General features: G+C 69.4%; 50 protein-coding genes (2 of these 50 only partly in view). 31 read left to right on the top strand and 19 right to left on the bottom strand.

Annotated features, from left to right (window positions below; all coding sequences use genetic code 11):
* The 5 genes in view from V5F59_RS08860 to V5F59_RS08880 are tightly spaced (at most 3 nt apart) and all read right to left on the bottom strand, a layout consistent with a single transcriptional unit that may run on beyond the window.
* Positions 1-129, bottom strand: the beginning of a protein-coding gene (locus V5F59_RS08860) for a (5-formylfuran-3-yl)methyl phosphate synthase (RefSeq protein WP_393981695.1). Its footprint begins 603 nt before the window's first position; only the first 129 of its 732 coding nucleotides appear in the window; its start codon is at positions 127-129; the stop codon falls past the left edge of the window.
* Positions 126-695, bottom strand: a complete 570-nt coding sequence (locus V5F59_RS08865) for a DUF447 domain-containing protein (RefSeq protein WP_393981693.1) — start codon at positions 693-695, stop codon at positions 126-128. The genes V5F59_RS08860 and V5F59_RS08865 overlap by 4 nt, the downstream gene beginning before the upstream one ends.
* Complete coding sequence (locus V5F59_RS08870; RefSeq protein WP_393981691.1) at positions 692-2,110, bottom strand: DUF6513 domain-containing protein; 1,419 nt, start codon at positions 2,108-2,110, stop codon at positions 692-694. The genes V5F59_RS08865 and V5F59_RS08870 overlap by 4 nt, the downstream gene beginning before the upstream one ends.
* A gap of 3 nt (positions 2,111-2,113) precedes the next feature.
* A complete protein-coding gene (locus V5F59_RS08875; RefSeq protein WP_393981689.1) occupies positions 2,114-2,695 on the bottom strand; it encodes a flavoprotein in 582 nt (193 codons plus the stop codon).
* Positions 2,692-3,345, bottom strand: a complete 654-nt coding sequence (locus tag V5F59_RS08880) for an amino acid kinase family protein (RefSeq protein ID WP_393981687.1) — start codon at positions 3,343-3,345, stop codon at positions 2,692-2,694. The genes V5F59_RS08875 and V5F59_RS08880 overlap by 4 nt, the downstream gene beginning before the upstream one ends.
* 200 nt (positions 3,346-3,545) lie before the next feature.
* Here V5F59_RS08880 and V5F59_RS08885 point away from each other — a divergent pair, with 200 nt between their 5' ends.
* The 5 genes from V5F59_RS08885 to V5F59_RS08905 all read left to right on the top strand — a co-directional run bounded on the left by V5F59_RS08885 (position 3,546) and on the right by V5F59_RS08905 (position 8,607).
* Complete coding sequence (locus tag V5F59_RS08885; RefSeq protein WP_393981685.1) at positions 3,546-3,944, top strand: c-type cytochrome; 399 nt, start codon at positions 3,546-3,548, stop codon at positions 3,942-3,944.
* A 276-nt stretch (positions 3,945-4,220) separates the two neighbouring features.
* Positions 4,221-4,952, top strand: a complete 732-nt coding sequence (locus tag V5F59_RS08890; RefSeq protein WP_393981683.1) for a 16S rRNA (uracil(1498)-N(3))-methyltransferase — start codon at positions 4,221-4,223, stop codon at positions 4,950-4,952.
* Positions 4,953-5,210: 258 nt separating this feature from the next.
* Positions 5,211-6,332, top strand: a complete 1,122-nt coding sequence (locus V5F59_RS08895) for a carboxylate-amine ligase (RefSeq protein WP_393981681.1) — start codon at positions 5,211-5,213, stop codon at positions 6,330-6,332.
* Positions 6,333-6,455: 123 nt separating this feature from the next.
* Positions 6,456-6,863 carry a thiol-disulfide oxidoreductase DCC family protein gene (locus tag V5F59_RS08900; RefSeq protein WP_393981679.1) on the top strand — a complete coding sequence of 136 codons (408 nt, stop codon included), beginning with the start codon at positions 6,456-6,458 and terminating at the stop codon, positions 6,861-6,863.
* Positions 6,856-8,607, top strand: a complete 1,752-nt coding sequence (locus V5F59_RS08905) for a saccharopine dehydrogenase family protein (RefSeq protein ID WP_393981677.1) — start codon at positions 6,856-6,858, stop codon at positions 8,605-8,607. Before V5F59_RS08900 ends, V5F59_RS08905 begins: the two co-directional genes overlap by 8 nt.
* On the opposite strand, the gene V5F59_RS08910 is transcribed toward V5F59_RS08905, so the two are convergent.
* Positions 8,558-9,406, bottom strand: a complete 849-nt coding sequence (locus V5F59_RS08910; protein WP_393981675.1) for a fumarylacetoacetate hydrolase family protein — start codon at positions 9,404-9,406, stop codon at positions 8,558-8,560. The genes V5F59_RS08905 and V5F59_RS08910 overlap by 50 nt on opposite strands.
* Before the next feature lie 601 nt (positions 9,407-10,007).
* Between V5F59_RS08910 and V5F59_RS08915 the strand changes: the two genes are divergently transcribed.
* From V5F59_RS08915 to V5F59_RS08930, 4 genes are all read left to right on the top strand, one after another.
* Positions 10,008-10,817 (top strand): UDP-2,3-diacylglucosamine diphosphatase, encoded by an 810-nt coding sequence (locus tag V5F59_RS08915; protein WP_393981673.1) that lies wholly within the window; start codon positions 10,008-10,010, stop codon positions 10,815-10,817.
* Positions 10,817-11,884: a glycosyltransferase family 4 protein gene (locus V5F59_RS08920; RefSeq protein WP_393981671.1), complete on the top strand. Its 1,068-nt coding sequence runs from the start codon at positions 10,817-10,819 to the stop codon at positions 11,882-11,884. Before V5F59_RS08915 ends, V5F59_RS08920 begins: the two co-directional genes overlap by 1 nt.
* Positions 11,881-12,873, top strand: a complete 993-nt coding sequence (locus V5F59_RS08925) for a threonine ammonia-lyase (RefSeq protein ID WP_393981669.1) — start codon at positions 11,881-11,883, stop codon at positions 12,871-12,873. Before V5F59_RS08920 ends, V5F59_RS08925 begins: the two co-directional genes overlap by 4 nt.
* Positions 12,874-12,951: 78 nt before the next feature.
* Complete coding sequence (locus V5F59_RS08930) at positions 12,952-14,124, top strand: MFS transporter (RefSeq protein ID WP_393981667.1); 1,173 nt, start codon at positions 12,952-12,954, stop codon at positions 14,122-14,124.
* Here V5F59_RS08930 and dgcA read toward each other — a convergent pair.
* On the bottom strand, positions 14,094-15,074 hold the full coding sequence (gene dgcA, locus V5F59_RS08935; RefSeq protein ID WP_393981665.1) for an N-acetyl-D-Glu racemase DgcA: 981 nt from the start codon (positions 15,072-15,074) through the stop codon (positions 14,094-14,096). The two genes, V5F59_RS08930 and dgcA, sit on opposite strands and share 31 nt — an antisense overlap.
* A gap of 338 nt (positions 15,075-15,412) precedes the next feature.
* Here dgcA and V5F59_RS08940 point away from each other — a divergent pair, with 338 nt between their 5' ends.
* The 4 genes from V5F59_RS08940 (at position 15,413) to V5F59_RS08955 (ending at position 19,013) form a co-directional block, all read left to right on the top strand.
* A complete protein-coding gene (locus V5F59_RS08940) occupies positions 15,413-16,540 on the top strand; it encodes an MlaE family lipid ABC transporter permease subunit (protein WP_393981663.1) in 1,128 nt (375 codons plus the stop codon).
* A gap of 6 nt (positions 16,541-16,546) precedes the next feature.
* Positions 16,547-17,353 (top strand): ABC transporter ATP-binding protein, encoded by an 807-nt coding sequence (locus V5F59_RS08945; protein WP_393981661.1) that lies wholly within the window; start codon positions 16,547-16,549, stop codon positions 17,351-17,353.
* A 69-nt stretch (positions 17,354-17,422) separates the two neighbouring features.
* Positions 17,423-18,346 carry an MlaD family protein gene (locus V5F59_RS08950; RefSeq protein ID WP_393981659.1) on the top strand — a complete coding sequence of 308 codons (924 nt, stop codon included), beginning with the start codon at positions 17,423-17,425 and terminating at the stop codon, positions 18,344-18,346.
* Between the two features lie 7 nt (positions 18,347-18,353).
* The gene (locus tag V5F59_RS08955; protein WP_393981657.1) at positions 18,354-19,013 is read left to right on the top strand and encodes an ABC-type transport auxiliary lipoprotein family protein; all 660 of its coding nucleotides are present in this window, start codon (positions 18,354-18,356) and stop codon (positions 19,011-19,013) included.
* Positions 19,014-19,161: 148 nt separating this feature from the next.
* Here the strand turns inward: V5F59_RS08955 and V5F59_RS08960 are convergent, their stop codons facing one another.
* Complete coding sequence (locus V5F59_RS08960; protein ID WP_393981655.1) at positions 19,162-19,935, bottom strand: hypothetical protein; 774 nt, start codon at positions 19,933-19,935, stop codon at positions 19,162-19,164.
* Positions 19,936-20,079: 144 nt separating this feature from the next.
* Positions 20,080-24,306, bottom strand: a complete 4,227-nt coding sequence (locus tag V5F59_RS08965; protein WP_393981653.1) for an apolipoprotein A-IV repeat region-like domain-containing protein — start codon at positions 24,304-24,306, stop codon at positions 20,080-20,082.
* Between the two features lie 403 nt (positions 24,307-24,709).
* Between V5F59_RS08965 and V5F59_RS08970 the strand changes: the two genes are divergently transcribed.
* Positions 24,710-25,030, top strand: coding sequence for a 2Fe-2S iron-sulfur cluster-binding protein (locus V5F59_RS08970; protein WP_393981651.1), 321 nt, complete (start codon positions 24,710-24,712; stop codon positions 25,028-25,030).
* Positions 25,031-25,481: 451 nt separating this feature from the next.
* Here the strand turns inward: V5F59_RS08970 and V5F59_RS08975 are convergent, their stop codons facing one another.
* Entirely contained in the window at positions 25,482-27,821 is a 2,340-nt protein-coding gene (locus V5F59_RS08975) for a lytic transglycosylase domain-containing protein (RefSeq protein ID WP_393981649.1), read from the bottom strand.
* 368 nt (positions 27,822-28,189) lie between these two features.
* Here V5F59_RS08975 and dapA point away from each other — a divergent pair, with 368 nt between their 5' ends.
* The 5 genes from dapA (at position 28,190) to V5F59_RS09000 (ending at position 31,080) form a co-directional block, all read left to right on the top strand.
* Positions 28,190-29,089, top strand: a complete 900-nt coding sequence (gene dapA, locus V5F59_RS08980; RefSeq protein ID WP_393981647.1) for a 4-hydroxy-tetrahydrodipicolinate synthase — start codon at positions 28,190-28,192, stop codon at positions 29,087-29,089.
* Between the two features lie 24 nt (positions 29,090-29,113).
* A complete protein-coding gene (locus V5F59_RS08985; RefSeq protein WP_393981645.1) occupies positions 29,114-29,263 on the top strand; it encodes a hypothetical protein in 150 nt (49 codons plus the stop codon).
* A 357-nt stretch (positions 29,264-29,620) separates the two neighbouring features.
* Positions 29,621-30,097 carry an SsrA-binding protein SmpB gene (gene smpB / locus V5F59_RS08990; RefSeq protein ID WP_393981643.1) on the top strand — a complete coding sequence of 159 codons (477 nt, stop codon included), beginning with the start codon at positions 29,621-29,623 and terminating at the stop codon, positions 30,095-30,097.
* Positions 30,098-30,112: 15 nt separating this feature from the next.
* Positions 30,113-30,520, top strand: coding sequence for a VOC family protein (locus tag V5F59_RS08995; RefSeq protein WP_393981641.1), 408 nt, complete (start codon positions 30,113-30,115; stop codon positions 30,518-30,520).
* A complete protein-coding gene (locus tag V5F59_RS09000) occupies positions 30,517-31,080 on the top strand; it encodes a peroxiredoxin (RefSeq protein ID WP_393981639.1) in 564 nt (187 codons plus the stop codon). Before V5F59_RS08995 ends, V5F59_RS09000 begins: the two co-directional genes overlap by 4 nt.
* On the opposite strand, the gene V5F59_RS09005 is transcribed toward V5F59_RS09000, so the two are convergent.
* Both V5F59_RS09005 and V5F59_RS09010 read right to left on the bottom strand, forming a co-directional pair.
* A complete protein-coding gene (locus tag V5F59_RS09005) occupies positions 31,062-31,727 on the bottom strand; it encodes a uracil-DNA glycosylase (RefSeq protein ID WP_393981637.1) in 666 nt (221 codons plus the stop codon). The genes V5F59_RS09000 and V5F59_RS09005 overlap by 19 nt on opposite strands.
* A 6-nt stretch (positions 31,728-31,733) precedes the next feature.
* Positions 31,734-32,345 carry a LabA-like NYN domain-containing protein gene (locus V5F59_RS09010; RefSeq protein WP_393981635.1) on the bottom strand — a complete coding sequence of 204 codons (612 nt, stop codon included), beginning with the start codon at positions 32,343-32,345 and terminating at the stop codon, positions 31,734-31,736.
* 206 nt (positions 32,346-32,551) lie between these two features.
* Between V5F59_RS09010 and rpoZ the strand changes: the two genes are divergently transcribed.
* Positions 32,552-32,941 (top strand): DNA-directed RNA polymerase subunit omega, encoded by a 390-nt coding sequence (gene rpoZ, locus V5F59_RS09015; RefSeq protein WP_393981633.1) that lies wholly within the window; start codon positions 32,552-32,554, stop codon positions 32,939-32,941.
* Between the two features lie 145 nt (positions 32,942-33,086).
* On the opposite strand, the gene rimO is transcribed toward rpoZ, so the two are convergent.
* Positions 33,087-34,418 (bottom strand): 30S ribosomal protein S12 methylthiotransferase RimO, encoded by a 1,332-nt coding sequence (rimO, locus tag V5F59_RS09020; protein ID WP_393981631.1) that lies wholly within the window; start codon positions 34,416-34,418, stop codon positions 33,087-33,089.
* Positions 34,419-34,828: 410 nt separating this feature from the next.
* Between rimO and V5F59_RS09025 the strand changes: the two genes are divergently transcribed.
* Positions 34,829-36,970, top strand: a complete 2,142-nt coding sequence (locus tag V5F59_RS09025; RefSeq protein WP_393981629.1) for a sodium-translocating pyrophosphatase — start codon at positions 34,829-34,831, stop codon at positions 36,968-36,970.
* A 500-nt stretch (positions 36,971-37,470) separates the two neighbouring features.
* Here V5F59_RS09025 and V5F59_RS09030 read toward each other — a convergent pair whose 3' ends face one another.
* Positions 37,471-38,661 (bottom strand): M23 family metallopeptidase, encoded by a 1,191-nt coding sequence (locus V5F59_RS09030; protein ID WP_393981627.1) that lies wholly within the window; start codon positions 38,659-38,661, stop codon positions 37,471-37,473.
* Positions 38,662-38,846: 185 nt separating this feature from the next.
* Between V5F59_RS09030 and V5F59_RS09035 the strand changes: the two genes are divergently transcribed.
* The 8 genes from V5F59_RS09035 (at position 38,847) to V5F59_RS09070 (ending at position 47,677) form a co-directional block, all read left to right on the top strand.
* Positions 38,847-40,136: an NCS2 family permease gene (locus V5F59_RS09035; protein ID WP_393981781.1), complete on the top strand. Its 1,290-nt coding sequence runs from the start codon at positions 38,847-38,849 to the stop codon at positions 40,134-40,136.
* A gap of 124 nt (positions 40,137-40,260) precedes the next feature.
* Positions 40,261-40,971 carry a hypothetical protein gene (locus V5F59_RS09040; RefSeq protein ID WP_509211213.1) on the top strand — a complete coding sequence of 237 codons (711 nt, stop codon included), beginning with the start codon at positions 40,261-40,263 and terminating at the stop codon, positions 40,969-40,971.
* 273 nt (positions 40,972-41,244) lie between these two features.
* Entirely contained in the window at positions 41,245-41,652 is a 408-nt protein-coding gene (gene secG / locus V5F59_RS09045) for a preprotein translocase subunit SecG (RefSeq protein ID WP_393981625.1), read from the top strand.
* A 121-nt stretch (positions 41,653-41,773) separates the two neighbouring features.
* Positions 41,774-43,402, top strand: coding sequence for a CTP synthase (gene pyrG, locus V5F59_RS09050; RefSeq protein WP_393981623.1), 1,629 nt, complete (start codon positions 41,774-41,776; stop codon positions 43,400-43,402).
* A 274-nt stretch (positions 43,403-43,676) separates the two neighbouring features.
* Positions 43,677-44,564, top strand: coding sequence for a VOC family protein (locus tag V5F59_RS09055; protein WP_393981621.1), 888 nt, complete (start codon positions 43,677-43,679; stop codon positions 44,562-44,564).
* Positions 44,565-44,717: 153 nt separating this feature from the next.
* The gene (gene sugE, locus V5F59_RS09060) at positions 44,718-45,035 is read left to right on the top strand and encodes a quaternary ammonium compound efflux SMR transporter SugE (RefSeq protein WP_393981619.1); all 318 of its coding nucleotides are present in this window, start codon (positions 44,718-44,720) and stop codon (positions 45,033-45,035) included.
* A 255-nt stretch (positions 45,036-45,290) separates the two neighbouring features.
* Complete coding sequence (kdsA, locus tag V5F59_RS09065; protein ID WP_393981617.1) at positions 45,291-46,157, top strand: 3-deoxy-8-phosphooctulonate synthase; 867 nt, start codon at positions 45,291-45,293, stop codon at positions 46,155-46,157.
* A 149-nt stretch (positions 46,158-46,306) separates the two neighbouring features.
* Positions 46,307-47,677, top strand: coding sequence for a glutamate--cysteine ligase (locus V5F59_RS09070; protein WP_393981615.1), 1,371 nt, complete (start codon positions 46,307-46,309; stop codon positions 47,675-47,677).
* A gap of 94 nt (positions 47,678-47,771) precedes the next feature.
* On the opposite strand, the gene V5F59_RS09075 is transcribed toward V5F59_RS09070, so the two are convergent.
* From V5F59_RS09075 to V5F59_RS09095, 5 genes are all read right to left on the bottom strand, one after another.
* Positions 47,772-48,416, bottom strand: coding sequence for a DUF2459 domain-containing protein (locus V5F59_RS09075; RefSeq protein ID WP_393981612.1), 645 nt, complete (start codon positions 48,414-48,416; stop codon positions 47,772-47,774).
* Between the two features lie 47 nt (positions 48,417-48,463).
* Positions 48,464-51,253 carry a valine--tRNA ligase gene (locus V5F59_RS09080; RefSeq protein ID WP_393981610.1) on the bottom strand — a complete coding sequence of 930 codons (2,790 nt, stop codon included), beginning with the start codon at positions 51,251-51,253 and terminating at the stop codon, positions 48,464-48,466.
* Between the two features lie 477 nt (positions 51,254-51,730).
* Positions 51,731-52,654, bottom strand: coding sequence for a DUF2497 domain-containing protein (locus V5F59_RS09085; protein ID WP_393981608.1), 924 nt, complete (start codon positions 52,652-52,654; stop codon positions 51,731-51,733).
* Positions 52,655-52,822: 168 nt separating this feature from the next.
* A complete protein-coding gene (locus V5F59_RS09090; RefSeq protein WP_509211214.1) occupies positions 52,823-54,103 on the bottom strand; it encodes a TolC family outer membrane protein in 1,281 nt (426 codons plus the stop codon).
* A gap of 342 nt (positions 54,104-54,445) precedes the next feature.
* Positions 54,446-55,108 carry a protein-L-isoaspartate O-methyltransferase family protein gene (locus tag V5F59_RS09095; RefSeq protein WP_393981604.1) on the bottom strand — a complete coding sequence of 221 codons (663 nt, stop codon included), beginning with the start codon at positions 55,106-55,108 and terminating at the stop codon, positions 54,446-54,448.
* 327 nt (positions 55,109-55,435) lie between these two features.
* Between V5F59_RS09095 and V5F59_RS09100 the strand changes: the two genes are divergently transcribed.
* Together V5F59_RS09100 and V5F59_RS09105 are read left to right on the top strand one after the other, a co-directional pair.
* The gene (locus V5F59_RS09100) at positions 55,436-55,891 is read left to right on the top strand and encodes a group III truncated hemoglobin (RefSeq protein WP_393981602.1); all 456 of its coding nucleotides are present in this window, start codon (positions 55,436-55,438) and stop codon (positions 55,889-55,891) included.
* Between the two features lie 123 nt (positions 55,892-56,014).
* On the top strand, positions 56,015-56,629 hold the 5' portion of the coding sequence (locus V5F59_RS09105) for a glycosyltransferase family 2 protein (RefSeq protein WP_393981600.1). 369 nt of this gene lie beyond the right edge of the window; only the first 615 of its 984 coding nucleotides appear in the window; its start codon is at positions 56,015-56,017; the stop codon falls past the right edge of the window.

Genomic DNA, 56,629 nt, shown 5'->3' on the forward strand with positions numbered 1-56,629 from the left:
CAGCGCGCCCTCAGCGGGGTTCTTCAGGTCCACGATGTCGACGCCGGCGGCAAGCGCCGTCTCCATCTCGTCGAGGTCCGCCACGGAGGCAAGGAGCCCGGGCCGTCCGGGCGGCAGGGAATGGCTCATGACACCGCCCGCGCCCGATGGTCGGCGATGGTCTCGCACAGCCAGTCCCAGGCCTCCCGCTCGGCGGGGCCGGCGGTCTTCTCGATGGCGATGGAGAGATAGTTCATCTCCCGGTCCACCCGGTCCGAATCCATCATGTGCAGTCGCGAGACGAGAATGGCGCCCTCCAGGACCGCGGCCACAGCCCGGTTGAGGCCGAGGAAGGGCGCGTGCGTCTCGCGGTGCACGGTGCGGCAGAAGAAGCGGGGGCGCGTGGGGTCGTCCTCCATGCGCACCACTTCCACCTCGTCATGGGCCAGCGCGGCGGCGAGGCGCACGGTGCCGGCGAGCTTGGTTCCGGGAACCGTGGGCCAGGAGCGGTGGCGGCCGGTGATGCAGCCGGCGAAGATGCGCGCATCGTCGGAGAAGTTCACCACGCAGGCCCGGCGCGCGGCCAGATTGTCCAGCGTGCGGGAAGGGCGGAAGGGCTGGAGCAGATAGCCGCCCTCCACCAGCGTCGCGCCCATGGGGGCGACATGGGCCTCCCCGGCGGCCGATTGGGTGGTGACGATGGTCTCCCGGATCACGTGCTTTCGCCCTTCTTCTTCGCGGAGAGGGTCGAGCCCGCTTCCTTGAAAGTCAATCGGTGGGCCTCCGCGGCGCTGTCGCCGGTCTCGCCCGCCACGCCCCACTTCAGGGGCTCGTCCTGGGCATAGCGCTTGCCCAGGTGGAAGGCGATCTCCGCCCGCGCCGTCTCCACCCCCAGATAGAAGGCATGGGCCCCGTCGTCCTCCACCTTGAGGTGGGGGAACAGGCCGAACGGCTCGCGCGCCACATGGTGGCCGTCGCGGTTGTAGGCGTGGATGCCCTGTTCCGTCACCTCGATGCGGAAGTTGCGGTCGGCGACGGTGGCGGCGAGGCGCTCCACCTCGGCCGGCGTGGTGGTGAAGGGGTTCCGGTCGCGCAGCGCCATCAGCCCGCCACCGAAGCCCTGGGGCAGGGCGCCGGCCTCCCGCGCCGCGAAATACTCCCGCCGCGCCCGGTCGAACTCGCGCACCGCGGTACGGCAATGGGGGCTCACCTGCACCGCCAGCACCGCGTTCAGCCGCAGCTCCGAGATGATGCCCATGAGCAAGGCGTTCATGCCGGTGGTGTCGGCATCCGTCAGCTCGGTGACATTGCCGATGCCCATGAGGATGGGGATGTCCGGCTTCAGCCGCCGGAGCTCCGCATAGCGCACCAGCGAGGCGGTGAAGCCGAGGTGGATGGGGTCGAGGATGGGGTCGGCGAGGAAGGGCTGCCCCCTGGCCTCGCATTGCGCGATGGCACGCAGGAGAGAGGGCAGGTCGCCCGCCAGCGCCGGGACCAGAATGGGGGTTGCTGAACCCTCCCCGGCGATATCCAGGTTGGTTTCGTTGAGGCTGAGGAGATAGTCCGCGCCGGCCCTGGTGGCGCGCCGCAGCTCATCCGAATCGAAGCTGTCGACGCTCACCCTGAAGCCCTCGGACTTCAGGGCGGCGATGGCCTCCTCGAGGTGCGGGAAGGGATTGTCCGGCAGCGCGCCGAGATCGATCACGTCCGCCCCTTCTCCCTTGAGGAAGCGGGCGCGTGCGAGGAGCTGGTCGATGGAGAGGCGGGTGGCGTCCACGATCTCGGCGAACAGCATCACGTCCTGCCGGTCGAGGGCGACGTTGCGGCCCTTGCCCCTGCCGAAATAGCTCGGGATGTCAGCCGCTTCCTCGGGGCCGCGGGCGAACGGCAGGCCAAAGCGGGCGGCGAGGCGCTGAAGGTCGCCGCGGAAGCGGCCGGGCATCAGCACCTTGTCCGTGCCCTCCGGCAGCTTGAGGCGCCGCTCCACGATGTCCGCGGTCATGAGGGCCGCGACCTTCACGCCGACGTTGACCACAACCGGGTCGAGGCTCGCGTCGGCGATCTCCTCGGCGATCCGGCGGATGCGCGGCTCGGCCAGCGACCCGGTGACGAGGGCGACACGCTCGGCCATGGATCAACCCGCTGACTGGGCGGCGAGGAGGGCGAGATCGGTCCGGCGGCGGGCGATGGCGAGGCGCAGCTCCTCCAGCGTCTCGGCCACCACCGTATCCTCGAACGTCTTGAGCTGACGCGTGTTTTCAAGGTCGATGCGGCGTGGGTAGACGGGCACCGGTCCTTCCGGGGCCATGGTGATCATCTCCGGCTGGCTGTCGCAGGCGAACACGATGCAATGCACCCGGCACTTGCCGGCCTGGGCGAAGCAGTTGGTGACCAGCGTGTCGGAGATGCCATGCACCGCCTTGGCCACCGTGTTGGAGGAGGCGGGGGAGACGACGAGGGTATGGTACTCGCCGTGGTAGAAGCGGCCGATGGAGGCGGACGAGGCGGAATTGTCGCGGAACACCTGCGTCTGGGCGGGGAGGGGCTGCTTGTCCTGCTTGTACATGCGCAGCACTTCGTCCGCCGCGTCGGAGACGAACAGGTCCACGTCCTGAAGCTCGCGGATGATCTCGATGCTCTCCGTGAAATAGTGGCCGGACCCGGTGAGGGCCCAGGCCCAGCGCGGGGCTTTCGGGCGGTTGGACTGGGCGGTCATGGCGAGGGCGCGCCTTCCTTGTCGTCTTCGTTGCGTTGGGCGCGACCCGCCGCCTCCGTGAGGCTGAGGGCGTCGTCGAGCCGGTCCGCGGCATCTGCGGGGACGAGGAGAATATCGCCGGAAAACCGCTGTGCCATGGTCGCAAAAGCCGCATCCACCAGAGCCCGGGCGGTCCAGGCCGCGAGGTCGGCCGCGCGGTTGCCGGAAGGGGCGGGAAGGGCGATGCCCGGCGCCTTCACCAGGACCAGCCGGCGCGCGCCCATCTCGGCGGCAAGCCAGAGAGCGAGGCTGTCGGAGGTGACGTCCCAGCTCTCGGTGATGGCGGGATGGTCGAGGGTGAGGGCGGCGGGAAACCAGAGCGCGGTGCCGATGCCGGACGCGGCCGCCAATTCCGGGAGGGTCCGGGCCGGTCGCAGGCGAGGCTCGATGTCGCGCATGGCGTGGGCCATCTGCTCCATGGCGAGGAGCGCCATGCGGTGGGCGGCGCCGTCGGAGAGGCTCCACTGCGGCTGAACGGCGCGGACCGCATCGGCCAGCGCGCCGCCGCCGGGCACCACCACGAGGCCCCGGCGCCGGGCCAGATGCGCCAGCAGGGCCCGGGGCGCGGCGCCACGGGTGAGGCTGCCGCCGATCTTCACGATGAGGGTCACGAGCGCGAGAGGCCTCCGGCCTTGGTCTGAAGGTCGCATCGGGGGTTGGTTGAAGTCATGCTAAGGAACCGCCGCGCTGCCTCCAATGGAGGAATTTTGTGCGCCGCAGCAAGGAGTTGCCAGACGTTAGGGTACTTTTCACATATTCAAATATGTGAATAATATTCTCATAACGTCACCTTTCGAGAGAGGAATGCTTCATGCGTCTCATTCTGGCTTCCGTCCTGGTCCTGGCCGCCACCGGTTCCGCCCTCGCCGATGGCGACGTCGCCAAGGGCGAGACCCAGTTCAAGAAGTGCATGGCGTGCCATGCCATCGGCCCCGATGCCAAGGTGAAGGTGGGCCCGCCGCTGAACGGCATCGTCGGCGCCAAATGGGCGCATTTCGAGGGCTATGCCTACTCGCAGGACATCAAGGACGGCGCCGCTGCCGGCAAGGTGTGGGACCTGGCCACCCTCGACGACTATATCGAGAACCCCAAGCACCTCGTCCCGAAGGGCAAGATGGCCTTCGCCGGCATCAAGAACGCCGACGACCGCAAGGACCTCATCGCCTACCTCGCCACCTTCGATGCCGACGGCAAGCCCGCCGCCAAGTGATGGCCGGCTGAGGCGTGGAGTGACGAGGCAGGCGCTCTGCCGTCCGGTGTGGCGGCGGGCGACTGCAACACGTGGTAGGCCTTTTCCCCCATTTGGGGGATGTGGCGAGAATGTGGCCCTGCCAGAAGAAATAGGTCGCCGGTCAGGGCGATTTCTCTGGGGGGCGGCAGGCGGTGGTCGAAAGGCCATCGCCTGTTTTCTTTATGGCTTCCCGTGGCTTCCGGCTTGCCAGAGCCGCCGCGCCGTGGTGACCCTCGCCACGAACGAGGACCTGTCATGCCCGATCATGATTTCCGCGCCCAGCGCCTCCATGTCCCGGACGATCTGAGCGAGGGCGCGAGCCTGGCGCTCGGCCCGGAGCAGGCGCACTACGTGGCCAACGTCATTCGCCTGCCGGTGGGCGGCGACATCCTGCTCTTCAACGGCCGCGACGGCGAATGGCGGGCGACCCGCACGGCCGGCGGCAAGCGCGACGTGCGCCTGGAGGCGGTGCGGCAGGTGCGCCCCCAGCCGCCGGCCGCGACCCTCGAATATGCGTTCGCGCCGCTGAAGCACGCGCGGCTCGACTACATGGTGCAGAAGGCCGTGGAGATGGGGGCGGGCATCCTCAGCCCCGTCATCACCCGCTACACGCAGGTGTCGCGGGTCAATACGGAGCGCATGGCGGCCAATGCGGTGGAGGCCGCCGAGCAGTGCGGCATCCTCGCCCTGCCCGAGGTTCGGGAGCCGCAGCCGCTGGCGGCCTGGGTCGCGGCCCTGCCGCCGGGGCGCACCCTTGTGTTCTGCGACGAGGCGGCGGCCGAGGCGGATCCCATCGAGACCCTGCGCGCCGTGCCTTCCGGGCCGGTCAGCGTGCTCATCGGCCCGGAAGGCGGGTTCAGCCCGGAGGAGCGCGCGCTGCTGCAGAAGCGGGCGGTGACGCTCTGCCTCGGCCCGCGCATCCTGCGCGCCGACACGGCCGCGGTGGCGGCCCTCGCCCTCGTGCAGGCGGCGCGCGCGGACCTTTGAGGCCGGGGCGGATGCCCGGAACGCCCGGGGGCGTCTTTTGTTCCCCGGCGTCCTGAGAAATTGCTTTTTTACTTGGATTGTTTCCAGATTTTCGCGCCGCAACACCGCAATGCGGTAACGTATTGAGGAATAACGGCGAGCCGATTCGTGTCCCGCCGCGCCGCAATTTGGTCCTATTTCGCTCCAGTCTGCCCGGAACTTGTCCGTGAGCTGCGCGTTGCTCGCTCGCATTTTTCGAGTATTGGTCGGGAGGCCTCCGTGACCGGCAATTACAGCTTTGGAATTGAGGAAGAATTCTTTGTCGTGGACGCCGCCACCCATGCGGTGCAGCGACGGATGCCGGCGGGCTTCTTCGACGATCTGAAGGCGCAGCTCGGCGATTCCGTGTCGGTGGAGATGCCCCAGGCGCAGCTGGAGATCGCCACCCGTCCGGCGACCGGCAGCGGCGGGGCCCTCGACGAGTTGCGCGACCTGCGCCGCGCCGTGGCGAACGTGGCGGCGCAGCATGGCCTGGGCGTCATCGCGGCCGGCACGCACCCCACCGCCACCTGGGACAACGTGCGCGCCACCAGGGCCAATCGCTACGACGGCGTGATGAACGACCTGAGGATGCCGGGCGAGCGGAACATGGTGTGCGGGCTGCACGTGCATGTGGAGCTGCCGGACCCGGACGAGCGGGTGAACGTGATGCGGCGCATGGTGCCCTACATCCCGCACTTCATCGCCCTGTCCACCTCCTCGCCCTTCTGGGGCGCGAAGCAGACCGGCCTGATGGGGTACCGCCTCGCCGCCTATGACGAACTGCCTCGCACCGGCCTGCCGGAGATGTTCGAATCCAGCGCCGCCTATGAGCGCTATGTGGATGCGCTGGTCTCTGCCCGCGCCATCACGGATTCGAGCTATGTGTGGTGGACCATCCGCCCTTCCCGCAAGCTGCCGACGCTGGAGCTGCGCGCCCCGGACAGCTGTACCCGCATCGCCGACTCGGTCGCCATCGCTGCCCTGTTCCGGGCGCTGGCGCGGTTCCTGGTGCGCAATCCCCACCATAACCGCGACGTGGGGGCGGTGGACCGGGCCATCGCCGACGAGAACAAGTGGCGTGCCCAGCGCTATGGCGTCCACGGCTCCTTCGTCGACCTCGCCGAGCGCCGGGCCCTGTCCGTGCGCGACGCGGTGGACGGGCTCGTCCACCTGGTCGGGCAGGATGCGGAGGCGCTGGGTTGCGTCGATGCTCTCCTGCACGTGCGGGCCATCGCCGAAGGCGGCACCAGCGCGGATGTCCAGCTTGCGGTGTTCCAGGAAGCGCTGCACCGCACCGGCAAGCGCAACGAGGCGCTCGACGCCGTGAAGGCCTGGCTGGTCCACACCACGCTGCAGTGAGGGGGGCAGGCATCTGCCTGTCGGCATCACCCCTTCGCAGGCAAGGATCGTCGCTCCGGATCGCGGTGCAATCTGCGACGACGTGTTCTATGCTGCGCATGCTTGACCAAAGGGCAGCTGTCCATGCGCGCCATTCCGCCCGATCGCGACCTCATCGTGTTCGATGGGACCTGTGTCTTCTGCTCGGGCTTCGCGCGCTTCATGGGGCGGCATGACACGGCCGGCCGGTTCGGTTTCGTCACGGCGCAGTCCGATCCCGGCCGGGCGCTCTACGAGCGGTTCGGGCTTGATCCCGATCTCATGGAGACGAACATCGTCATCGTCGATGGCGTGGCGCATACGAAGATGCGGGCGTTCGCGGCGGCCATGAAGGCGCTCGGCTGGCCTTGGGCTGTGCTCGCTCCCCTCGGCTGGCTGCCCGGCGCCCTGTCCGATCCGCTCTACGATCTCATCGCGCGCAATCGCTACCGGTTCGGCCGCCAGGCCTGCCCGGCGCCATCCCCGGAGCTGCGGGCGCGCATCATTGATTGATACGGTGCTGGTGGTCGGCGGCTATGGCGTGTTCGGCGCGCGCATCAGCATGCATCTCGCCCGGGAACCGCAGGTGGATGTGGTCGTCGCCGGCCGGGACATGGACTCTGCCCGGGCCTTTTGCGCGCAGCACGGCGGGCGGCCGTTCCGGCTCGACCGGGACGATCCGGATCTGGCCGGTATCGTCCGCGACCTCCGACCGTTCCTCGTCATCGACGCCGCCGGGCCGTTCCAGGCCTATGGCCCGGAGCCGTATCGTCTCGCTGCTGCGGCTGTGCGCGCCGGCGCGCATTATCTGGACCTGCCCGACGATCCGCATTTCACCGCCGGCATTGCCGTGCTCGATCCGCAAGCCCGGGAGGCGGGACGGGTGGTGTTCTCCGGTGCGTCCAGCGTGCCGGCCCTCTCTTCCGCGGCGACGGATGAACTGGCCGAGGGCATGGGCGACATCCACCTGATCGAGAGCGTCATCCTGCCCGGCAATCGCGCGCCGCGCGGCCTGTCGGTGATCCGCGCCATCGTCGGGCAGGCCGGGCGCCCGCTCGTCCTCTGGCGGGGCGGATGCGGCGTGAGCGTGCCCGGATGGAGCGGGCTGCGGCGCATCGCGCTGGGCAGCGTCGGCGGGCGTGACGTGGGTCCACGCTGGGCGAGTTTCAATGCGGCGCCGGACCTGGCGCTGTTTCCCCGCCGCTTCCGCGCCCGGTCCGTGCTGTTCCGGGCGGGCCTCGAACTGAAGTTGATGCACGGAGGGCTGCTGCTTCTGTCCCTGCCGGTGCGCTGGGGGCTGATGCGGAGCCTGGCACCGCTGGCGCGCCCTCTGAAGTGGATCGCGGAACGGCTGGAGCCCTTCGGCTCCGACACGGGCGGCATGCGGGTCCGGGTCGCGGGCGTTACCGGGCGGGGCGAGGTGGAGGTGCGCGACTGGGTTCTCATCGCCGGGGCGGGGGATGGTCCGCACATTCCGGCCGTTCCCGCCCGCGTCCTGTTCCGGATGTTGCGCGAGGGGGCGCTTGCCCCCGGCGCGCGGGCCTGCCTCGCGGCTTTCCCGTTGGCGCGGGCCGAGGCGATAATGGCCGGGCTCGACATCGCGACCCGCAGGGCGGTCGCGCCCCAGCGCCTGCTGTTCGCCCATGCGCTGGGGCCGGACTTCGCCCGGCTTCCGCATCCAGTGAAGGATCTCCACACGGTGGTGGACCTGCGGCGCTGGCGCGGGATGGCCGAGGTTTCCAACGGCCCCGGACGCCTCGCCCGCCTGGTGCGGATGCTGATGCGCTTTCCGAAGGCCGGCCGGGCGGTGCCCGTGGAGGTCACGATGGAGCGGCTGGGGGAGGGCGAGGTCTGGACGCGTTCCTTTGCCGGACGGCGCTTCCGCTCGCACCTAAGCTGCCGGCCGGAGGGGGCGGGCGGCGTCCGCGAGCGCTTCGGGCCGTTCAGCTTCGATATCGGCTTGTCCGTGCGCGACGGGCGGCTCCTGTACCCCGTCGCGGCAGGGCGCCTGTTCGGTCTTCCCTTGCCGCGGGCTTTGCTGCCGGTGAGCACGAGCTTTGAAGAGGCGGACGACGCGGGCCGCGCCACCTTTGACGTGGCCATCGCGCTGCCGCTCGCCGGGGCCATCGTGCGCTACCGCGGCTGGCTGCGTCCCGACGATGGGATGGACGAGGCGGCGGGAGCCGGAGCGCCCGCCGCCTCAGGTCTCACAGCTGGAACGGCACCACCGTCTGCTGCTGCTCGCCAAGGCCGGTGATGCCGAGGCGCATCACGTCGCCGGCCTTCAGGAAGCGCGGGGGCTTGAAGCCGAGGCCGACACCCGGGGGGGTGCCGGTGGTGATGACGTCGCCGGGCTCCAGCACCATGAACTGGCTGATGTAATGCACCAGGAACGGCACCCGGAAGATCATGGTCCTGGTGGAGCCGTTCTGCACTTTCTCGCCGTTCACCTCGAGCCACATGGCGAGGTCGGCGGTGTCGGTCACCTCGTCGGTGGTGACGAGCCAGGGACCGAGGGGGCCGAAGGTCTCGCAGCCCTTGCCCTTCATCCACTGGCCGGACCGTTCGATCTGGAAGTGGCGCTCGGACACGTCGTTGCACACGCAGTAGCCGGCCACGTGGTCGAGGGCGTCCTTCTCCTCGACGTAGCGGGCGCGCTTGCCGATGACGAAGGCCAGCTCCACCTCCCAGTCGAGCTTCAGCGAGCCCTTGGGAATCATGACGTTGTCATTCGGCCCGACGATGCAGTTGGGCGCCTTGTTGAAAAGCACCGGCTCCTCGGGGATGGGGTTGTTGGTCTCGGCGGCATGGTCCGCGAAATTGAGGCCGACCGCGACGAAATTGCCCGGCCGCGCCACGCACGAGCCGAGTCGCGCGCCGGCCGGCGCTGCGGGCAGGCTCGACGGGTCCACGGCGGCGATGGTCTTCAGGCTCTCGGGGGAGAGCGCGTCCCCGGCGAGGTCGGAGATGAGGGAGGACAGGTCGCGCACCGTGCCGGTTGAATCGATTAGACCCGGCTTCTCCCGCCCTTTTTCCCCGAAGCGAACCAGCTTCATCGGTCGAACTCCCTGATGGTATCATTGGATGGTGTCGGTCAATGGCCCGGAGCGGTGCGGCGCGCGGTCGCTCCTGGGGCGGGCAGGCTGGCGTGGAGTTGGGGTTTGGTCAATGGTGGGGCGTGAAGAAAGTGTGTTCGCTTTCCGCAGCGGAGGGGCGCCCCGCCGCGGGCGGACGGGCTGAACGTTCGAGAGCTTCGCCGGGGCTTTGGTGTGGAAGGTGCTGAAGGCTGCCGCAGAAATGGCGCCGAATCTGCCCAAGGTGTCGAACGGTATCGATTCCCCCGCGCCGTCATCGGCGGAAGGGGGCATTGCTTCAGGCTGTCGCGGAAGAAAGTCCAGCGCGGACGGCGGATGGACTATTAGCCGTCTCCGGGCTTGCTGCGGTCCATGCGGGTTTTACTGTCTGTTTTCTGCGCATGTCCAATGTCTGGGCAATTCCCCTTCCGTTTTTCGCGCTGGCGTCATAAAAGGGAAACAGGACTCCGGCTAATTCCGGGTCATGCTCCTCAGGGGCAAGTGGGATGACGATGCGGTCCCATGCGGCGGAAGTGTCCGTGAGGAGGCTTCCGGACGGGGGACGAAAGCGGGAGGTTATGGCGTGAGCGACAGTCCCGAAGCGCGCCGCTACCGCGCCTTGTTCATTTCCGATGTCCACCTCGGCACCAAGGGCTGCCAGGCGGACCTCCTCCTCGACTTCCTCAAGTACCACGATGCGGACACCATCTATCTCGTCGGCGATATCGTCGACGGCTGGCGGCTGAAGTCCTCCTGGTACTGGCCGCAGAAGCACAACGACGTGGTGCAGAAGCTGCTGCGCAAGGGCCGCAAGGGCACGCGCATGCTCTACCTGCCGGGCAACCACGACGAATTCCTGCGCGATTACTACGGCACCCATTTCGGCGGCATCGAGGTGGTGGAGACCGCCATCCACGAGGCGGCGGACGGCAAGCGCTACCTCGTCATCCACGGCGACGTGTTCGACCTGGTGGTGCGCCACGCCAAGTGGCTCGCCTTCCTGGGGGACTGGGCCTATTCCGCCGCGCTCACCGTCAACACCTACCTGAACAAGGCGCGCCGCCGCCTCGGCCTCACCTACTGGTCGCTGAGCCAGTGGGCCAAGCTGAAGGTGAAGAATGCGGTGAACTACATCGGCAAGTTCGAGGAGGCGGTGGCCGAGGAGGCCAAGCGCCACCAGGTGGACGGCGTGATCTGCGGCCATATCCACCACGCGGTCATTCACGACCAGTTCGGGGTGCGCTATGTGAATTGCGGCGACTGGGTGGAGAGCTGCACCGCCATCGCCGAGCACGAGGACGGCCACCTCGAGATCATCTGCTGGACGCGACATCTCGAGAAGGCCCCTGCCGGGGAGCGGGACATGGTCGAGGGGGCGCGCGCGGCGGCCTGATGCGGGTTCTTGTCGCCACCGATGCGTGGCATCCACAGATCAACGGTGTGGTCCGCTCGCTGGAGCACACGGCCCGCGAGGCCGAAAATCTCGGGGCGGACATGCAATTCCTCACCCCCGAGGGATTCCGCACCATTCCCCTGCCGACCTACAACGAGATCCGCCTGGCGCTCGCCACGCCGCGCATGATCATGCGCCGCATCGAGGCCATGCAGCCGGATTTCGTGCACATCGCCACCGAAGGACCCATCGGCATGCTGGTGCGGCGGGCGTGCATCGCCTCCCGGCGGACCTTCACCACCTCGTACCACACCAAGTTTCCGGAATATCTGGCCGCCCGCGCCCCGGTGCCGGAGCGGCTGACCTATGCCTGGCTGCGCTCCTTCCACAATGCCGGCGGCGGGGTGATGGTCTCCACGGCGACGCTGGAGCGCGACCTTGAGGCGCGCGGCTTCAAGCGGCTCATGCGCTGGTCCCGCGGGGTGGACGCGGAGCTGTTCCGGCCCCGGCCGGAGGCGACGCTGAACCTGCCGCGCCCGGTCTATCTCTTCGTCGGCCGCGTGGCGGTGGAAAAGAACATCGAGGCCTTCCTGTCGCTGGACCTGCCAGGCTCCAAGGTGGTGGTGGGCGGCGGCCCGGCCCTCGCCAGCCTGAAGGAGCGCTATCCCGGCGTGCTCTTCACCGGCCCGAAGGAGGGCGAGGACCTGGCGCAGGTGTATTCGGCCTGCGACGTGTTCTGCTTCCCCTCGCGTACGGACACGTTCGGCATCGTGCTGCTGGAGGCGCTGGCGAGCGGCCTGCCGGTGGCCGCCTATCCGGTGACCGGCCCGACCGACGTTCTGGCGGACGCGACCGAGCCGGTGGGCGTGCTGGACGAAGACCTGCGCACCGCGTGCCTGAAGGCGCTCGAACTCTCACCTGCGGCGGCGCGGCGCTTTGCGTTGCGTTATACATGGCGGGAGAGCGCCCGGCAGTTTCTCGACAACGTATTGATCGCTCATGACATTGGACCTATAGCTCGGCGGTATCGCCTGCGTCGCAGGCGCAGGGTAGCAGCCGCGCCATGAGCCCCTATATCGACCCTCTTCCCACTGTGGCAGACGTGGAAGCCGCTGCCCGGCGGCTTGCGGGCGTCATCGTGCGCACGCCTCTGCTGTTTTCGCCGGAGTTGAGCGAGCGCACCGGCGCCCGTGTGTTCGTGAAGCCGGAGACCTTGCAGCGCACCGGCTCCTTCAAGTTCCGCGGCGCCTACAATCGCCTCGTGCAGATTCCCGAGGACATGCGCCCCGCCGGGGTGGTGGCCTCCTCCTCCGGCAATCATGCCCAGGGTGTCGCCGCGGCGGCGAAGCTCCTCGGCATTCCCGCCGTCATCGCCATGCCCACCGATGCGCCGGCCCTGAAGCGCGAGCGGACGCTCGCCTTCGGCGCCGAGGTGGTCGGCTTCGACCGCTCCACCGAGCATGGCGAGGACATCGCCCGCACCCTCGCCGACGAGCGCGGCTCCACCCTGGTGCCGCCCTATGACGATATCGGCGTGATCGCGGGGCAGGGCACCGTCGGGCTGGAGATCATCGAGGACCTCGCCGCCCTCGGCCTGAAGCCGGACCTGGTGGCCGCCTCCGCCGGCGGCGGCGGCCTGGTGGCGGGCATCGCCCTCGCCGCCAAGGGCTGGGCGCCGGACATGCGCATCGTCGCGTGCGAGCCGGAGGGGTTCGACGACCACGCCCGCTCCTTCCGCTCCGGCGTGCGGGAAAAGAACGTCTCCACGGTGGGCTCGTTCTGCGACGCGCTCCTCGCGCCCTTCCCGGGCGCCATGACCTTCGAGATCAATCGCCATCTCGTGGGCGAGGCCGCGGTGGCCGACGACACCGAGGTCGCCCGCGCCGTCGCCTTTGCCTTCCGCGAGCTGAAGCTGGTTGTGGAGCCGGGCGGCGCGGTGGCGCTCTCGTGCCTGCTGGAAGGCCGGCTCGGCGCCATTGCCGGACACACGGTGGTGGTGGTGCTCTCCGGCGGCAATGTGGACACCGACACTTTCATCCGCTGCCTTGAGTCCTGAGGCCGGCCCGGCGTCGGGGCCGGGCGGCCGCCCGCTCCCCGCGCCCCTTCGCGTCCTGTCCCCGTGGGGCCTCCGGCCATGATCGGGCCTGCACGGCGTGTGGCGGCCGGTGGTCTCCAGCTGCGCCTTGGCGCGGCCTATGCCACCTATTTCCTCGCCCTCGGCATCCAGCTTCCCTACCTGCCCTTGTGGCTTCAGCACCAGGGCCTCGGGCCCGAGGCCATCGGCGTCGCTTTGGCCGTGCCCATGGTGACGCGCCTGGTGGCCACGCCGGTGCTGGGCCTGCTGTCCGATCGGCTGGGACGGCCGAAGGCGCTGCTGGCGGTGCTCTCGGTGCTGACGGCCGCGGGGATGGTGGCGCTGGCGGCGAGCGGCTCCGCCTTCGCCATCTTCGTCGTCCTCGGCCTCATGGCCATGAGCTGGTATCCCGGCCTGTCCCTGCTGGATTCCTACACCTCCCGCCAGGCGCGGGCGGGGCGGGGGGACTATGGGCGGGCGCGGCAGTGGGGCTCCGGCTCCTTCCTCGTGGCGAACCTCATCGGCGGCTGGCTGGTGGGGGCGACCGGCGCGGGCGCGGTGGTCCTGCTCATGCTGGCCGGGCAACTGACCCATGTGGGTGCGACCCTCGCCCTGCCGGAGCTGCCGCGCGGCGCCCGCCAGCCTTCGCCCCTGTCAGGCCGCGCGGCGCGGCTCGGCCTGCTGGCCGGCATCCTCGCCGCCGCCCTGGTGCAGGCGAGCCACGCCCAATTCTATGCCTTCGCCTCCGTCCATTGGGCGCAGCAGGGCTATGCGCTCGGCACCATCGGCCTGCTGTGGGCGGTGGGGGTGGCGGCGGAAATGGTGATGTTCCGCTTCGGCTCCCGGGTCGTGGTGCGGTTCGGGCCGCACCTGCTCATCGTCGCCGGGGGGCTGGTGGCGGTGGTGCGGTTCGCGGCCCTCGCGGCGGACCCGCCGTTCGCGCTGCTCCTGCCGCTGCAGCTGCTTCACGCCTTCACCTTCGGCGCCACCTATCTCGGCACGGTGGAGCTCATCGCCCGCTCGGTGAGCGAGCATCGCGCCGGCGCCGGGCAGACGGCGGCGGCCTGGACCGGCGGCGTCGCCATGGCGGGGGCGAACATCGCCTCGGGGCGCCTGTGGGAGGCCTTCGGGCCGCACGCTTTCCTCGTCTCCTGCGGCATCGCCGCGGCGGGCGCGCTGCTGGCGGTTGCGGCCATGCGCCTTCAGCCCCACAGGTCGGCTTCGGGGGGATAGACCAGCGCGCCCTCATAGGTGAGGCCCGGCACCCGGTCCCGCGCCAGCAGCAGCGGCCCGTCGAGGTCCACCACCTGCGCCCGCTGCGCCACCAGCATGGCCGGTGCCATGGCGAGGGAGGAGGCGAGCATGCACCCCACCATGAGGGAGAAGCCCAGCCCCTGCGCCGCATCGGCCAGCGCCAGCGCCTCGGTGAGGCCGCCGGCCTTGTCGAGCTTGATGTTCACCGCGTCGTAGCGGTCGGCGAGGGCGGCCAGGCCGGCGCGGTCATGGACGCTCTCGTCGGCGCAGACGGGCACGCGGCGCTCGATGCGGGCGAGCACGTCATCCTTGCCGGCGGGCAGGGGCTGCTCGATCAGCTCCACGCCGGTGGCAAAGCACATGTCCATCAGGTCCTGGAGGTCGGCGGGCGCCCAGCCCTCGTTGGCATCGACGATGAGGCGGGCATCGGGCGCGGCGGCGCGGATGGCGGCGAGGCGACGGGAATCGCCCGGCGCGCCGAGCTTCAGCTTGAGCAGGGGGCGGGCCGCGGCCGCGGCGGCAGCGCGGGCCATGGCCTCCGGCGTGTCCAGGCTGAGGGTGTAGGCGGTGACGAGGGGCTTCAGCGGCGCAAGCCCGGCCAGTTCCGCCGCCCGCAGGCCACCGCGCTTGGCCTCCAGGTCCCAGAAGGCGCAGTCCAGCGCGTTGCGCGCCGCGCCGGCGGGCAGGCGATGCTGGAGCGCCTCGCGGGTGAGGCCGGCGGCGATGTCGGCGCGCAGGGCCTCGATGTCGGCGGTCACGCTCTCCACCGTCTCGCCGTAGCGGGCATAAGGCACGCACTCGCCCCGGCCGGTGATGCCGTCGGCGGTCAGCCGCGCCTCCACCACCACCGCCTCGGTCTTCGAGCCGCGGGCGATGGTGAAGGTTCCGGCGATGGGAAAGCGCTCGACGCACAGCGAAAGCGTGGCCATGAAGCAACCTTGAGGAATTAACCGTGACCGATGATTTCATCCCCCGCCGCAGCGGGGGATGCGGAAGGCGCCGGAGTGTGTCTTTCACGATCTCGACGCGGCGCCCGCTTCTCTGTATGGCTTAGGGGCAATGGCCTCATTCGTCGAGGGAAACCCGGCTTTCCGGGGCCATGACCGTGTGATGTTGCGATGCCGCAACGCACGGACAGAAGCGGGGCGCAACGGCAGGGCCTCCACGGCGGGAACTCCTGATGGGGCGTTCCGCGGGGCTGGGCCGGACATGGCACGGGTCGGGCGATGGCCGGGTGGTCCGGTCCTCGCCAAGGGAGAGGGAAGCGTTGCCCCACGCCTCGCTGATTTCCGTTCACAGCCAGGACGACCGGCTCACCGTGGCCGGGCGCGGCGCGTGGACATCCGAATATGCGGACGAGCTGGAGCTCGCCGTCGACGACACGGCGCACGCCTACCAGAACCCGAAGGGCGTGAACATCGACCTCGCCGGGGTCGAGCGCATGGACACGTTCGGCGCCCTGCTGCTGGAGCGCCTGCGCCGCGCCTGGAAGAACAAGGGCGTGGAGCCGAGTGTGACGGGGCTGTCCCCGCGCTATGCGGTGCTCATCGAGGAGATGCAGCGCACCGGGCTGGAGCAGCCGCCGCCGCAGCGCCGGCACGAGGCGATGCTGGAGCGCTTCGGCCATGAGGTGGTCAACGTCACCAAGGACGCGCTCGCGCTCCTGAATTTCGTCGGCGCGGTGGTGGCGGCCATGGGGCGGGTGCTGATGCGCCCGCGCTCCTTCCGCTTCACCTCCATGGTGAACCAGATGGACCGCGTGGGCTTCCGCGCGGTGCCCATCATCCTGCTCATCACCTTCCTCATCGGCTGCATCCTGGCGCAGCAGGGCATCTTCAACTTCCGCCGCTTCGGCGCCGACATCTATGTGGTGGACATGGTGGGCGTGCTGGTGCTGCGCGAGCTCGGCGTGCTCATCGTCTCCATCATGATCGCCGGCCGCTCGGGCAGCGCCTACACCGCCGAGCTCGGCTCCATGCGCATGCGCGAGGAGATCGACGCGCTCCGGGTGATGGGCTTCGACCCGGTGGAGGTGTTGGTGGTGCCGCGCATCCTCGCGCTCATCATCTCCCTGCCGCTGCTCACCTTCATCGGCTCCATGGCGGCCATCTTCGGGGCAGGTCTCGTCTCCTGGGGCTATGGCGGCATCACGCCGGACGTGTTCCTGCGGCGTCTGAAGGACGCCATCGACATGGACCAGTTCAACGTGGGCATGCTGAAGGCGCCGTTCATGGCCGCCACCATCGGCGTGGTCGCCTGCCTCGAGGGGCTCCGGGTGGGCGGCAGCGCCGAATCCCTCGGCGCCCACACCACCGCCTCGGTGGTGAAGGCCATCTTCCTCGTCATCGTGATGGACGGGCTGTTCGCCATGTTCTTCGCCGCCATCGACATGTGAGGCGGCATGGACGCACGGACATCGCCCCTCCCCATCGCGACCAACGGCAAGGAAGCCATCATCCGCGTGCAGGACATCGTGGTGGGCTTCGGTGACCGGGTGGTGCTCAACCACCTGGACCTGGACGTCTACCGCGGCGAGATCCTGGGCTTCGTCGGCACCTCCGGCGGGGGCAAGTCGGTGCTCACCCGTACCATCCTCGGCCTCGTGCCCAAGCGCTCGGGCACGGTGGAGGTGTTCGGGCAGAATCTCGACGACCTCTCCGAGCGCGAGCGCTCGGCGGTGGAGCGGCGCTGGGGCGTGCTGTTCCAGCAGGGCGCGCTGTTCTCCTCGCTCACGGTCAAGCAGAACATCCAGTTCCCGCTGCGCGAGAATCTCAAGCTGTCCCAGCGCCTTCTGGACGAGATCGCCTACACCAAGATCGAGATGGTAGGCCTCAAGTGCGACGTGGCGGAAAAGCTGCCGTCCGAGCTTTCCGGCGGCATGATCAAGCGCGCCGCGCTCGCCCGCTCGCTGGCGCTCGACCCCGAGATCCTGTTCCTGGACGAGCCCACCTCCGGCCTCGACCCCATCGGCGCCGGCGATTTCGACGAGCTCATCCACACGTTGCAGCAGACTTTGGGGCTCACCGTTTTCATGGTAACCCACGATCTCGATAGTCTTCATACCGTGTGCGATCGCATCGCCGCGCTGGCGGACGGAAAGGTCATCGCGCAGGGCACGATCGAAACCATGATGGAGGCGCAACACCCCTGGCTGCGGGCCTATTTCCATGGCGCGCGGGCAAGGGCGGTGCAGAACGCGCGCCGGTAGGCGGGCATCGACAGGACAAGGAGTGGCCGGGCAGCGGGAACAGGGTCGGAACCGAACCGGGACAAACGCATGGAAACACGGGCCAATTACACCATCATCGGAGCCTTCACCCTCGCGGTCCTCGCCGCGGCGTTCGGCTTCGTGTACTGGTTCGCCGGGCCGCAGGACAACCATGCCCGCAAGATCTATGAGATCTTGTTCGACGGCTCGGTGGCCGGCCTGCGCCAGGGCAACAACGTGCTGTTCAACGGCATTCCCGTCGGCCAGGTGACCAAGATGGGCCTCGTGCCGGACCAGCCGGGGCAGGTGCTGGTGACGGTGGGCGTCGACAACAACGTGCCGGTGCTGTCGGACGCACGGGCGGGCCTCGAATCCCAGGGCCTCACCGGCATCGTCGTGGTGTCGATCCGCGGCGGACGGCCCGACGCGCCGCCGCTGCCTCCGGGGCCGGACGGCGTGCCGCGCATCCTGGCGGACGGCGGGGCGGGCATGGCCGGCCTTCTCAGCTCGGCGCAGGGGGTGGCGAAGCGCATCGACCTGGTGCTGCAGGCCATCAATCCCGACGACATCAAGAGCATCATCACCAACATCGACACCTTCTCGAAGGCGGTGGCCTCCAAGTCGCAGGATGCGGCCAACCTGATCGAGCAGGCCAGCGCATTGGTGAAGCAGCTGAACGTGGTGGCGGACAAGGTGGACGTGGTGGTGGGCAACCTGCAGAAGGCCACCGAGGACAAGAACGGCCTTCTGGTTCAGGCGACGGAGGCGGCGACCTCGGTGCGCAAGCTCGCCGACAATCTGGACCAGCGCACCGCCCTGCTCACCACCGAGATCAGCCGCTTCACCGGGCCGGGCCTGCGGCAGTTCGAGGCGCTGGCGACGGACGGGCGCAAGACGCTGGGGGACATCGACCGGGTGCTGAGAAGCATCCAGCAGAACCCGCAGCAGTTCATCCTCGGCGGCAACAGCCGCGTTCCGAACTATGGGCGGTGAGCGGATCATGGGGGACCACTTGAGGGGCCGGGGCATCTTCCGCGCGGGGGGCGTGGTGGGGCAGGAGCCGGCGAGGCCGGGGAGCGGAGGGCCGTTCAGGCTCGTCGCCGGGCTGTGCCTCGCCCTGGCGCTGGCCGCCTGCGGCTCGACGCCCGTGCCCACCTACAACCTCTCGGCCCCCAGCGGCTTCACCGCCGGCGGCTCCGGCACCGGGCAGCTGGTGGTCATGGCGCCCACCGCGCTCGCCGTGCTCAACACCGACAAGGTGATGGTGGAGCCGGGCCCGGGCCAGGTGGCCTATCTGGCCGACGCCCAGTGGAGCGACAGCCTGCCGGCGCTGCTGCAGGCGCGCGCCATCCAGGCGTTCGAGAACGGCAGCAAGCTGCGCCGCGTCGCCCGCCCCGGCGACGGGGTCACGGCGGACTATCAGCTGGTCATGGACATCCGCACCTTCGCCTTGCGCATCACCGACCAGGGGCCGGTGGCGGTGGTGGAGCTGTCTGCCAAGCTCATCGGCGCGCAGAGCGGGCGCATCCTCGCAGCCCAGGTGTTCCGCGCCGCGGTTCCCGCCGCCTCATCGGCCGGGCAGGCGGCGACCTTCGCCCTCAACGATGCGGCGGATCAGGTGCTGGTGGCCATGGTGCGCTGGGCCTCCGGCCGGTTCTGAGGCCCAGGCATGGCAGAGGCCGCCGGGGCCGCGCCCCGCTGCGACAGTCATCCGGGGCCGCACCCCGCGCTGCGACGGTCACCGCCGAAATGAAAATGGCCGGGTCATGCCCGGCCATTCGTGTGTGTGGAGCGCGGCTGCGCCCGTTTCAGATTCCCACCTTGTGGAGCTGGGCATAGACGTCGTCCGCCCAAGTGCGCAGGTCCATGAGGCCGGCGTAGGCGGACCAGATCTCGATCTCGAACTTGGCGGCGAGGTCGTTCTCGGTGGCGGCGAGGGCCTCCTCCACCGGGGTGAAGGTGCGCTCGAGGTGCGGCCACAGCTCCGAGGAGCAGCGCGGCACCCGGATGAAGCTCACGCTGCGGCCGGCCGCCGCCTTCTCGATGCGCGAGAGGTTCAGCCCCTCGAAGGAGCCCCCCACCTCGTTCTCGACGATGACGATGTTGGCCACCGGCAGCGCGCCGCCCACCACCACGTCCTCGATGAGGGTGGCCACATTCTCGATGGCGTGCGTTTCCGGCTTGGTCACCACGAGCAGGTCGATCTCCGGCGAGTTGCGCTGCTGCATGATGTGGGCGACCCGCCGGTGGTGCGCCCACTGCACCAGCTGCGGCACCACGTTGGCGCCCAGGTCCAGCACCGCGCCGCCGGTGAGCAGCAGGCCGCCGAACTTGTCCCAATAGCGCAGCGGTGCATTGGCATCGTTCTCGGACTTGCTGGAGCCCAAAGGCGAGCCGATGCCCAGCTCCATCACCTTGGTGGGGAAGAACTTGCCGATCTTGGAATGGCCGGTGCCGTCGGTGAAGTCGGCCGCCACCAGCTTGTAGGCGAGCTCGCGCTTCCGCAGGGCGGAAAACACCATCTGGGCAAGGGTGGTCTTGCCCTGACCACCGGCATAGGCGGCGCAGATGTAGGTCTTCATGGAAGGCTGGCTCCGGCGGGAGGAACGATCATTTAGCGGGATACCTTAGGGGGCCCGGACGCAACCGCTGTGACGGCGCCGACACCCCGAATGCGGCAAGGGGCCCCATCCCGCAGGATGAGACCCCTCGCGGAAGTCCTCGGCTCAGTCGAAGCGGCCGGCGGCGTGGGCGAGCATGGTGTAGACCTTGCCCGTGTCCGAGGTGAGATAGGTCTTCGTCACCTCGGCGCCGTGCTCGTCCGCGGACACCTGGTCGAGCAGCCGGTCGAACTCCGCAATGTAGCGGTCCGCGGTCTCGCGGAAGGCGGCGTCGGCGCGGTACTTGCGCTTCAGCGCCTCGAAGGTCTGCTGGCCCTGCAGGGTGTAGAGCCGGCGGGAGAACACGTTGTGCTCGCCCTTGTTGTAGCGGTCCCACATGTCCACTGCCGCCTGGTGGTCCACCATGCGGGCGATGTCGGCGGACAGGGCATCGAGGCTCTCGACGCTGCCCGCGGCAGGCCGCGCCGGGCGGGCCGGCTTCTCGGCGGGGGCGAGGTCGTCGGTGGCGCGGGAGAGCAGCTCGGACAGCCAGCCTTCCTGCTCCTCGCCGGCTTCGCGGGCCGGGGTACGGGGAGCGGGACGCTCGGCATCCGGGCGGCGCTCCAGCTCGGGCCGGCGGGTGGCCGGCGCCGGGCTGCGGCGCAGCTCGGCCTGCAGGGCACCGCTCTCGGGCCGGCTGCGCAGGCCGGCGGTGTCCCGCGCCGGAGCCTCGCGCACCACGGAGGTGCGGGCCGCTTCCTGCACCGCGGTGCGGGCGGAGGCCTCCACCACGTCGAGGGCCTGGCCCTGGCGGGCGACGATCTCGTTCAGCTCGGCGAGGGCCTTGATCTGCTCGGCCACCGCGCGGCGCATGGTGGCGGCGCTGGCCTCGGTCTCGGCCGGCAGCTCGAGGATGCCGCGCTTCATCTCCTCGCGGGCGAGGGTGATGGACTGCTGCACGTCCTCGGCCACCCGCTTGAGATCCGTGGCGACCTCGGTGAAGCGGCCGCCGGTCTCGCCGAACAGGCGCTGCACGTCGTCCAGGGCCGCCGCATAGGTCGCGCGCAGGGCCTCGGCGGTGCGGGCCCGCTCCGCCTCCGCGGCGGTGCGCACCGCCTCGAACTGGCCTTCCATGACCTGGGCGGGAGCCGCGGCGGCCTCGGCCACCACGCCGGCGATCTGCCGGGCGCGGTTCTGGGCGGTGGTGAAGGTCTCCTCCAGCATGCCCTGGAAGGACTTGAGGCGGCCGTCCACCTCGGCGACGCGCTGGGTGAGGGTGGAGGCGAGCTCGTCCATGGCTGCGCGGCGGGCGGCGAGGGTGGAGTCCACCTTGTCGTGGGTGACGCCGAGGGTGTGGGACGCCTCCTCGATGAGGCGGCTGTTCTGCTCGAACCGCTCGGTGAGGCCCGCCATCTGGGCGAGGGCGCCCGTGGACACCTCGCGCAGCGACTTGATCTGGCCGTCGAAGCGCTTGGCGGTGGCGTCGGCGCTCTGGCTGATGGAGCCCACCGTGGTGGAGAAGCTGTCCACCTGGCGGGAGAAGGTGCCGGAGAACTCGCCGAGGTTCGTCACCGCCTTGGACATGGCGCCCTGGAAGGTGGTGTTGGCCTCCGCGAGGCGCTCGATGATGGAGCCCACGTCGCTCTTCAGCGAGGTGTTGGTGGCGGTGATCTCGGCCACCGCGCGCTGGCTGGTGCGCTCCAGGGCGGCGAGGAAGGTGCCGTTCTTGTCGTCGATGAGATGGGCGATCTCGGTGAGGCGGGTGCCGAGGGCGTCCGCCACCTTCTCGGAATGCTCCGTGAGGGTGCGGCCCACGTTCTGCGACAGGGTGGAGAGCGAGCGCTCCACCTCCATCGCCTCGCCGCGCAGGGCGCCGGAGACGTTCTCGATGCGGCCCACGAGGGCGTCGGCGATGGCCGTGCCGCGCACCTCCAGGGAGGTGGCGACGCCATCCAGGCGGCCGAGCACCAGCTCCTCGATGCGGTGGACGCGGCCGTCCAGCACCGAGGCGATCTCCTGGGCGCGGGCGCCGATGGAGCGGTGCACCGCCTCGGCCCGCTCGGTCACCACGTCGCCGAGGGCCTTGGAGCGGGTGGCGAAGAAGGTCTCCAGCGTCTCCACCGACTTGTCGAGGGAGTCCGTGGCGCTCTTGGTGCCCTCGGAGATGGTGCGGGCGAAGTTCACCGTGCGGGTCGCCAGCGTCTCGGTGAGGCTCTGGGCGCGCTGGTCCAGGGTCTGCTCGATGCGGGCGAAGCGCTGGTCCATGATGGTGGCCACCGAGGTGGTGGTCGCCGACAGGCGCTCGTCGAGCGTGGAGGTGGCGGAGCGCAGGTTCTCGTTCACCGAGGCGACCCGGTGGGTGATCTGGTCCACCAGCTCGGGCGCATGCACCTTCACGGTGGTGTCGAAGGCCTTCACGCCCTCCTGGATGGAGCGGGCGAGGGCGGAGCCGTCATGCTGCATGCGATCGGCGAGCTCAGTGCCGCGCACGGTGATGGTCTCCTCCATGGCCTTGAGCCGGGCGGTGAGCATCTCGCGGATGGCGTCGCCCTTGGTGCCGATGGTGGCGACCAGGATGTCCGCCGTCTCGCGGAACGCCTCGGTGACCTTGGAGCCGCGCGCGCCGATGGACTTCGTCACCTCGTTGGCGACGAGCGACAGGCGCTCGGTCATGTCGGCGCCGGCATTGTTGAGGGAGGCGGCGATCTCGCTGCTCTTCTCCACCAGCGTGGTGGTGACCTGGTTGGACGAACGGTCGAGGGAGGCGGTGATGCGATCGCCGGTCTCCGAGAGGCGGTGCTGGAGGTCCTCTCCACGCACGGCCACGGCTTCGTAGATGCGGTTGCCGGTGCTCTCGATGCGGTCGGCGAGGTCGGTGCCGCGCACGGTGAGGGTCTCGGCCACGCGCTCGCCGGTGTCTTCCAGCTTGCGCACCAGCTCGCCGCCCCGGGTGGAGAAGTCGAGCACGGCGGCCTCGCTGGTGGCGCGGAAGGCGGCGTTGACCTCGGCGACGCGGATCTCGATGTCGTCGGCGAAGCGGCCGGAATTGTCGGCGAGGCTCTCGCCGATGCCGCTCTTCAGGCGATCGATGTTGGTGGCGATGTCCTCGCCCCAGCGGTCGATCAGCTGGGCCACGTCCGAGGTGGTGGAGAGCAGGTTGGAGGCGAGGTCGTCGGTGCGCGACTTCAGGGTGTGCACCAGCACGTCGCCGGATTCCGACAGGTCCTGCCGGATGTCGGAGCCGGTGAGCTGGAGCCGGTCGATCAGCTCGCCGCCCTTGGCGGTGAGGCTGTCGATCATGCTGTCGCCCACGCGGGCCAGGGCGGCGGTGATGTGCTCGCCCTTCTGGCCGAGGATCTCGGTGACCTGCTCGGAGGCCTCCATCATGGTGCCGTGGATGCGGGAGGCGACGTCCTTCACCTCGTTGGAGAGGACGGCTTCCGCGCTCACGAGGCCCTCGCGCAGGCGCTCGGTCTCGATCTGGATGTTGTGGCGCTCGGACTGCAGCTCGTCGATGAGGGTGCGGATGCGGCCCTCGTTCTCCTCGTAGGCACGCTCCAGCACCGACACCTCGGCGCGCACCATGGCTTCCAGCTCGCCGGCGCGGGAGATGGCGCGGTCGATGCCGTCGCCCATGGCCGCCACCTCGCGGCGCACCGCCTGGCCGACGGTGACGACGCTTTCGGTGGCGATGGATTCGGGCTGGGCGAGGCGCAGCGCCACCTCGGTCATGGACCGGGCGATGCCGTGCAGCTCCAGGGAGCGCTGCATGACGCTCGCCATCCCGAAGAAGCCGGCCGGGGGCAGAAGGATGGAGGCGAAGATGCCGAGCAGCGACGGGGAGTCCGCCAGCGACTGCACGCCGTTGGAGCTCGCCATCAGGCCGCGGTGGAAGGCATAGGCGAAGCCCACGCCGAGGATGATCCACAAAAGCGAGGCGCCCGCCGCCCAGTAATAGGGCGTGGCGGAGGGGCGCTTCTGCAACTGGCCGAGCAGCTGGCCGATGGTCTGGCGGTCATCGTTGGCGGCGGAGGCGCGGCGGTCGTTGTCGATGCGGGCGCGGGGCGCACCCTCGCGGCGGCCCTCCGGGCGCCCTTCGGGACGGGCCTCGGGGCGCGGCTCGGCGCCTTCCGGCGGCCGGGGACGGCGCGGAATGCCGCGGCCTTCGCGGGGCGGCGCGGCGGGCAGGGGGCGGTCGAGCGGTGTCGTGCGCTCAAGCGGGAAGGCCGGCTCCGCCGCCTTGGGTGGGGCGGCAGCCGCGGTTTCGGCATTGTCGAGCTCCAGGGTCAGAGCCTCCTGGATCGCCGACAGCGCCGCCTCGGTCGGATCCTGGATCTTCTTCGGAGTCTTCATGTCGCTTTCGCCTCTGCCTACGACGGCGCCAGCCTCGGCGGCGCCTACTCCAAACTTAACCCCTCCGGCAGCCCCAGCGGCCCCACGGAAATGGTTTATCGTTCCTTATCCTAGACATGGTGCGGTGCGGATTGAACCGTCCCGGCCGCATTTGTGAAAAGATCGTTAACGGGAAAGCGCAAGCTGGGGCTTGGCCTTAGCGGACGCCGCGCGCATCGGCGCCGGCACCGCCAAGGTACAGCCGGCATCCGGACGGCGCGAGCCCGTCGGTGCGCGGGAGGCCGGGACGCTGGCGCGGCGGCCCGCTTGCCGCTATAGCCTTCGGCCAGGCCGGCGCTGCCGAAGCCATGCCCTTCCACCCCCGTTCGCCACGGCACGAGAACGCTAACCCAGCGGCTGTTTCATGGTTGCCATCACATTCATCGAATTCGACGGAACCTCCCACACGGTCGAAGGCCTCGAGGGCGCGACCGCCATGGAGACGGCGGTGCGCAACGGCGTGCCGGGCATCGTCGCCGAATGCGGCGGCGCCTGCGCCTGCGCCACCTGCCATGTCTATGTGGGCGAGGGCTGGATGGACAAGGTCGGCCCGGCCTCCGAGATGGAGGAAGGCATGCTGGACTTCGCCACCGACGTGCGGCCGAACTCGCGCCTGTCCTGCCAGATCAAGCTGACGGCGGCGCTCGACGGCCTCGTGCTGCATACGCCGGAGACGCAGGGCTGAGGATAGCGGGGGGCGCCCGGGGTTCGGGAGCTAGGTCGGTCTAGGTCACGGTGACGGATGGTCGGCTGTCGGGCAAAGAGCCGCCCCCGTGCCCCGGACAAGCGAAGGCGAAGCCTGAGCGCCGATCCGGGGCCCAGGTCCGGGGCTCAGGGGAAAATCCTGCGCAGCAGGCGATACTTATCGTGTTCTCCGATGAAGCCGCCTTCGGCGCGCCCTTGCGCTGGGCCCCGGCTCTCCTTCCGCTTTTCGCTCCAGTCGGCCGGGGCACGAGATCGCTGTGTCCGCTGGCGGACCTCGGTAGGAGCCTCCATAAGTGTGGCCCCTTTCCCCGTGGGGGAGAGCGGATGGGCGCAGTGGCGTTCCGGCCCGGCCGCTACTCGGCGCCAGCCGGTGTCCGGACGCGCAGGGCCATGACGGTTCGGGAAGGCTGGGAGGAAAGCCGCGGCGCGCCTCAGCGGCCGCCGCGCAGGTCCGCTTCCATCTGCAGCTTCGACGAGATGTTGAAGCGCACTTTGTACACTTGGTAGTTCTCCATCACCCGCTGCACGTAATTGCGGGTCTCGGAGAAGGGGATGGATTCCACCCAGTCCACCACGTCCACGTCCGGGTCGCGGGGATCGCCGTAGCGCTGGATCCACTTGGCCACGTTGCCGCGGCCGGCATTGTAGGCCGCGAACACCAGCACGTAGTTGCCGCCGTAGTTCTGGATGAGCTCGCCCAGCTCCGCCGCGCCGAACTGCACGTTGTAGGACTGGTCGCTCATGAGGCGCGCCTCGCTGTAAGGCGCGCCGGTCTGCTTCGCCACCTCGCGGCCGGCGGCGGGCGTCACCTGCATCAGGCCCATGGCCTTGGCGCTGGAGACGATGCGGGCGTCGAACTGGCTCTCCTGCCGCGCCACCGCATAGATGGCGGCCTTGTCGGTGGGATAGCCGATGGGGGTGTAGCCCGGCAGGCCGAAGGTGGGGAACGCCTCCGCCTCCAGCGGGTGGCCGGAGGCGAGGCCCTCCTTGCCCACCACCAGCGCGCCGCGCGGATCGCCGTTGCTCTCGGCGAGGTTGGCGAGCATGGCGAGCTGGGCCGGGTCCTCCATGCGCCAGGCGAGGTCGTAATAGATGGTGATGGGGATGTCGCGCTCGCCGATGGCGTAGAGCATGCGGATGGCCTTCACCGGCTCCAGGCGGGCGAAGGTGCCGCGGCTGTCGAACGAGGCCTGCGGCGTGCCGGGCAGGGCCACCGGCGCCATGCCGAGCTTGGTGCGCGCGAGCTGGCCGTAATAGGTGGCGGGGAAATGCGCCGCGGCCTGATAGCCCTGGCGCGCGCGACCGCCGTCGCCCGCCGCCTCCGCCGCCCGCGCCTGCCAGTAATAGGCGCGCGACAGGGTGATGGGGTGCTTCTGGTCGTCGTCCATCTTGGCGAAATGCTGCGCGGCGGTGCGCGGGTCCTTCAGGAGGCGCAAGGCGATCCAGCCCGCGGTCCACTGCTGCTCGGCGCGGTAGTTGTCGGCCTTGGGCGTCACGCCGGTGGCGGCGACGCGATAGGCGGTCTGGAAATCGCCCTCGTCGATCAGCTCGCGGGCGACGAGCCGGCGCTCGATCCACCACTCGTCCGGATCCGCGCGGGCGGCGTCGTTGCCGGCGCCGGCCAGCAGCGCGCGCGCAGCGTCCTGCGGCTTGTCGGCCCGGCGGGCAAGCTGGGACTTGGCGAAGAGATAGGCGGGGTCGTTCGCCAGCGTGAAGGGCACCTGGGCGAGCAGCTTCTCGCCGTTCGCCTCCTTCCTGGCGATGGCCATGCGGGCCTTGGTGAGGGCCACGATGTCGGAGCCCGCGCGGGCGGCGGCGCGCAGGGCGCGGGCATCGTCCGGCTTGTAGCTGAAGCGGTCGGCGCGGAGCTTGTGGTCGGCGCGGGTGAGGACGGAGCCGAACTCGGCGAGGATCTTCTCCTCGAACAGCTCGTTCAGCTCGTCCTCGCGATAGGCCTCGCGCACCCAGTCGGCCGCATCCGAGCGGTTGCCGACGGAGATGAGGTAGCGGGCGAGCGCGACCTTGCCCTCGCCGGTGAGCGGGCCCTGCTCGGCGAAGAACGCGGCCGTCTTGGCGGGATCCTTGTTCTCCTGGAACAGCACGCGCTCGGCCCGGCGGCGCAGGGTGTTCTGCGTGGGCCAGCCGGGCTTGTCCTTCAGGAAGGCGTTGATGGTCTCGAACCCGAGGTCGTTCGGCGCATGGCGGATGACGAGCCAGGTCACGAGGGCGCGCGCCGCCGGGTCGTCGAGCTGCTGGGCGGCGCTCATGGCCTCGCCGGCGCGGCCGTTCTTGGCGGCGCGCACGGCATCGCGCAGCACCGCGAGGTCGCCGCCGGGAATGTTCGAGGAGGCGCCCAGGGTCGGCGCCGGCTGGACAGGGGCGGGGCGGGAGGTGGTGGCCTTGCCGGAGGACGACTTCGAGGAGGACTTGCTGTCCTTCGCGCTCTTGCCCTTGTCGGCCGCCTTCGCATCCTTGCCCTTCGCGTCCTTGGCGGACACGGGCTTCGAATCGGCGTGCTTCGCGTCTGTCTTCTTGGTGTCTGTCTTCTTGGCGTCCGCCTTTTTCGTATCGGCCTTCTTGGAATCGGCGCTCTTGGAATCGGCGTTCTTGGCGTCCGGCTTCTTCGCATCCGGCTTCTTGGCGGCGGATTTCGAATCGGAGGATTTGGCCGCGGGCGTCTGCGCGGTTTCCGCGGCAGCCGGGATCGCCCCGCTCCAGGCGAGGGCGATGGCGAGCGCGCTCGCGGAAATCAGGCTCGAGACAGGCGACATTTGGCTCCCTCACGGCGGGTCTTGGTTACTGTTTGATTTCCCCCTCGGGCCGCATGTTCCGTCACCGGTGTTGACGAAACCCTAACCAGATTGACGTTGGAAGAGGGCGAAAGCGGGGCTGAAACCGAAGGTTGTCGTCAGCAATCGCAAGCTCTTGGCGCCGGTGTCCGATACCGCCCGGAGGGCCGCGGGCCGGGTGGGACCGCATCCCTGCGTGATCCTGCTCCCCCCTTTCCGGCCGGCCGGCAAAAGGATAAGGGTTCAGGTCCGCACCCCCCGCCGTCCGGGCGGAGGAGCCGCCGGACGATCGCGCTCACGCGATCGTCATCGGCCAACCGACAAAAGCCAGGAAGCAAGGCCTCAACGCCATGTCGCCCATTCCGTCCCCGTCGCCGTTCCGCGGTTCGTTCACCGCCCTCGTCACCCCCTTTCGCGACGGCGCGCTGGATGAGAAGGCGTTCCGCGCCTTCGTCGACTGGCAGATCGCCGAAGGCACCCACGGCCTCGTCCCGGTCGGCACCACCGGCGAGAGCCCGACCGTTTCCCACGAAGAGCACAACCGGGTCGTGGAGTGGACCGTGCAGCAGGCGGCCGGCCGCGTCCCGGTCATGGCCGGCGCCGGCTCCAACAACACCGCCGAGGCGGTGACCCTCGCCGAGCACGCCCAGAAGGTGGGGGCCAACGCGCTGCTGGTGGTGACGCCCTATTACAACAAGCCGACCCAGGAAGGCCTCTTCCGCCACTTCAAGGCCATCGCCGATGCGGTGGACCTGCCGATCTTCATCTACAACATCCCGAGCCGCTCGGTGATCGACATGTCGGTCGAGACCATGGCCCGCCTGTTCGAGATCAAGAACATCGCCGGCGTGAAGGACGCGACCGCCAACCTCGCCCGTGTCTCGCTGCAGCGCCAGGTGCTGGGGCCGGACTTCATCCAGCTCTCCGGCGAGGATGCGACCGCGCTCGGCTTCATGGCCCACGGCGGCCACGGCTGCATCTCGGTGGCCTCCAATGTCGCCCCGCGCCTGTGCTCGGAGTTCCAGACCGCCTGCCTCGCCGGTGATTTCAAGGCCGCGCTCGCCATCCAGGACAAGCTGATGCCGCTGCATACGGCCCTGTTCGTGGAGACCAACCCCGCTCCCACCAAGTATGCCCTTTCGCTGCTCGGCAAGATGAGCGAGGAGGCCCGCCTGCCCATGGTGCCGGTCTCCGAGGCCACCCGCGCCGTGGTGAAGAGCGCCATGGTCCACGCCGGCCTCATCAACTGAGGCCGGCCCTGCCATGCTTCGGCAATGACCACGCTGCGGGATGAGGCCATCGCGGAGATCCGCAAGCTGCCCGCCGCCGAGCGGGACGCTCTGGATTATCCGCTGAGGCCGGAGCAGGTGGCACAGATGAAGCGGCGCTCCGAGCCATCGGGGGCGGCGCCATGGAGTTCGTGAGCGAGGAGGTGGCGGCGGTCCTGGGGCGCTGCGGGTTGTGAGGATCCGCGATGCGGCACCGGGGCGTCGCCATGCCGATGGGATTGATGGCTTCATCGCCGCAGGCAATCCCGCCGCCCTCAGGGGCCCGGAGGACATCCGGCCGGCGTAAGCCCTGTGCAGATGGCTCCGCATGCGGGGCGATGTGGACAGGGGGCACCCGCGAGCAGGTCGTCCGGCGACGGCCCTCCGAGATCATCAATCGCATCGGGCCGGGGGGCGACCGTCTCACCGTGCTCGGCATCTACCACATGGCGCGCTGGCGCCCTTGACCGTGGCGGCTTGCTTCCCCGGTGCGCCGAGACCACATTCCGAACCATGAGCAACAAGAAGACCGAAGCCCCCCGCAAGATCGCCGCCGACAACCGGCGCGCCCGCTTCGATTTCGAGATCGGCGAGACCTTCGAGGCGGGCATCTGCCTGACGGGCACCGAGGTGAAGAGCCTGCGCACCGGCAAGGCCACCATCGGCGAGAGCTACGCCGCCCAGAAGGCCGGCGAGATGTGGCTCTACAACGCCTATATCCCTGAATATCTCGAGGCCAACCGCTTCAACCACGAGACCCGCCGGCCGCGGAAGCTGCTGCTGCACAAGCGCCAGATCGCCAAGCTCGGCCAGGCGGTGGAGCGCGAGGGCATGACCGTGGTGGCCATGAAGATCTATTTCAACGATCGCGGCCGGGCCAAGGTGGAGCTGGCGCTCGCCCGCGGCAAGAAGGCCCACGACAAGCGCGAGGCCTCCAAGGAGCGCGACTGGGCGCGCGACAAGGCGCGCCTCATGCGCGACCGGGGCTGAACGGGGGCCGGCAGCATGGCAGCGGGCAGGATCGCCTTCGACCATTGCGTGGTGCACGTGAGCGATTTTGCGCGCTCCAATCCCTTCTACGCCTCGGTGCTCGGGGCGGAGGTGGTGGGCGTGGGAACCGGCTTCGCCTATCGCTTTGGCGACCGGCAGCTGAACCTGCATGGGCCGGGCGTCGATGCAGCGCCGGTGGCGCGCCTGCCGGTGCAGCCCGGCAATAGCGACCTGTGCTTCCGCTGGCCCGGCCCCATCGCCGAGGCCATCGCCCACCTTGCCGCCCACGGCATCACGCCCGAGCTCGGGCCGGTGCCGCGCTTCGGGGCGAAGGGCAGGGGCACCAGCGTCTATTTCCGCGATCCGGACGGTTCGCTTCTGGAGTTCATCTCCTACGACGACACGCAGCAGGAGACGCCATGACCACCTACAACACTCTTCCCGATGGCCTCCCCGCGCCGGAGGACGATGGCGCGGCCTCGCATCTTCCGGGCCTCGAGCTGCCCATCATCGAGCTGCCGGCCACCGACGGGCGGCGGATCGATCTCTCAGCCTTGTCCGGGCTGACGGTGGTCTATGCCTATCCGCGCACCGGCGTGCCGGGCGAGCCACTGCCCGCCGGCTGGGACGAGATTCCCGGCGCCCGTGGCTGCACCCCGCAGTCCTGTGCATTCCGGGATCATTTCGCGGACCTGAAGGGCGCCGGGGTGGAGCATGTCTTCGGCCTGTCCCTGCAGGACACCACCTACCAGAGCGAGGTGGCGGAGCGGCTGCACCTGCCGTTCCCCCTGCTCTCGGACCACCGGCACGAGCTGACCCACGCCATCCGCCTGCCGACCTTCTCGGTGGAGGGGGCGCTGCTCCTGAAGCGGATCACCCTCATCATCGAGGAAGGGGCGATCAGCCACGTCTTCTATCCGGTGTTCCCGCCGGACCGGAACGCGGCCGACGTGCTGGCGCACCTTCACAAGCTGTCGAGATAGCTGCGCGCAGCGCCGAAGACCGCATGGAACATGGCCGGCGTCAGCACCCCGGTATTGGTGTTGTAGCGGGAGCAGTGGTAGCTCGCGAACAGCCGCACGCCGCCGATCTCGCCGGCGACACCGTGGCCGAACTTCAGCCGCGAGGCCCGCTCGCCCAGCGCCGCCAGCGTGGAATCATGGGCGATCTTGCCCAGCGTCACGATGGCGGAAAGGCGCGGCATCTCCGCCACGGCGGCGGAAAGGAAGGTGCGGCAGGTGCGGATTTCCTCCGGCGTCGGCTTGTTCTGGGGCGGGACGCAGCGGACGGCGTTGACGATCCGCGCATCGGTGAGCGTCAGCCCGTCGTCGGGCCGGGCCTCATAGCCGCCGGTGGCGAAGCCGAACTTCAGCAGGGTGGAGTAGAGCAGGTCGCCCGCATAATCGCCGGTGAAGGGCCGGCCGGTGCGGTTGGCGCCGCGCAGGCCGGGCGCGAGGCCGACGATGAGCAGGCGCGCGTCCTCCGGCCCGAAGGCCGGCACCGGGGCATTGTGCCAGGACGGCTCGGCCCCGCGCCATTCCTCGCGGAATTCCACGAGGCGGGGGCACAGGGGGCAGTCGCGCCCCGGCTCGGCGGCGGATGCCGGCGCCGCCCTGGATGTCCGCGCCATGGCCGGTCAGGCGTCGTTGACGTCGTTCGCGGTCGCCGGAGCGTTGCGCCGTTCCAGGAAGCGCGGGGTCTCCTGCATGCGGCCCTGCCGCTCGGCGGGATCGCGCCCGATCTTGGGCTGCAGCTCTACGAGGTCGATGAAGACGTCCGCCTGGCGGCGCAGGTCGTCGGCGATCAGCGGCGGCTGGGTGGAGATGGTGGACACCACCGACACGCGCACGCCCTTGCGCTGGAGCGCCTCCACCAGGGAGCGGAAGTCGCCGTCGCCGGAGAACAGCACAATGTGATCCACATGCTCCGCCAGCTCCATGGCGTCCACGGCGATCTCGATGTCCATGTTGCCGCGCACGCGGCGACGGCCCTGCGCATCCGTGAATTCACGGGCGAGCTTGGTGACCACCGAATAACCGTTGTAATCGAGCCAGTCGAGGAGAGGACGGATCGAGGAATATTCCTGGTCCTCGATCAGTGTCGTGTAATAGAAGGCCCGCAACAGGTAGCCGCGGCTCTGGAACTCCTTGAGGAGCCGCTTGTAATCGATGTCGAAACCGAGCGCTTTGGTTGCCGAATAGAGATTGGCGCCATCTATCAGAAGAGCGATCTTTTCCAGGCCCTGCATACAAAAAGTCCGCCGGTGGTATGGAATGGGCGTAACGGAGAACGGCTGCAAACCACGTCGTCCATGTGCCTTTCTCCGACGAAGGCCCGCCCAACGCAAGCGAAAAAGGCATGCGAGGCTTGCCCCCTGTGGTGAATTGCTGTATCTGGCGCCTCTTCTCAGGTCCATGATCCAGCGCAACACGCGCTCTAGGGAGTGACGAGCCCATGGCCCGTGTCACGGTTGAAGATTGCATCGACAAGGTGGACAACCGGTTCGAACTGGTCCTCCTCGCTGCCCATCGGGCGCGGATGATCTCCTCGGGCCAGCAGATCACCATCGATCGCGACAACGACAAGAATCCCGTCGTGGCCCTGCGCGAGATCGCGGACGAGACGGTGAGCCCCGAGGACCTCAAGGAGGACCTCATCCATTCGCTGCAGAAGTACACCGAGGTGGACGAGCCCGAGCCCGAGGCGGTTCCGCTCATCGCTTCCGGCGAGAGCCTGTCCGGCGACGATAGCGACGTCATGCTCGACCGCATGACCGAGGAAGAGCTGCTGGCCGGCCTCCAGGGCCTCGTTCCGCCCGAGCACAACGACGACGACGAGGGCTGAGCGCTTCAGCCTTCGCAGGAAATCAGATGAAAACGGCCGGCATTCGCCGGCCGTTTTTCGTTTGTGGCGTCCGCTGGGAGTCGGCGGGAAACGCGCGTCCCGCCGGACGGGGCAGGGCGGATGAATACGGTGCCTTGGTGGGGGCCTAGAACCCCACCGCGGTGCCGACGAGATCGTAGGGGCCGGCACCCTCGATCTTCACCGTGGTGATCTCGCCGACGCGCAGCGGGCGACGGGAATGCACGCTCACCGTCCCGTCGATCTCCGGCGCGTCGCCTTTGGTGCGGCCGATGGCACCGTTCGCCGTCACGGCGTCGATGATCACCTGCTGGCGGGTGCCCACCTTCTTCTTCAGCCGGCGCGCCGAGACCTTCTGCTGGGTGCGCATGAAGCGGTCGTAGCGCTCGGCCTTCACCTCGTCCGGCACCGGGTCGGCAAGGGCGTTGGCGTCGGCGCCGCGCACCGGCTCGAACTTGAAGCAGCCGGCGCGGTCGATTTCCGCCTCCTCCAGGAAGGAAAGGAGCTCCTCGAACTCGGCCTCCGTCTCGCCGGGGAAGCCGACGATGAAGGTGGACCGCAACGTCAGATCCGGCACCGCCTCGCGCCACGCCTTGATGCGGTTGAGTGTCTTCTCCTGCGAGGCCGGACGCTTCATGCGCTTCAGCACGGTCGGGCTCGCGTGCTGGAAGGGAATGTCGAGATAGGGCAGCACCTTGCCTGCCGCCATCAGCTCCATCACCGCATCAACATGCGGGTAGGGGTAGACGTAATGCAGCCGCACCCAGGCGCCGAGATCGCCCAGCGCGCCGGCGAGGTCGAGGAAGCGGGCGGCCACCTCCTTGTCGCCCCACTGGCTCGGGGCGTAGCGCAGGTCCACGCCATAGGCGGAGGTATCCTGCGAGATGACCAGCAGCTCCTTCACCCCCGCCTTCACCAGCCGCTCGGCCTCGCGCAGCACGTCCGCGGCGGGGCGGGAGACGAGGTCGCCGCGCAGCTTGGGGATGATGCAGAAGGTGCAGCGGTTGGAGCAGCCCTCGGAGATCTTCAGGTAGGCATAGTGCCGGGGCGTGAGCTTCACCCCCTGCTCGGGCACCAGATCGAGGAACGGGTCGTGGGCGGGTGGCACCGCCTCGTGCACGGCGGCCAGCACGCTCTCGTATTGCTGTGGTCCGGTGATGGCGAGCACGCTCGGGTGCACCTCGCGGATCTGCTCGGGCTCGGCGCCCATGCAGCCGGTGACCACCACCCTGCCATTCTCCGCCAGCGCGTCGCCGATGGCCGTGAGGCTCTCGGCCTTGGCGCTGTCGAGGAAGCCGCAGGTGTTGACGATGACGAGGTCCGCGCCCTGGTGGGTCTTCGTCAGCTCATAGCCTTCGGCCCGCAGGCGCGTGACGATGCGCTCCGAATCCACCAGCGCCTTGGGGCAGCCAAGGGAGACGAAGGAAATGCGGGGCGACTTCTGCGCAGGCTCGGCCATGGGCGCGCGGTTTCTTTCCACAGATGGATGAAGGGCGCAGGCGTTAGGGGAGTGCGAGCCGTCCGTCAATCCCACCGCCATGGAAGGCAATGCCGAGGACGACGCCGGCTGGGGCCGGAGCGACGCCCTGCCAACGTGTTGCATGACTTGGCGGGCCGCACCGTGACCGTGGCGCAGGCGGCCTTTGCGCAAGGCGCGGCCGGCGGCTCATATCCGGTGTGCCGGTATCAACTCCGACATCGCCGCCGGGTGCGCCAGTGCGGGGCTGGGGCCCGCGCGGCCTGCCCGTAAGCGACGGTGGGTCGCAGGCGCGGCCAGACCCTACCAGAACGCCTCTTGCGGTGGATCACGGCGCCGCTCACACTCACCCCATAAGAAAATACAGGCAGGAAACGAAAAGGGTGGGACTGATGCTGGCTTTGGTCTTGATCATCGCCTGCGGCCTGCTGGCCGTGGCATACGGCGTATGGACGATTAAGTCTCTGATGGAGGCGGACCCGGGAACCGCACGGATGCAGGAGATTGCATCCGCCATCGCGGAGGGTGCGCAGGCCTATCTCAAGCGGCAATACGCCACCATCGGCGTGGTGGGCGTCGTCATCTTCATTCTGGTCGGCATCTTCCTCGGCTGGCTCGTGGCGGTGGGCTTCGCGCTCGGCGCCATCCTTTCGGGCCTTGCCGGCTTCATCGGCATGAACGTGTCGGTCCGCGCCAACGTGCGCACCGCGCAGGCGGCCACCATCTCGCTCGCCGGCGGCCTCGACCTCGCCTTCAAGGCGGGCGCCGTCACCGGCCTGCTGGTGGCAGGCCTCGCCCTGCTCGGGGTCAGCGTCTACTTCCTCATCCTCACCGGCGCGCTGGGTTTTGCGCCCAACAGCCGCACGGTGGTGGACGCGCTGGTGGCTTTGGGCTTCGGCGCCTCGCTCATCTCCATCTTCGCCCGTCTCGGCGGCGGCATCTTCACCAAGGGCGCCGACGTGGGCGGCGACCTGGTGGGCAAGGTGGAGGCCGGCATCCCCGAGGATGACCCGCGCAACCCCGCCACCATCGCCGACAACGTGGGCGACAATGTCGGCGATTGCGCCGGCATGGCCGCCGATCTGTTCGAGACCTATGCGGTGACGGTGGTCGCCACCATGGTGCTCGCCGCCATCTTCTTCGCCGCGAGCCCGGCCTCGCTGGCGACCATGATGGTCTTCCCGCTCGCCATCGGCGGGGCGTGCATCCTCACCTCCATCGCCGGCACCTTCTTCGTGCGGCTGGGGCCGACCTCCTCCATCATGGGCGCGCTCTACAAGGGTCTGATGGCCACCGCCGGCTTCTCCATCATCGCTCTGGCGCTGGTGACATGGCTTCTGCCGGGGTTCGGGCCCATCGCGGGCGCGAGCTTCACCGGCACCAGCCTGTTCCTGTGCGGCATCGTCGGCCTCGCGGTGACGGGCGCCATCGTGGTGATCACCGAATATTACACCGGCACCGGTTATCGCCCGGTGGTGTCCATCGCCCAGGCTTCGGTGACGGGGCATGGCACCAACATCATCCAGGGCCTCGCCGTCTCGCTGGAATCGACGGCGCTGCCGACCCTGGTGATCATCGCCGGCATCCTGTTCGCCTACGGCCTCGCGGGCCTGTTCGGCATCGCCATCGCCGCCACCACCATGCTGGCCCTGGCCGGCATGATCGTCGCGCTCGACGCCTTCGGCCCGGTCACCGACAATGCCGGCGGCATCGCCGAGATGGCCGGCCTGCCCAAGGAGGTGCGCCAGTCCACCGATGCTCTCGACGCGGTGGGCAACACCACCAAGGCGGTCACCAAGGGCTATGCCATCGGCTCGGCGGGCCTCGGCGCGCTGGTGCTGTTCGCCGCCTACAGCCAGGACCTGAAATACTTCATCGCCCAGGCGGCGCCGGGCTCCTATTTCTCCAGCGTCTCGCCCAATTTCTCGCTGGAGAACCCCTATGTGGTGGTGGGCCTGCTGTTCGGCGGCCTGCTGCCCTTCCTGTTCGCCGCCATGGGCATGACGGCGGTGGGCCGCGCGGCCGGCGCCATCGTGGAAGAGGTGCGGCGGCAGTTCCGCGAGAAGCCGGGCATCATGGCCGGCACGGAAAAGCCGGACTATTCCCGCGCCGTGGACATGCTGACGGTGGCGGCCATCAAGGAGATGATCATCCCCTCGCTGCTGCCGGTGCTCTCGCCCATCTTCTGCTATTTCGTCATCTATTTCGTGGCGGGCGGTGGCGCGGCGGGCAAGTCGGCGGCCTTCTCGGCGGTGGGCGCCATGCTGCTGGGCGTCATCGTCACCGGCCTGTTCGTTGCCATCTCCATGACCTCGGGCGGCGGCGCCTGGGACAATGCCAAGAAGTCGTTCGAGGACGGCTTCGTGGATAAGGATGGCGTGCGCCACTACAAGGGCTCGGAGGCCCACAAGGCCTCGGTCACCGGCGACACCGTGGGCGACCCCTACAAGGACACGGCGGGCCCCGCCGTGAACCCCATGATCAAGATCACCAACATCGTCGCGCTGCTGCTGCTGGCGGTGCTGGGGCATTGAGGGAAATGCGCTGCGTCGGGATGTGAAAGCATCCCGACGCAGTTGCTGGCCCGGAAGATCCGCCGTCCGCGCTTGCCTTCGCCCTCGCCTAGGGCGAAGGCAAGCCGCTCGCCGGAGGACCACGCGGCGGCAATTTGGCTGCCCATGCCGCAGTTGCCGCCCTTGTCGCCACCAAAGGTGCGGATGGCTACGGTGCCGCTGGCGTTTCCCTTCACCAGGGCGACGACCCAGCGTCCGCCTCGATCACCCTGTCGCTCGCGGCCTCAGGCGGGGCTTGATCCTGCGGATCGCCGGACTCCACCGCTGAAGACAATCTGCGCACGTTCGATGGTGAGGTCCCCGAGGGCCCGCGCGGTCCCCGGGCGGGACACGTTGGCATGTCCGGGCGGCCGGGGCGCGGGCATCGCTGCACGTGCTGTGAGCGTACCCCTTCCCCGCATGCCGGAACGCTGCTGAAGCTCAGCGGCCATGCGTATTCCGGTCCTCGGCCCCCGGCGATGCTAGGGGCCGAAGTCCACCACCTCGTTGTTGAGGGGCAAGGCGTTCTGCCGGGGGCCGTCAAGGCGGTGGCGGTCGATGGCGGCGGCCACCGGCTTGTCGAAGAAGTCCGCGCCGTCGATCTGCACCACGCCCTGGCTCTGGAACGCGGTGAAGACGTAGGGCAGCCCGTTGGCATCGAGCGGGGAGGGGCCGTCCATCACGTGGAAGTGCAGGTGTGGCGCGGTGGAGTTGCCGGTGTTGCCGAGCAGGCCGATGACGTCGCCCGCCTTCACCTTGTCCCCCAGCTTCACCTTCAGGCTGCCCGGCTGCAGGTGGGCGTAGAAGGCGAAGTTGCCGCCGCCGATGTCGATCACCAGCATGTTGCCGCCGATGTTCTCCGGGTTGATGCCCTTGGCGGCGCCGCCCGGCACCTGCTCGCCCGTGCCGTCATAGAGGTTCACCACCGTGCCGACGGCGACGGAATGCACCGGCGCGCCGAAATAGGCGTAGCTCTTCAGCGCGTGCACATCGCCAGTGAAGAGACGGTCGTCCCCGTTGAGCTGCACGAAGTCGATGGCGAAGCGCTCCGGCACCCGGAGCTGGCCGTTCACCGCCATGATCGCCCCGCGGTGGGAGGTGATGGAATCGCAGCAGCCGTTGATCGTCACCCACCCCTTGCCGCGCAGCGGCGGGGCGATGACCACCGCCGGCTTGCCGATGCCGCTTGGCGCGCCGGTGAAGGAGAAGGTGGTCGGCAGCGGCGCGTCCGCCGGCATGGGCACCGGTTTGCCATCGGGCCCGGCGGCGTGGCGCGTGGCGAGCACGCGGGCGAGGACGCGCTCGGGCAGCTTCGCATCGCCCGGGAAGGTCACGTCCAGGAACACCGCGGCGGAGCCACCCGGCGGAACCGTGCGCCCGCCGCCCGCATAGGCCGAGAGCATGGCGCCGAGCGCATCGCCGTCGAGGCCGTAGACGGGGCCGCTCTGCGGATCCACCGCCTCCACCTTGTCGAGGGTGACGAACAGCTTGCTCGGGTTGGTGACGAGAAGCTCATAGGCGAGGTGCACCCGCCCGTCGGCTCCGAGCACAGGGTTGGGCGTGCTGATGGGAGCGACGGAGATGGAGCTGAGCACTTCGTCCGGCTTCAGGGCCTGGGCGAGGGCTGGCGAGGCCGCGCCGAGCGCGGCGAGGGCGAACAACAGGCGGCGCAAGGGAATCTCCGGCGGAGTGGGGCGTGGCAGCGTGGTCGAGCTGGCGGTGTTCCGCAAGCCGGCTCGCGCTACCGTCACGGACGCTCGGGGGAGCCTTCCGCTGACTGCTGCGGTGTCCGAGATCTGCTGTTAACGTCGCCGCCGGGAAGCGTAGGGCTTAGTGGGGGGGCAGGCGCATGCGCGGTTTGGGGGAGCGGCTTTTCAAGCTTGAGGAAAACAAGACTTCCGTTGCCACCGAGGTGGTGGCGGGCGTCACCACCTTCCTCACCATGGCCTACATCATCGTGGTGAACCCGCAGATCCTGGCGCCGGCAGGCATCGATGCGGGCGCGGCCTTCACCGCCACCTGCCTCGCGGCGGCCTTCGGCTCGCTGGCCATGGGGCTGATCTCCAACTATCCCATCGCGCTGGCCCCGGCCATGGGGCTCAACGCCTACTTCACCTTCACCGTGGTGCAGGGCATGGGCGTGCCGTGGCAGCAGGCGCTGGGGGCGGTGTTCGTCTCGGGCGTCATCTTCCTCGTCATCAGCGTGCTGAAGGTGCGCGAATGGCTGGTGAATTCCATCCCCATGTCGCTGAAGCTGGGGATGGGCGCGGGCATCGGCCTGTTCCTGGCGTTGATCGGCCTGAAGGGCATGGGGCTCGTCACCGCCAATGCAGCGACGCTGGTGGGAATCGGCGACATCCGCGCGCCCGCGACCCTCATCGCCTGCGGCGGCTTCCTGCTGATGGCGGGCCTTGCGGCGCGGCAGGTGCCAGGGGCCATCATCATCGGCATCGCCGCGGCGACCCTCGCGGGGGTGCCCTTCGGCCTCGTGACGTTCACCGGCGTCGTCTCCGCGCCGCCGTCGCTCGCCCCCGTCTTCCTCCAGCTCGACATCGCCGGCGTGCTGCGGCTGAGCATGGTGGGGGTGATCGCGGCCCTGTTCCTCATCGTCCTGCTGGACAATCTGGGCACGCTGATCGCCACCCTCTACCGGGCGAAGCTGATGCGGGAGGACGGCTCGGTGCCGCGCCTCGACCGGGTGCTGATCGCCGATTCGGGCAGCGCCATCGTCGGGGCCATGCTCGGCACCTCCACCATCACCTCCTATATCGAGAGCGCCGCCGGCATCCAGGCCGGTGGGCGCACCGGGCTTACCGCGGTCGTGGTGGCGGGGCTGTTCCTCGCCTGCCTCGTGTTCGCGCCGCTGGCGCTGGCGGTGCCGGCCTATGCGACGGCCCCGGCCCTGCTGGTGGTGGCTCTCGCCATGGTCGGCGCCATGCGCGACCTGCCGTGGGACGACATGGCCGAGGCGGTTCCGGCGGCAGCCACGGCGCTCGCGGTCGTCTTCACCTTCTCCATCGCGAGCGGCATGGGCCTCGGCTTCATCACCTACGTGGGCGTGAACCTCATCGCCGGCCGGGCGCGGCGGATCAGCGGCGCGGTCTGGCTGATCGCCGTGGCCTCGGCGGTGCTGCTGGCGATGGAGTGAGGAGGCCGGTTGTGGCGGGGGTGCAACGGCTACCGGAAATCGAAAATCTGCCGTTGGGGCATGGCCGTGCCAGGGGCGGGGCGCTCTTGTAGCGCGACGCCGCTAGGGCAGGTCAGGGCCCAACGTGAAAATCCTCGTTTCACCTTTGGCGTCAGCCCTGCTGGCGCTGTTCCTTGCCGGCTGCGCGACTGCGGTGGCCGTGGTCCCTTCGGAATCGCCGGTCGCGCGCCGCGAGCGGTTCCTCGCGGCCGAGGCGCGGACCCGTGCCGAGCGGCCAATGGTGGAATGGCCGCAAGTGAAGCTTGAACAGGTGCAGGACGTTACCCCGGAGCGGCTCCAGGCGGAGGCCTGCGCCATCGTCATCATGCATGGCGAGAAGGTGCTGGAGAGCGGGCAAAGGGTTGGCACGCCTTCGCTCATCAACCTGCGTGACCTTCTGTCCGGCACCCCCCGCGAGGTGGTCATCCAGCAGACGGGCGCAGAAGGTGAAATCGGCTGGGGCGTGGCGGTGCTTCCGCCGGGCAAATACGTATTGAACGGCGGTGCCGTCGCCCGGCGGACGGTGATCTACCGCAACGGGCAGGCGGGCCGGCAGTCGGTGGAAGCCGGCGGCCACGCCTTCGTCCCGATGGACAAGGCCATCACCGTGAACGGCGGCGACGTCCTCTATCTCGGCAACACGATCGGAGTCGCGCCGAGCTACTCCAGTCGTGTCCTGTCGATCCGCGTCCGCGACGATCACGCTGCCGCTGCCAGATGGATGGAGGCGAACCTTCCCAAGCTCGCGCCGCGGCTGAATACCCGGCTTCTGGCGCCGCTCGACCACATGAACTAGCGAAACGGCAAAAGGTGGCAGGCAAGCCGCGACGGGCCTGCCGCCAAGCTTGCGGCTAGTGAACTTGCGGCTGGTGAAGAAGGACCGTCATCCCATCGGGGTGCGCGGATGTGGACGGGGCAGGGCGTCCGCGTCCTGTCCCCAGCCCGGCCATGCGGGGGATGCGGGGCGTCCCCTCGGCCCCGCCCTTCCCTCCGGCCGATTGTTCGTGTAGATCACCCGCGACCTGCGCGCCGGGCTTTTTGTGGCTGTGGCGCGAACATGATGGATTCCATGCAGACGGTTCTCATCGTTATTCACCTCCTGGTGGTGCTTGCGCTCATCGGCGTGGTGCTGATCCAGCGCTCCGAGGGCGGCGGGCTCGGCATTGGCGGCGGGGGCGGCGGCGGTGCCGGCGGCTTCTTCACCGCGCGCGGCACGGCCAATGTGCTCACCCGCGCCACCGCGATCCTGGCCCTGATCTTCTTCATCACCTCGCTGACGCTCACCATCGTGGCCAGCTGGGGCCGGGCGCCGCGCTCGATCCTTCCGCCGGCGACTCAGGGCGACAGCGGCCCCGCCGTGCCCCAGAGCGGGACGTCCGGCGGTTCGATCCTCGACCAGATTCGCCCGCAGGGCGCCCCCGCCACGCCGGCGGCTCCGGCCGCCCCGTCGGGTCCCCAGGTTCCGCAGTCCAAATAAGTTTGCGAGCTGAGTCCGTCGCGGCCTTCGGGCCGCGACTCTCCTTCTCCACAGGCGAGGCGAGGCCGCTCCCGGCTTCGCCCTCGCCGAATCGCGTTTGCACGAGGTAAGGTCGAGGCCCATGGCGCGCTACATCTTCATCACCGGCGGCGTCGTGTCTTCCCTGGGCAAGGGCCTCGCCTCCGCAGCTCTCGGCGCGCTCCTTCAGGCGCGCGGCTACACCGTCCGGCTCCGCAAGCTGGACCCGTACCTCAACGTCGATCCGGGCACCATGAGCCCGTACCAGCACGGCGAGGTGTTCGTGACCGACGACGGGGCCGAGACCGATCTCGACCTCGGCCATTACGAGCGCTTCACCGGCCACCCGGCGACCAAGCAGGACAACATCACCACCGGCCGCATCTACCAGGACATCCTGACCAAGGAGCGCCGGGGCGACTACCTGGGGGCCACCATCCAGGTGATTCCCCACGTCACCAACGCCATCAAGGACTTCGTGCTGGAAGGCAACGAGGGCTTCGACTTCGTGCTCATCGAGGTCGGCGGCACCGTGGGCGACATCGAGGGCCTGCCCTTCTTCGAGGCGACCCGCCAGCTGAAGAACGAGCTGCCACGCGGCCACGCCATCTTCATCCACCTCACCCTGATGCCATACATCCCTTCCGCCGGTGAGCTGAAGACCAAGCCGACACAGCATTCGGTGAAAGAGCTGCGCTCGATCGGCATCCAGCCGGATATCCTGCTCTGCCGCACGGACCGCGAGATTCCGCGGGAGGAGCGGCGCAAGCTCTCGCTCTTCTGCAACGTGCGGGAGAGCGCGGTGATCGAGGCGCGGGACGTGGACAACATCTACGCCGTGCCCTCGGCCTACCACGCCGAAGGCCTCGACAAGGAAGTCCTCGCCGCCTTCAACATCGAGCCGGCTCCGGCGCCGAACCTGAAGCGCTGGACCGACATCGAGGGCCGCGTGCGCAACCCCGAGGGCGAGGTCACCATCGCCATCGTCGGCAAATACACGGGCCTGAAGGACGCCTACAAGTCGCTGATCGAGGCCCTCGCCCATGGCGGCATCGCCCACAAGACGCGGGTGAAGCTCGACTGGATCGAGAGCGAGACCTTCGAGCGCGAGGATCCGGCCCCCTTCCTCGAGCATGTGCACGGCATTCTGGTGCCGGGCGGGTTCGGCCAGCGCGGCGCGGAAGGCAAGATCCGCGCGGCCCGCTTCGCCCGCGAGCGGCAGGTGCCCTACCTCGGCATCTGCTTCGGCATGCAGATGGCGGTGATCGAGGCGGCACGGAACCTTGCCGGCATCGCCGAGGCCAATTCCACCGAGTTTGGCCCCACCAGCGAGCCGGTGGTCGGCCTGCTCACCGAATGGTTGCGCGGCAACGAGCTGGAGCGGCGCAACGCCGCCGGCGACCTCGGCGGCACCATGCGCCTCGGCGCCTACCAGGCGCACCTGGAGCCGGGCAGCCGGGTGGAGCAGGTGTATGGCCGGCGCGACATTTCCGAGCGCCACCGCCACCGCTACGAGGTGAACACCGGCTATCGCGAGCGGCTGGAGCAGCATGGCCTCAGGTTTTCCGGCATGTCGCCGGATGGCCTGCTGCCGGAGATCGTGGAATATCCGGCCCACCCCTGGTTCATCGGCGTGCAGTTCCATCCGGAGCTGAAGTCCCGTCCGTTCGATCCGCATCCCCTGTTCGCGTCCTTCATCGGTGCGGCCATGGAGCAGAGCCGGCTGGTCTAACTGCCTGCGCACGCGTGATTTTCCGGCGCGCCCGAGGGCCTGCCGTCGCGGCTCGCCGGATATGGCGGGTGCTGCTACCGAAGGTTGTTTCCATCTTCAGCGGTAGCGCATTAATCTGCCTGCCGGGCGGCTGGAGCTTTGCCCGTCCTTGACCGGAGCGACGCGGCGCCTGCGGGGCCTTGGCCCAGCCGGGCGGGCGCGTCCCTTCCCCTTCATCCGTGCGCACCCGGTCCGCAACCGCGGACACGGACGCATGCCGGCCTGAGGAGAAGCCATGCGACGCGGCCTCGACCACGTTGTCCATCTCGTCCGCGACCTCGATGCGGCGGGAGAAATCTATGATCTGCTTGGGTTTACCGTAGGGTCCCGCAACCGCCACCCCTGGGGCACCGAGAACCGGATCGTCCAGACTCCCGGCTTCTTTATCGAGCTTTTGCAGATCGTCGATCCCGAGCAGGTCCCGCCGGACCAGCCCCGGTCGGACGGGGACGACTTCTTTTCCTTCGGCGCCTTCAACAAGAGGTTCCTTGAGCGGCACGGCGAGGGCCTGTCCATGCTGGTGCTGGAGGGCTCGGACCCGGTGGCGGAAAAGGCTGCCTTCGACGCCGCCGGCTTCGGCGGCTTCGAGACCTTCGACTTCGCCCGCACTGCGCGCCGCGCAGACGGGCAGGAGGTGGAGGTGGGTTTCTCCCTCGCCTTCGCCCGCGATCCGGAAGCGCCGGACTTCGGAGCCTTCACCTGCGCGCAGAAGTTGCCGGAGAATTTCTGGTCGGCCGACATGCAGCGCCATTCCAACCAGGTCAGCGCGGTGGCCGGCGTCGTTCTGGTGGCGGAGGTGCCCTCCCGGCACCAGGCCTTCCTGGAGACGCTGAGCGGCGGCCAGGTGCAGCGTGCCCTCAACGAATGGTTCGTGGGGCAGACGCCGCGCGGCTCCATCGACGTGATGACGCCGGGCCTCTTCACCGAGCGCTATGGCGTGCCGGCGCCGGGCACCGGCGAGCTGCGCCTTGCGGCAGTGCGTTTCCACACCCGCGGGGCGCCGGAGCTGCGGCGCTCGCTTGCCGCCCGCCGCATGGTGGAGGAGGCCATCGCGGGCATCATCGTGGTGCCGCCGCGGGCCGCCCTCGGGGCGACGCTGGTGTTCGAGCTGACCCCGGCCTGACACAGCAATCTTTTCCTTGAGAGAAAAGTTTCGCCCCTGGCTCGAAAGTGAGCTAGATGGGGCAGGGGATTGGTTATCCCCACGGGGCGCGGACGGCCGCGCCCCCGATCCTTCGAGCGGCGGGGACGACCCCGCCACCCGGGTGTGGCGCCAATGGCGTGGATCTATCTGTTCGTTGCCGGCCTGACCGAGATCGCATGGGCGCTCGGCATGAAATATTCGGAGGGGTTCACCCGGCTGTGGCCGAGCGTGTTCACCCTCTCGACCATCGGCCTCAGCCTCTTCCTTCTCTCCCTCGCCCTGCGCGGCATTCCCATCGGCACCGCCTATGCGGTGTGGGCGGGCATCGGCACGGTGGGCACGGCGCTGGCGGGCGTCCTGTTCTTCTCCGAATCGACGGATCTCCTGCGCCTCGCCTCCATCGGCCTTATCGCCATCGGCATTGTCGGGCTCAAGCTCGTCACCCCCTGAGGCGGGCGGCGCCGGCCCTGGCCGGCGTCGCGGCCCGGCGCGTGTGCTTTCGCGATTGGGCGAAAATGCTCTATCTAGAGCGCGCCCCCCCCCCTGCGCCCGTTCCGCGGGCGCGGGGGAAAAGGCGCTCCGTATCTTCTTTCTGGAGGCGGATTGCCGGGCCGGATCGCTTTCGTCCGCCCGCACATCCCGCTCCAGCCGCGCCGCCGGGCAGCCGGCGGCGTCGTTCGTGCCTATCGCCCAAGGATCGTGCCCATGAATGCCGTACCGCCCCCCGCCGCGCCCCAGAGCATTGTCGAGGTCGGTCATGTGCGCTTTGGCAATCATTTGCCTCTCGCCCTCATTGCCGGCCCCTGCCAGATGGAGAGCCGCGCCCATGCGCTGGAGGTGGCGGCGGCGCTGAAGGAGATGGCGGCGCGGCGCGGCATCGGCCTCGTCTTCAAGACCTCGTTCGACAAGGCGAACCGCACTTCCCTCTCCGCCGCCCGCGGCATGGGGCTGGAGGCGGCGCTGCCGGTGTTCGCCGAGATCAAGGAGACCCTCGGCCTTCCCGTGCTCACCGACGTGCATGAGATCGACCAGTGCGCCGCCGCCGCCGAGGTGGTGGACGTGCTGCAGATCCCCGCCTTCCTCTGCCGGCAGACGGACCTCCTCATCGCCGCCGCCCGCACCGGGCAGGCCGTGAATGTGAAGAAGGGCCAGTTCCTCGCCCCCTGGGACATGGCGAACGTGGTGAACAAGCTGACGCAGGCCGGCAACGACCGCGTGCTGGTGACCGAGCGCGGGGTTTCCTTCGGCTACAACACCCTGGTCTCGGACATGCGATCCCTGCCCATCATGGCCAAGACCACCGGCGCGCCGGTGGTGTTCGATGCCACCCATTCGGTGCAGCAGCCGGGCGGGCAGGGCACCTCCTCCGGCGGACAGCGCGAGTTCGTGCCGGTGCTGGCCCGCGCCGCTGTGGCGGTGGGCGTGGCCGGCGTCTTCATCGAGACCCACCCCGACCCGGACAAGGCCCCCTCCGACGGGCCCAACATGGTGCCCCTCTCGCGCCTCGAAGAGCTGATCACGCTGCTTCAGGCCTTCGACACCGTTGCAAAATCCAATCCCGTCACCATCTGAAACCGACTTCAGCTGGGCCGCAGGGGCATGCGGCCGCGGCGAAGCCTTGCCTGTTTGAGACCCGAGTTTCCCGCGGCGCCTTCCCGCCGAGTTTTCCCACCCTCGCGCGGCGTGTATGGTCTCGCGCCCCGTCCTTGAAGAGATTTCGCATGGCCCGCGACACCCTCGACGCGACCCCCATTTCCGACCGTCGCGAACTGGTGGAATGGATGGAACAGGGGTCGAAACCGGAGCGGGCCTTCCGGATCGGCACCGAGCACGAGAAGATCCCCTTCACCCTCGCCCGGCACGAGCCGGTGCCCTACGAGGGGCCGAAGGGCATCCGCAAGCTGCTGGAGGGCATGCGCTCCCTGCTCGGCTGGGAGCCGATCATGGAGGGGGACGTCATCATCGGCCTCGCCGACGTCACCGGCGGCGGCGCCATCTCGCTGGAGCCGGGCGGGCAGTTCGAGCTGTCCGGCGCGCCGCTCTCCACCATCCACGAGACCTGCGCGGAGCTGAACGCGCACCTCGCCCAGGTGCGGGAAGTGGCCATGCCGCTCGGCATCGGCTTCCTCGGCATCGGCATGAGCCCCAAGTGGACGCGCTCCGAGACGCCGGTGATGCCCAAGGGCCGCTACAGGATCATGGCCAACTACATGCCCAAGGTGGGCCGGCTGGGCCTCGACATGATGTTCCGCACCTGCACCGTGCAGGTGAACCTCGACTTCGCCTCCGAAGCCGACATGGTGAAGAAGATGCGCGTGGGCCTCGCGCTCCAGCCGGTGGCCACCGCGCTCTTTGCCAATTCGCCCTTCACCGAAGGGCGGCCCAACGGCTTTCTCTCCTTCCGCTCCGAGATCTGGCGCGACACGGACAACGACCGCTCCGGCATGCTGCCCTTCGCCTTCGAGGAGGGGTTCGGCTTCGAGCACTACGTGGACTATGCCCTCGACGTGCCCATGTATTTCGTGAAGCGGGGCGACGCCTATATCGATGTCGCCGGCACCTCGTTCCGCGACCTGCTCGCCGGCCGCCACCCGCTGCTGCCGGGGGAGACGGCGACGCTCTCCGACTGGGTGAACCACCTGTCCACCATCTTCCCCGAGGTGCGCCTGAAGCGCTTCCTGGAGATGCGCGGCGCGGATGCCGGCCCCTGGGCGAAGCTGTGCGCGCTGCCCGCCTTCTGGGTGGGCCTGCTCTACGACAGCCAGAGCCTCGATGCGGCCTGGGATCTGGTGAAGGGCTGGACCGCCGAGGACCGGCAGAAGCTGCGCGACGACGTGCCCCGCCTCGCCCTCAAGGCGGAGATCGGCGGACGCCCCCTGCGGGAGATCGCCCGCACCGTGCTCGGCCTCTCGCAGGCCGGCCTGAGGCGGCGCGGCTTCATCGACCGTCTCGGCCGCGACGAGACGCGCTTCCTGGAGCCGCTGGAGGAGTCGGTGCTCACCGGCCGCTCCCCCGCCGAGGACCTGCTGGAGAAGTTCCACGGCCCGTGGGAAGGCTCCGTGGAGCCGGCGTTCCAGGCCCTGGCCTACTGAGGCCGAGGCGCCCACCCGCCTGCACCGCAGGTGGATCCGGAAAGCGCATTCTCCTTCTTCGCCTGAGAGGGCGGTTCACCGGCCGGATCGCGCTCTAGCGCGCCGCACCGCTTCGCAGGCGCAGGTCCGCCATCAAGCCGGCCGAGGCGGTGGCCGCGGTGAGGGAGACCGGCAGCCCGGCCGCGTTCATGAGCCGGGCGACCCAGTGGTTGCAGTTCTGGGTGAGGTGATAGGCCCCGATCGCGCGGAAGAAGAGGCTGGGGCCATAGAGCCCGGGGCCCAGTTCCACCGGCCTGCCGTCGTCGCCGGCTGCGAGCGTTTCCTCCATCCGGCGGGCGATCGCGCCGAGCTGCGCCGCGTTCATGCTCACGCGAACCATGTCCGAGCGGGCGAAGACGGCCTCCGGCTCCAGCGCCAGCCCCACCACGTGCAGCACGGAGGGGTTGTCGCGCCCAAACAGGGCCCGGAGGGCCAGCGGCAGGGTGAGGGCGGTCACGTCCGGCACGTGGCGGTAGAAGCCCTCGTCGCCCCAGCCGATCTCCAGCCATTGGTAGGCCACGAAGCGCTGCGCCATGTCCTTCACGCGGGGCAGGCCGAGGGCATCAGCCTGCTCCGCCAGTGCCGCGCGCGGCACGACGAGACCGGCGTGGTAGCCGTGGTCCACCACCCGGACGGCGACATCGCCATGCCCGGCAAGCTCGGGGCGGCCGGGCAGGTCGGTGAGGACAAAAAGCGACAAAAGGGCCGCGAGCGCTCCGCCGAGAAGGAGGAGCGCCCGCCGCCACATCACGCCCCGGCGGACAGCTGGGTGATGGCGGCGCGGACCTTCTCCTTGCGGTGGAGATATTCCTCGCGCTTCTCGCGCTCGGCCTCCACCACCTCTTCCGGCGCGCGGGCAACGAAGCTCTCGTTACCGAGCTTGGCGTCGATGCGGGCGACCTCCTGGTCGAGCTTGCCCTCTTCCTTCTTCAGGCGGGCGAGCTCGGCGGCAAGGTCCACGACGCCGGCCAGCGGCAGGGCCACCACCTCGCCGCGCACCACCATCTGCACCGATTCGCCGGGCACGGCATCCGACACCGTCACCCCCGACAGGCGGGCGAGGCGGCGCAGCGCATCGTCCCAGGCGGAGGCGCGGGCGCGGGTCTCGGCGGAGGGCTCCACCAGCACCAGGGGCACCTGCGCGCTCGCCGGCACGTTCATCTCGGCGCGGACGGAGCGGATGTCGGTGACGAGGTCCACCACCCAGCCCACCTCGGCCTCGGCGTCGGGGGCCTCGAGCCCCGAGAGGTCCGGCCACGGGGCGAGGGCGAGAAGGCTTGTGCGCGCCGGGCCGTCCTTGCCGGTCTCGGCCCAGAGCTCCTCCGTGAGGAAGGGCATGAAGGGGTGGAGCAGCGCCATGGCCACGTCCAGCACATAGGCGGTGGTGGCGCGGGTCTCGTCCTTGGCGGCGCCGTCGGGGCCGGAGAGCACGGGCTTCGCCAGCTCCAGGTGCCAGTCGCAGAACACGTTCCACAGGAAGCGGTAGATGGCGCCCGCCGCCTCGTTGAAGCGATAGGCGAGGATGGCCTCGCTTACCTCGGCGCTGGCGCGGGCGGCCTCGCCGATGATCCAGCGGTTGAGCGTGCCGTCCACCTTCGCCGGGTCGAAGCCCTCGACGCGCGCGCAACCGTTCATCTGGGCGAAGCGCACCGCGTTCCAGAGCTTGGTCGCGAAGTTGCGGTAGCCCTCCACGCGGGAGGTGGCGAGCTTGATGTCGCGCCCCTGGGCCGCCATGGCCGCCAGGGTGAAGCGCAGGGCGTCGGCGCCGAACTTCTCTACCAGGTCGAGCGGGTCGATGACGTTGCCCTTGGACTTCGACATCTTGGCGCCCTTCTCGTCGCGGACGAGGGCGTGGATGTAGACGTCCTTGAACGGCACCTCGCCGTCCATGAAGTGCAGGCCCATCATCATCATCCGGGCGACCCAGAAGAAGATGATGTCGAAGCCCGTCACCAGCACGCTGGTGGGATAGAACTTCTTCAGCTCCTGGGTCTCGTCCGGCCAGCCCATGGTGGAGAACGGCCAGAGCGCGGAGGAGAACCAGGTGTCGAGCACGTCCTCGTCGCGGGTGAGGAAGCCGGCGCGCCGGTCCTCGTCCTGGATGAGGGCTTCCGCCTCCTCCGGCGAGAGGGTCTCGTTGCCGACGTTGTGGGCGATGGCCTGCTCGAAGGCCTCGTCCTCGTCCATGGCCACGAAGACGTTGCCATAGGGATCGTACCAGGCGGGGATCTGGTGGCCCCACCACAGCTGGCGCGAGATGCACCAGGGCTGGATGTTCTCCAGCCACTCGAAATAGGTCTTCTCCCAGTTCTTCGGGACGAAGGTGGTGCGCCCCTCGCGCACGGCGGCCAGCGCGGGCTCGGCCAGCGTCTTGGCGTCCACGTACCACTGGTCGGTCAGCCAGGGCTCGATCACCACGTTGGAGCGGTCGCCGTGCGGCACCATGTGGGTGTGCGGCTCGATCTTCTCCAGGAGCTCGAGGCCCGTGAGCAGCTCGACGATCTGCTTGCGGGCGGCGAAGCGCTCCATGCCCTTCAGGTGGGAGAGCACGCCGGCGGCATCCGGCGTTTCCACATAGGCCTCGGGACGCTCGGCATAATCGTCAAGGATGCCCTGCGGGTCGATGCGGCCCTCGGCGTCGAGCACGTTGATCATGCCGAGGCCGTGGCGCCTGCCCACCTCGAAGTCGTTGAAGTCGTGCGCCGGGGTGATCTTCACCGCGCCGGAGCCCTTCTCCGGATCGGAATATTCGTCCGCGACGATGGGGATGCGCCGGCCCACCAGCGGCAGGACCACATGCTTGCCGATGAGGTCGCGGTAGCGCTCGTCCTCCGGATGCACGGCCACCGCCGTGTCGCCCAGCATGGTCTCGGGGCGCGTGGTGGCGACGACGATGAAGCGGTCCTTCTCGCCCTCGATGGGGTAGCGCAGGTGCCAGAGATGACCCTTCACCTCCACCGGCACCACCTCCAGGTCCGAGATGGCGGTGATCAGCTTGGGGTCCCAGTTGACGAGGCGCTTGTCCTTGTAGATCAGCCCCTCGCGATAGAGCTGCACGAACACCTTCAGGACGGCGCGGGAGAGCCCCTCGTCCATGGTGAAGCGCTCGCGCGACCAGTCGCAGGAGGCCCCGAGCTTCTTCAGCTGGTTGACGATGGTGCCGCCCGATTCGGCCTTCCAGGTCCACACCCGCTCGATGAAGGCCGCGCGGCCCATGTCGCGGCGGCCGGGCAGCTGCTGCTGCATCAGCTGGCGCTCCACCACCATCTGGGTGGCGATGCCCGCATGGTCGGTGCCCGGCTGCCAGAGCACGTCCTTGCCGCGCATGCGCTCGAAGCGGGCGAGCACGTCCTGCAGCGTGTTGTTGAGCGCATGGCCCATGTGCAGGGAGCCGGTGACGTTCGGCGGCGGGATGACGATGGAGAAGCCTTCCGCATCCTTGCGCTCGGGGCGGCCGCACCGGAAGGCGCCGGCCTCTTCCCAGGCCTGCGCGATGCGCTCTTCCACGGCGGCGGGGTCGAAGACTTTTTCCAGCATGAGCAGGCTCCGCGGATCGAGCGCTGACGCCCCGGCGCAGGACGCCGGGGCCGGGCTCCACATCCGCAACGGACGGGACAGGTCTGCGGGCGTTAAAGCCGTTCCGAAGGGCCTGCGTCAACACGGGGCGTGTCGAGAATGGGGCCCGCGCGCCCGGCGCATGGCCGTTTCCGCGCGATGGGGCAGCCGGGCGCCGGGGCAGGCGGAAGGGACCGAGGGCGGGTCGCGCAGCCGGGCCGGCACATTTCGCGGCGGGGCGGGCACCGGCCGCCGGCGCCGAAAAGGCAAGGCGGGCCGCGGCGGTGCCGTGGGGCCGGGCTCGTCCGCACAAGCGAGGCGGGGCCGCGGCGCGGCGGCCGGTGCGGCCCACCCCGACGGATGCCCAAATGCGAACGGCCGGGCTTTGGGAGCCCGGCCGTTCGAATGATCCGTCTATGGAGCCGACAGCGCCTCGTGGCGCGGCCTTCCCCCTGGCGCTCAGCGCGGCTGGCGGGAGACGCGCTCGATCTCCGCCTTCACCAGGCGCTCGACGATGCCGGGCAGGTTCTTGTCCAGCCAGTCCTTCAGCATGGGGCGCAGGATCTCCTTCACGAGGTCCTCCACCGTGCGCTCCTTGTGGGGCAGCACCAGATCGCCGAGGGACTGGAACGCGGCGGCCACCACAGCATCCACATTGGGGGAGAGGAGGTCCCGGCGGCGGGCTCCGTCCTCCCGCGGCTGCGGCATGTGGGGCTCGGCCTCACGCCCCTGGGCCGGCGCGCGGGGGTGCAGGTCGCGCTCGCCCTCGGGCGGGCGGGGCGTGGGACGCGGGGCGCGGGGCGCTTCCTCGGGCACGATGGGCCGGCGCGGGGCGGGGCCGGTCGCGTGCAGATCGTCCGCCTGCGCGTCGCGATGGGCGGCGGCATAGATGTCCGCGAACATGCCGTCCGCTTCCTCGGCAGAGGACATCACCTGCGCCGGACGCTGGCGCGGCTCATCGAAGTCCTGACGGGCGGCCTCGGGCAGCGGGCGGCGAGGGGGCTCCTGCTGGCCATGGGCGCCGCTCGGCGCGGCGGAACGGGGCGGGCGGGCCGGCGGCACCGGGCCGGGCAGATGGTCCAGATCCTCGACGAACGGCTGCGGCGCGCGGGGGCGCGGGCCGGCGGCCGCCGGATCCGCCGCGGGGCGCTGCGGCCCGTTGCGGACCGGGCGAAGCTCCTCGCCCGGTGGCATGCGAGGGGCACGGGCCTCGGCCATCGGCTCGGCGCGCGGCTCCATCTGGCGCGGGCCGCCGTTGGACGGGCGGGGCGGAGCTTCGTCTGACGGATTGTGCGTGGGGCGATCGCCGGCGGGGCGGCGCGGAGGGGCAGGCGGCTCGTCATCCGCCATGATGCGGCGGATGGAGGCGAGTATTTCTTCCATCGAAGGCTCTTGCACCTTTGGGCTCGCAGCCATGTCCCGACCCCGCCCGAAGCAATCCGGCGAAGGCCGCTGGTTCAGGCGGCCTTCGCATCAGAATCACCGATTGCAATGGAAGTATGGCATTGCCGGTTCTGGCAGCAAAAGAGCGGCCGGCACGGCTCCCGGGGATTATTTTCCGTCCGGTGTCCGCACGCCCGCCCAGCTGTCGCGCACCTGGTTGTAGTGCGTGGTGGGGTTGTAGACGTTCACCCGCAGCCCCAGGGACACGGCATCGAGCTTGCCGATGGTGGAGATCAGCGAATAAGCGGCCACCACGCGGTCGCGCTGGGCCACCACGAGGGCAGACTGGGAGTTGGTCAGGTCGCGCTGGGCATTCAGCACGTCCGTGGTGGTGCGCTGGCCCACGCGCCATTCCTCCCGCACGCCTTCGAGGGCGAGGGTGTTGGCGGCCACCGAGGCCTGCGCGGCGAGAATCTGCGCCTTGGACGCCTCCAGCGCTCCCCAATACTGCACCGCCAGCGCGCGAATGGTGTCGCGGTTCACGTCCACCTCGAGGCGGGCCTGGGAGAGCAGCTCCTTGGTCTGCCGGATGTTCGCGTATTCCTGCCCGCCCTGGTAGATCGGCACGGTCAGGTTCACCGTCGCGGCGGCGGCGCCATAGGCATCGGTGGCGAAGTTCTGGTCATAGGCCTGGGAGAGCTGGCCCTGCACGCTCACGTTGGGCATGAGCGCGCCCTCGGCCACTTTCACCTGGAAAACGGCGGCGTCCACGGCGAACTCGGAGGCCTTGATGGCCGGGTGGGAGGCGAGGCCGTTGGAGATCACCCCGTTCACGTCCCGGGGCAGCATGCCCTCGATGGAGCGGGGGCTGGCGAGCTTGCCCGGCTCGACGCCGATCACCTGCCGGTAGGTGGCCTTGGCGGAGGACAGGTTCGCCACCGCCTGACTGACCTGATACTGGGCATCGGCCACGCGGGCCTCGGCCTGCGCCACGTCGGTACGGGTCACCTCGCCCACGTTGAAGCGGTCACGGGTGGCGCGCAGTTCCTGCTCGAATGCCGCCAGGCTCTGGCGCTGCAGGTCGAGGAGCGCGATGGCCTGGATCACGTTCATGTAAGCGGTGACGCCGTTCAGCAGCACCGTCTGCTCGGTGTTGCGCAGCGTCTCGCGCGAGCCGCGCACCTGCGATTCGGCGGTGCGGGTCTGGTTGGCGGTGGTGAACCCGTTGAAGAGGGTATAGGCGGCGGTCAGCGCGAAGGAGCGCGGCCACAGCGAGCCCCGGGTGGTGATCCCGGAGGCTTGGGCCCGGGCGTATTCCGGGCCGGCGGAGGCGGTGGCGCTCAGCGTCGGCCGGTAGCCGGACAGGGCCTTCGGCACGTTCTCGTCCGTCGCGCGGGTACCGGCGCGCTGGGCGTTGAGCGTGGGGTTGTTCACATACGCCTGGGCCAAGGCAACGTCGAGCGTCTGAGCGCCCGCGCTCCCGACCCACAGCGCGACGATGCCGGCCCCCGCCAAAAATGCAAAACTGTTTCGGCGAAAACGCTTCGCAACCGACATCCCATTCTCCCGATCCGACACGGCCAAAGCAGACCCGCCGCACCGACTCTGCCGCGCGGTAACGCTTCTGAAAGATATCTATGCAAGGCGCGATCGGGAACTGACCGGATTGATTCCCCGGTCGTTTTCGGCCCACCGCGGCAAACGCGCCACAGTGCCCGTGGAAGCAAGGCCTGGCGCGGCTTTGGACGCGCGCCGCCCGGGACGTGGATGGCGAAGGCGGCGCGGCGCGGTTTAGAAAGTGAAGCGGGGCGCGGCCTGGAAGCCGGGGAGGGCGGGCACGGCGGCGTTGAAGGCGACGCGCTCGCTGATGCTGCCGGCGATCTTGGAGAAGACGGTGGCGCGGCCGGCGCCGCCGTGTCCCACCACGGCGACCAGGCGCCCGCCTTCCTTCACCTGGGCGAACAGGGCGGCCGGCACCTCGTCCACCGAGCCGTTGATGAGAATCAGGTCGTAGGGCGCTTCCTTGGCCCAGCCGGCATTGAGCGGGCCCTGCATCACCGCCACGTTGGCGACGCCGAGCTCGGCGAGGGTGGAGGTGGCAGTCGCGGCAAGCCCCGCGTCCTCCTCCACCGCCACCACCTGCTGGGCGAGCTGGGCGAGCACGGCGGCCGAATAGCCGGTGCCGGTGCCGATATCGAGCACGTGCTCGTCGTCCTGCACGTCGGCGAGCTGCACCAGGCGGGCGAGGATCATGGGCTCGATGAGGTAGCGCGGCGGATTGCCGGGGGCGAGCACCAGGTCGTCGTCGATATAGGCGAGGGACTTCAGCGCGGCCGGCACGAACTTCTCGCGCGGGATCTCCAGCATGGCGGCGACGAGACGGGGTTCGGTGACGTTGTTGGTGCGGACCTGCCCGTCCACCATGCCGCGGCGAAGCTCGGCGAAATCGATCATGATACGTCTCCGGCCATCCCTGAAGCGGCTGCCCCTCTCCGAGGGGGCGGGGAACGGACGCTCCCGGCCGCTCGGCTCAAGAGCCATATTGCCGCCCCTTTTGCAAGGCGCAGAAGGTCGGCGGGCCGCACACGCGGCGTCTGCTGTGGCCGCAAGTCGCATGGTTCCGGCAGCCCGGCAGGCAGAGGCTTGGCGCCTGCCCCATGGAAACTGGCCGACAGGTGCCGGCCGAACGCGAACTGGCCGAATGGAAAGCCGCCGACCCGCGCCCGCCGCCGTCCGACGCGCGGGCGGTGTCCGGCGCGGCGGCCGAGGGAGAGCGAGACCATGACCCCACCCCTTCCCCGCGCGGTGCCCGCGCCGGCGCCGAAAGGGCCCGAGGCCGAAGGGCTCGACGAGGAGGCCATCCACCGCCTCGTCCACCGTTTCTATGATCGTGTGCGCGAGGATGCCGTGCTGGGGCCCATCTTCGGCGGCCGCATCGCCGAGGGCGCCTGGCCGGTGCATCTCGCCAAGATGTGCGACTTCTGGTCCTCCGTGCTGCTGAAGAGCGGACGCTACGACGGGCGCCCTCTGCCGCCGCACCTCGCCCTGGGCACGGATGCGGGCGACCCCCAGTTCGCCCGCTGGCTGGCGCTGTTCCGGCCCACCGCCGTGGAGGTGCTGCCCCCGGCCGCCGCCCAGGCGGCCATCGCCCACGCCGAGCGGATGGCCTATTCCTTCCGCCTCGCCATCGGCTTCCACAACGGCGAGGATACAACCGGCCTCGTTCCCTACGGTTGAGCTCCGGCGCCTTCGCCGTCGCCCCGGTCATTGGCAAGCTGCGTTTCTGCCGTTATGCCAATGAGATCACGCTGGGGCATCAGGGGCCGGCGTGTCTCTCAGGGCGAGGGAAGGGAGCCGGGTTTGGTTGCTTTTTCGGTTGCAGCGGTGATTCCGCTGTACAACGGCGCGTCGTTCATCCGCGAGGCGCTGGAAAGCGTCCTTGCCCAGACCGTTCCGGTGGACGAGATCATCGTCGTGGACGACGGCTCCACGGACGAAGGGCCGGCGATCGTCGCGGAGCTGGCGGAGAGCCACCCCATCACCCTCCTCGGCAAGCCGAACGGCGGCCAGTCGTCGGCGCGCAACCTCGCCATCCGCCATACGCGCTGCAGCCATGTCGCCTTCCTCGACCAGGACGACGCCTGGCACGAGAACCATGTGGAGCTGCTGCGCCGTCCCTTCCTGGACGGGCAGACGCCCCGGCTTGGCCTCGTCTACGGCAATCTGGACCAGATCGACCGCGAAGGGCGGGCGGTGCTCGACTGCTGCCTCGATGACGTGTCCTCGCCGCAGCCGAAGCGCAGCCGGGCGGAATGCCTGCGGCACGACATGTTCATCCTGCCGGGCGCCGCGCTGGTGTCGCGGCAGGCCATCCTCGATGCGGGCCTGTTCGACGAGCGCCTCTCCGGATACGAGGACGACGACCTCTTCGTGCGCCTGTTCTCGCTCGGCTTCCGCAGCATCTACATCAAGACG

The sequence above is a fragment of the Xanthobacter nonsaccharivorans genome, from assembly GCF_043194755.2.
Taxonomy (GTDB): domain Bacteria; phylum Pseudomonadota; class Alphaproteobacteria; order Rhizobiales; family Xanthobacteraceae; genus Xanthobacter; species Xanthobacter autotrophicus_G.

Excerpts from the sequence above, each read along its gene's own strand:
- V5F59_RS08870 (WP_393981691.1), bottom strand. The coding sequence starts at position 2,110 with ATGGCCGAGCGTGTCGCCCTCGTCACCGGGTCGCTGGCCGAGCCGCGC.
- V5F59_RS08875 (WP_393981689.1), bottom strand. The coding sequence starts at position 2,695 with ATGACCGCCCAGTCCAACCGCCCGAAAGCCCCGCGCTGGGCCTGGGCC.
- V5F59_RS08885 (WP_393981685.1), top strand. The coding sequence starts at position 3,546 with ATGCGTCTCATTCTGGCTTCCGTCCTGGTCCTGGCCGCCACCGGTTCC.
- V5F59_RS08890 (WP_393981683.1), top strand. The coding sequence starts at position 4,221 with ATGCCCGATCATGATTTCCGCGCCCAGCGCCTCCATGTCCCGGACGAT.
- V5F59_RS08900 (WP_393981679.1), top strand. The coding sequence starts at position 6,456 with ATGCGCGCCATTCCGCCCGATCGCGACCTCATCGTGTTCGATGGGACC.
- V5F59_RS08910 (WP_393981675.1), bottom strand. The coding sequence starts at position 9,406 with ATGAAGCTGGTTCGCTTCGGGGAAAAAGGGCGGGAGAAGCCGGGTCTA.
- V5F59_RS08920 (WP_393981671.1), top strand. The coding sequence starts at position 10,817 with ATGCGGGTTCTTGTCGCCACCGATGCGTGGCATCCACAGATCAACGGT.
- V5F59_RS08925 (WP_393981669.1), top strand. The coding sequence starts at position 11,881 with ATGAGCCCCTATATCGACCCTCTTCCCACTGTGGCAGACGTGGAAGCC.
- V5F59_RS08930 (WP_393981667.1), top strand. The coding sequence starts at position 12,952 with ATGATCGGGCCTGCACGGCGTGTGGCGGCCGGTGGTCTCCAGCTGCGC.
- dgcA (WP_393981665.1), bottom strand. The coding sequence starts at position 15,074 with ATGGCCACGCTTTCGCTGTGCGTCGAGCGCTTTCCCATCGCCGGAACC.
- V5F59_RS08945 (WP_393981661.1), top strand. The coding sequence starts at position 16,547 with ATGGACGCACGGACATCGCCCCTCCCCATCGCGACCAACGGCAAGGAA.
- V5F59_RS08950 (WP_393981659.1), top strand. The coding sequence starts at position 17,423 with ATGGAAACACGGGCCAATTACACCATCATCGGAGCCTTCACCCTCGCG.
- V5F59_RS08955 (WP_393981657.1), top strand. The coding sequence starts at position 18,354 with ATGGGGGACCACTTGAGGGGCCGGGGCATCTTCCGCGCGGGGGGCGTG.
- V5F59_RS08960 (WP_393981655.1), bottom strand. The coding sequence starts at position 19,935 with ATGAAGACCTACATCTGCGCCGCCTATGCCGGTGGTCAGGGCAAGACC.
- V5F59_RS08965 (WP_393981653.1), bottom strand. The coding sequence starts at position 24,306 with ATGAAGACTCCGAAGAAGATCCAGGATCCGACCGAGGCGGCGCTGTCG.
- V5F59_RS08970 (WP_393981651.1), top strand. The coding sequence starts at position 24,710 with ATGGTTGCCATCACATTCATCGAATTCGACGGAACCTCCCACACGGTC.
- V5F59_RS08975 (WP_393981649.1), bottom strand. The coding sequence starts at position 27,821 with ATGTCGCCTGTCTCGAGCCTGATTTCCGCGAGCGCGCTCGCCATCGCC.
- dapA (WP_393981647.1), top strand. The coding sequence starts at position 28,190 with ATGTCGCCCATTCCGTCCCCGTCGCCGTTCCGCGGTTCGTTCACCGCC.
- V5F59_RS08985 (WP_393981645.1), top strand. The coding sequence starts at position 29,114 with ATGACCACGCTGCGGGATGAGGCCATCGCGGAGATCCGCAAGCTGCCC.
- smpB (WP_393981643.1), top strand. The coding sequence starts at position 29,621 with ATGAGCAACAAGAAGACCGAAGCCCCCCGCAAGATCGCCGCCGACAAC.
- V5F59_RS08995 (WP_393981641.1), top strand. The coding sequence starts at position 30,113 with ATGGCAGCGGGCAGGATCGCCTTCGACCATTGCGTGGTGCACGTGAGC.
- V5F59_RS09000 (WP_393981639.1), top strand. The coding sequence starts at position 30,517 with ATGACCACCTACAACACTCTTCCCGATGGCCTCCCCGCGCCGGAGGAC.
- V5F59_RS09005 (WP_393981637.1), bottom strand. The coding sequence starts at position 31,727 with ATGGCGCGGACATCCAGGGCGGCGCCGGCATCCGCCGCCGAGCCGGGG.
- V5F59_RS09010 (WP_393981635.1), bottom strand. The coding sequence starts at position 32,345 with ATGCAGGGCCTGGAAAAGATCGCTCTTCTGATAGATGGCGCCAATCTC.
- rpoZ (WP_393981633.1), top strand. The coding sequence starts at position 32,552 with ATGGCCCGTGTCACGGTTGAAGATTGCATCGACAAGGTGGACAACCGG.
- rimO (WP_393981631.1), bottom strand. The coding sequence starts at position 34,418 with ATGGCCGAGCCTGCGCAGAAGTCGCCCCGCATTTCCTTCGTCTCCCTT.
- V5F59_RS09025 (WP_393981629.1), top strand. The coding sequence starts at position 34,829 with ATGCTGGCTTTGGTCTTGATCATCGCCTGCGGCCTGCTGGCCGTGGCA.
- secG (WP_393981625.1), top strand. The coding sequence starts at position 41,245 with ATGCAGACGGTTCTCATCGTTATTCACCTCCTGGTGGTGCTTGCGCTC.
- pyrG (WP_393981623.1), top strand. The coding sequence starts at position 41,774 with ATGGCGCGCTACATCTTCATCACCGGCGGCGTCGTGTCTTCCCTGGGC.
- V5F59_RS09055 (WP_393981621.1), top strand. The coding sequence starts at position 43,677 with ATGCGACGCGGCCTCGACCACGTTGTCCATCTCGTCCGCGACCTCGAT.
- sugE (WP_393981619.1), top strand. The coding sequence starts at position 44,718 with ATGGCGTGGATCTATCTGTTCGTTGCCGGCCTGACCGAGATCGCATGG.
- kdsA (WP_393981617.1), top strand. The coding sequence starts at position 45,291 with ATGAATGCCGTACCGCCCCCCGCCGCGCCCCAGAGCATTGTCGAGGTC.
- V5F59_RS09070 (WP_393981615.1), top strand. The coding sequence starts at position 46,307 with ATGGCCCGCGACACCCTCGACGCGACCCCCATTTCCGACCGTCGCGAA.
- V5F59_RS09080 (WP_393981610.1), bottom strand. The coding sequence starts at position 51,253 with ATGCTGGAAAAAGTCTTCGACCCCGCCGCCGTGGAAGAGCGCATCGCG.
- V5F59_RS09085 (WP_393981608.1), bottom strand. The coding sequence starts at position 52,654 with ATGGAAGAAATACTCGCCTCCATCCGCCGCATCATGGCGGATGACGAG.
- V5F59_RS09095 (WP_393981604.1), bottom strand. The coding sequence starts at position 55,108 with ATGATCGATTTCGCCGAGCTTCGCCGCGGCATGGTGGACGGGCAGGTC.
- V5F59_RS09100 (WP_393981602.1), top strand. The coding sequence starts at position 55,436 with ATGACCCCACCCCTTCCCCGCGCGGTGCCCGCGCCGGCGCCGAAAGGG.